Origin of the sequence: Burkholderia sp. PAMC 26561 (genome assembly GCF_001557535.2) — a bacterium.
In the GTDB taxonomy this organism is placed as follows: Bacteria; Pseudomonadota; Gammaproteobacteria; order Burkholderiales; family Burkholderiaceae; genus Caballeronia.
This window is the reverse complement of the sequence record NZ_CP014310.1, coordinates 403562-461232: the sequence shown is the minus strand read 5'-3', so window position 1 is coordinate 461232 and position 57671 is coordinate 403562. Positions and strand designations below refer to the sequence as shown.

49 protein-coding genes and 10 pseudogenes (2 of these 59 running past the window's edge) are annotated in these 57671 nt (G+C 58.4%); 18 read left to right on the top strand and 41 right to left on the bottom strand.

The features are described from left to right. The 5 genes and pseudogenes from AXG89_RS32765 to andR (AXG89_RS32745) form a co-directional block, all read right to left on the bottom strand. Positions 1-120, bottom strand: partial view of a branched-chain amino acid ABC transporter permease gene (locus tag AXG89_RS32765; protein ID WP_062174790.1) — the 5' portion only. 831 nt of this gene lie to the left of the window's left edge; 120 of the gene's 951 nt are visible here — the first part of the coding sequence; its start codon is at positions 118-120; the stop codon falls past the left edge of the window. A gap of 321 nt (positions 121-441) precedes the next feature. After that, positions 442-2094, bottom strand: a complete 1653-nt coding sequence (locus tag AXG89_RS32760; RefSeq protein WP_062174789.1) for an HAL/PAL/TAL family ammonia-lyase — start codon at positions 2092-2094, stop codon at positions 442-444. Positions 2095-2110: 16 nt separating this feature from the next. Beyond that, positions 2111-3255, bottom strand: a pseudogene (locus tag AXG89_RS32755) (branched-chain amino acid ABC transporter substrate-binding protein). Positions 3256-3404: 149 nt separating this feature from the next. After that, the gene (locus tag AXG89_RS32750; protein WP_082771710.1) at positions 3405-4487 is read right to left on the bottom strand and encodes a porin; all 1083 of its coding nucleotides are present in this window, start codon (positions 4485-4487) and stop codon (positions 3405-3407) included. 1414 nt (positions 4488-5901) lie between these two features. Next, a pseudogene (andR, locus tag AXG89_RS32745) lies at positions 5902-6862 on the bottom strand (anthranilate 1,2-dioxygenase regulatory protein AndR); the annotation flags it as partial. 268 nt (positions 6863-7130) lie between these two features. On the opposite strand from andR (AXG89_RS32745), the gene andAc reads away from it, so the two are divergent. Genes andAc through andAa form a run of 4 tightly spaced genes read left to right on the top strand, consistent with a single transcriptional unit; the run spans position 7131 to position 10409 of the window. Further along, on the top strand, positions 7131-8372 hold the full coding sequence (gene andAc, locus AXG89_RS32740; RefSeq protein WP_119024749.1) for an anthranilate 1,2-dioxygenase large subunit AndAc: 1242 nt from the start codon (positions 7131-7133) through the stop codon (positions 8370-8372). A gap of 18 nt (positions 8373-8390) precedes the next feature. Continuing rightward, the gene (andAd, locus tag AXG89_RS32735) at positions 8391-8864 is read left to right on the top strand and encodes an anthranilate 1,2-dioxygenase small subunit AndAd (RefSeq protein WP_086381934.1); all 474 of its coding nucleotides are present in this window, start codon (positions 8391-8393) and stop codon (positions 8862-8864) included. 11 nt (positions 8865-8875) lie between these two features. Further along, complete coding sequence (gene andAb, locus AXG89_RS32730) at positions 8876-9199, top strand: anthranilate 1,2-dioxygenase ferredoxin subunit AndAb (protein WP_062174787.1); 324 nt, start codon at positions 8876-8878, stop codon at positions 9197-9199. Then, complete coding sequence (andAa, locus tag AXG89_RS32725) at positions 9189-10409, top strand: anthranilate 1,2-dioxygenase system ferredoxin--NAD(+) reductase (RefSeq protein ID WP_062174786.1); 1221 nt, start codon at positions 9189-9191, stop codon at positions 10407-10409. The genes andAb and andAa overlap by 11 nt, the downstream gene beginning before the upstream one ends. Positions 10410-10852: 443 nt before the next feature. Here andAa and AXG89_RS32715 read toward each other — a convergent pair. The 12 genes and pseudogenes from AXG89_RS32715 to AXG89_RS43825 form a co-directional block, all read right to left on the bottom strand. Beyond that, positions 10853-11469: pseudogene (locus tag AXG89_RS32715) on the bottom strand (electron transfer flavoprotein subunit alpha/FixB family protein); the annotation flags it as partial. Between the two features lie 19 nt (positions 11470-11488). Continuing rightward, positions 11489-12222, bottom strand: a pseudogene (locus AXG89_RS32710) (electron transfer flavoprotein subunit beta/FixA family protein). Positions 12223-12255: 33 nt separating this feature from the next. Then, positions 12256-12960 carry an ABC transporter ATP-binding protein gene (locus AXG89_RS32705; protein ID WP_442861786.1) on the bottom strand — a complete coding sequence of 235 codons (705 nt, stop codon included), beginning with the start codon at positions 12958-12960 and terminating at the stop codon, positions 12256-12258. Between the two features lie 47 nt (positions 12961-13007). Further along, a complete protein-coding gene (locus tag AXG89_RS32700; RefSeq protein WP_062174784.1) occupies positions 13008-13784 on the bottom strand; it encodes an ABC transporter ATP-binding protein in 777 nt (258 codons plus the stop codon). A gap of 26 nt (positions 13785-13810) precedes the next feature. After that, on the bottom strand, positions 13811-14980 hold the full coding sequence (locus AXG89_RS32695) for an ABC transporter permease subunit (protein WP_062174783.1): 1170 nt from the start codon (positions 14978-14980) through the stop codon (positions 13811-13813). A gap of 15 nt (positions 14981-14995) precedes the next feature. Further along, complete coding sequence (locus tag AXG89_RS32690) at positions 14996-15184, bottom strand: hypothetical protein (RefSeq protein WP_062174782.1); 189 nt, start codon at positions 15182-15184, stop codon at positions 14996-14998. 153 nt (positions 15185-15337) lie between these two features. Then, positions 15338-16207: an alpha/beta hydrolase gene (locus tag AXG89_RS32685; RefSeq protein WP_144022200.1), complete on the bottom strand. Its 870-nt coding sequence runs from the start codon at positions 16205-16207 to the stop codon at positions 15338-15340. A gap of 70 nt (positions 16208-16277) precedes the next feature. Next, on the bottom strand, positions 16278-17183 hold the full coding sequence (locus AXG89_RS32680; RefSeq protein WP_062174908.1) for a SphA family protein: 906 nt from the start codon (positions 17181-17183) through the stop codon (positions 16278-16280). A 116-nt stretch (positions 17184-17299) separates the two neighbouring features. Beyond that, complete coding sequence (locus tag AXG89_RS32675) at positions 17300-18535, bottom strand: MFS transporter (RefSeq protein WP_062174780.1); 1236 nt, start codon at positions 18533-18535, stop codon at positions 17300-17302. Positions 18536-18835: 300 nt separating this feature from the next. Then, entirely contained in the window at positions 18836-19081 is a 246-nt protein-coding gene (locus AXG89_RS45125; RefSeq protein ID WP_082771708.1) for a lipocalin-like domain-containing protein, read from the bottom strand. Continuing rightward, positions 18991-19281 carry a lipocalin-like domain-containing protein gene (locus AXG89_RS45120; protein ID WP_442861785.1) on the bottom strand — a complete coding sequence of 97 codons (291 nt, stop codon included), beginning with the start codon at positions 19279-19281 and terminating at the stop codon, positions 18991-18993. Before AXG89_RS45120 ends, AXG89_RS45125 begins: the two co-directional genes overlap by 91 nt. A gap of 207 nt (positions 19282-19488) precedes the next feature. Next, on the bottom strand, positions 19489-20490 hold the full coding sequence (locus AXG89_RS43825) for an asparaginase domain-containing protein (RefSeq protein WP_218778407.1): 1002 nt from the start codon (positions 20488-20490) through the stop codon (positions 19489-19491). A gap of 1056 nt (positions 20491-21546) precedes the next feature. On the opposite strand from AXG89_RS43825, the gene AXG89_RS32655 reads away from it, so the two are divergent. Beyond that, positions 21547-22530, top strand: coding sequence for an AraC family transcriptional regulator (locus tag AXG89_RS32655; protein WP_062174778.1), 984 nt, complete (start codon positions 21547-21549; stop codon positions 22528-22530). A gap of 106 nt (positions 22531-22636) precedes the next feature. On the opposite strand, the gene AXG89_RS32650 is transcribed toward AXG89_RS32655, so the two are convergent. From AXG89_RS32650 to AXG89_RS32635, 4 genes are all read right to left on the bottom strand, one after another. Next, complete coding sequence (locus tag AXG89_RS32650) at positions 22637-23023, bottom strand: RidA family protein (RefSeq protein ID WP_062174777.1); 387 nt, start codon at positions 23021-23023, stop codon at positions 22637-22639. Positions 23024-23079: 56 nt separating this feature from the next. Then, complete coding sequence (locus AXG89_RS32645) at positions 23080-23547, bottom strand: carboxymuconolactone decarboxylase family protein (RefSeq protein WP_119024735.1); 468 nt, start codon at positions 23545-23547, stop codon at positions 23080-23082. Positions 23548-24407: 860 nt separating this feature from the next. Further along, on the bottom strand, positions 24408-24671 hold the full coding sequence (locus AXG89_RS32640) for a tyrosine-type recombinase/integrase (protein ID WP_062174776.1): 264 nt from the start codon (positions 24669-24671) through the stop codon (positions 24408-24410). Positions 24672-24744: 73 nt separating this feature from the next. Beyond that, positions 24745-25668: an SDR family NAD(P)-dependent oxidoreductase gene (locus AXG89_RS32635; RefSeq protein ID WP_062174775.1), complete on the bottom strand. Its 924-nt coding sequence runs from the start codon at positions 25666-25668 to the stop codon at positions 24745-24747. 110 nt (positions 25669-25778) lie between these two features. Here AXG89_RS32635 and AXG89_RS43820 point away from each other — a divergent pair. Next, positions 25779-25880, top strand: a pseudogene (locus tag AXG89_RS43820) (IS110 family transposase); the annotation flags it as partial. A 134-nt stretch (positions 25881-26014) separates the two neighbouring features. Here the strand turns inward: AXG89_RS43820 and AXG89_RS32625 are convergent. From AXG89_RS32625 to AXG89_RS32615, 3 genes and pseudogenes are all read right to left on the bottom strand, one after another. Then, positions 26015-26437 (bottom strand): annotated as a pseudogene (locus tag AXG89_RS32625) (transposase); the annotation flags it as partial. Positions 26438-26548: 111 nt separating this feature from the next. Further along, entirely contained in the window at positions 26549-28021 is a 1473-nt protein-coding gene (ltrA, locus tag AXG89_RS32620; RefSeq protein ID WP_062174774.1) for a group II intron reverse transcriptase/maturase, read from the bottom strand. 606 nt (positions 28022-28627) lie between these two features. Next, positions 28628-29161 (bottom strand): annotated as a pseudogene (locus tag AXG89_RS32615) (IS5 family transposase); the annotation flags it as partial. Between the two features lie 68 nt (positions 29162-29229). On the opposite strand from AXG89_RS32615, the pseudogene AXG89_RS32610 reads away from it, so the two are divergent. Further along, positions 29230-30192, top strand: a pseudogene (locus AXG89_RS32610) (IS110 family transposase); the annotation flags it as partial. 335 nt (positions 30193-30527) lie between these two features. Here the strand turns inward: AXG89_RS32610 and AXG89_RS32605 are convergent. Both AXG89_RS32605 and AXG89_RS32600 read right to left on the bottom strand, forming a co-directional pair. Next, positions 30528-30710 (bottom strand): annotated as a pseudogene (locus AXG89_RS32605) (IS5/IS1182 family transposase); the annotation flags it as partial. Between the two features lie 24 nt (positions 30711-30734). Continuing rightward, positions 30735-31283: pseudogene (locus tag AXG89_RS32600) on the bottom strand (Rieske 2Fe-2S domain-containing protein); the annotation flags it as partial. A gap of 220 nt (positions 31284-31503) precedes the next feature. On the opposite strand from AXG89_RS32600, the gene andR (AXG89_RS32595) reads away from it, so the two are divergent. Then, positions 31504-32469, top strand: a complete 966-nt coding sequence (gene andR / locus AXG89_RS32595; protein WP_062174771.1) for an anthranilate 1,2-dioxygenase regulatory protein AndR — start codon at positions 31504-31506, stop codon at positions 32467-32469. A 34-nt stretch (positions 32470-32503) separates the two neighbouring features. Here the strand turns inward: andR (AXG89_RS32595) and catC are convergent, their stop codons facing one another. The 3 genes from catC to AXG89_RS32580 form a co-directional block, all read right to left on the bottom strand. Further along, the gene (catC, locus tag AXG89_RS32590) at positions 32504-32794 is read right to left on the bottom strand and encodes a muconolactone Delta-isomerase (protein ID WP_062174907.1); all 291 of its coding nucleotides are present in this window, start codon (positions 32792-32794) and stop codon (positions 32504-32506) included. Positions 32795-32882: 88 nt separating this feature from the next. Then, on the bottom strand, positions 32883-33791 hold the full coding sequence (gene catA, locus AXG89_RS32585) for a catechol 1,2-dioxygenase (RefSeq protein ID WP_062174769.1): 909 nt from the start codon (positions 33789-33791) through the stop codon (positions 32883-32885). Between the two features lie 45 nt (positions 33792-33836). After that, positions 33837-34994, bottom strand: a complete 1158-nt coding sequence (locus tag AXG89_RS32580) for a muconate/chloromuconate family cycloisomerase (protein ID WP_062174767.1) — start codon at positions 34992-34994, stop codon at positions 33837-33839. An 89-nt stretch (positions 34995-35083) separates the two neighbouring features. On the opposite strand from AXG89_RS32580, the gene AXG89_RS32575 reads away from it, so the two are divergent. Continuing rightward, positions 35084-35968 carry a LysR family transcriptional regulator gene (locus AXG89_RS32575; RefSeq protein WP_062174765.1) on the top strand — a complete coding sequence of 295 codons (885 nt, stop codon included), beginning with the start codon at positions 35084-35086 and terminating at the stop codon, positions 35966-35968. 185 nt (positions 35969-36153) lie between these two features. Then, complete coding sequence (locus AXG89_RS32570) at positions 36154-37119, top strand: PDR/VanB family oxidoreductase (RefSeq protein ID WP_062174763.1); 966 nt, start codon at positions 36154-36156, stop codon at positions 37117-37119. A 15-nt stretch (positions 37120-37134) separates the two neighbouring features. Here AXG89_RS32570 and AXG89_RS32565 read toward each other — a convergent pair whose 3' ends face one another. Beyond that, positions 37135-38070, bottom strand: a complete 936-nt coding sequence (locus AXG89_RS32565) for a LysR family transcriptional regulator (protein WP_062174761.1) — start codon at positions 38068-38070, stop codon at positions 37135-37137. A 113-nt stretch (positions 38071-38183) separates the two neighbouring features. Between AXG89_RS32565 and AXG89_RS32560 the strand changes: the two genes are divergently transcribed. Genes AXG89_RS32560 through AXG89_RS32535 form a run of 6 tightly spaced genes read left to right on the top strand, consistent with a single transcriptional unit; the run spans position 38184 to position 42790 of the window. Further along, on the top strand, positions 38184-39476 hold the full coding sequence (locus AXG89_RS32560) for an aromatic ring-hydroxylating dioxygenase subunit alpha (protein WP_062174759.1): 1293 nt from the start codon (positions 38184-38186) through the stop codon (positions 39474-39476). 1 nt (position 39477) lies between these two features. Beyond that, on the top strand, positions 39478-39975 hold the full coding sequence (locus AXG89_RS32555; RefSeq protein ID WP_062174757.1) for an aromatic-ring-hydroxylating dioxygenase subunit beta: 498 nt from the start codon (positions 39478-39480) through the stop codon (positions 39973-39975). A 54-nt stretch (positions 39976-40029) separates the two neighbouring features. Next, positions 40030-40395: a hypothetical protein gene (locus AXG89_RS32550; protein WP_062174755.1), complete on the top strand. Its 366-nt coding sequence runs from the start codon at positions 40030-40032 to the stop codon at positions 40393-40395. Then, on the top strand, positions 40392-40916 hold the full coding sequence (locus AXG89_RS32545) for a nuclear transport factor 2 family protein (RefSeq protein WP_062174753.1): 525 nt from the start codon (positions 40392-40394) through the stop codon (positions 40914-40916). Before AXG89_RS32550 ends, AXG89_RS32545 begins: the two co-directional genes overlap by 4 nt. Positions 40917-40919: 3 nt before the next feature. Continuing rightward, positions 40920-42047 carry an amidase gene (locus AXG89_RS32540; protein ID WP_062174750.1) on the top strand — a complete coding sequence of 376 codons (1128 nt, stop codon included), beginning with the start codon at positions 40920-40922 and terminating at the stop codon, positions 42045-42047. Then, a complete protein-coding gene (locus AXG89_RS32535; RefSeq protein WP_062174906.1) occupies positions 42047-42790 on the top strand; it encodes an SDR family NAD(P)-dependent oxidoreductase in 744 nt (247 codons plus the stop codon). The genes AXG89_RS32540 and AXG89_RS32535 overlap by 1 nt, the downstream gene beginning before the upstream one ends. Positions 42791-42841: 51 nt before the next feature. On the opposite strand, the gene AXG89_RS32530 is transcribed toward AXG89_RS32535, so the two are convergent. From AXG89_RS32530 to AXG89_RS32515, 4 genes are all read right to left on the bottom strand, one after another. After that, a complete protein-coding gene (locus tag AXG89_RS32530) occupies positions 42842-44080 on the bottom strand; it encodes a dienelactone hydrolase family protein (RefSeq protein WP_062174905.1) in 1239 nt (412 codons plus the stop codon). 29 nt (positions 44081-44109) lie between these two features. Beyond that, positions 44110-44826, bottom strand: a complete 717-nt coding sequence (locus tag AXG89_RS32525; RefSeq protein WP_062174748.1) for an SDR family oxidoreductase — start codon at positions 44824-44826, stop codon at positions 44110-44112. Positions 44827-44855: 29 nt separating this feature from the next. Then, on the bottom strand, positions 44856-46409 hold the full coding sequence (locus AXG89_RS32520; RefSeq protein ID WP_062174746.1) for an ABC transporter substrate-binding protein: 1554 nt from the start codon (positions 46407-46409) through the stop codon (positions 44856-44858). 151 nt (positions 46410-46560) lie between these two features. Beyond that, a complete protein-coding gene (locus AXG89_RS32515) occupies positions 46561-47682 on the bottom strand; it encodes a porin (protein ID WP_069638484.1) in 1122 nt (373 codons plus the stop codon). 607 nt (positions 47683-48289) lie between these two features. On the opposite strand from AXG89_RS32515, the gene AXG89_RS32510 reads away from it, so the two are divergent. Beyond that, positions 48290-49372 carry an LLM class flavin-dependent oxidoreductase gene (locus AXG89_RS32510; protein WP_062174903.1) on the top strand — a complete coding sequence of 361 codons (1083 nt, stop codon included), beginning with the start codon at positions 48290-48292 and terminating at the stop codon, positions 49370-49372. Between the two features lie 76 nt (positions 49373-49448). Further along, positions 49449-51053 carry an AMP-binding protein gene (locus AXG89_RS32505; protein WP_062174744.1) on the top strand — a complete coding sequence of 535 codons (1605 nt, stop codon included), beginning with the start codon at positions 49449-49451 and terminating at the stop codon, positions 51051-51053. On the opposite strand, the gene AXG89_RS32500 is transcribed toward AXG89_RS32505, so the two are convergent. From AXG89_RS32500 to AXG89_RS32470, 7 genes are all read right to left on the bottom strand, one after another. Then, a complete protein-coding gene (locus AXG89_RS32500; RefSeq protein ID WP_062174738.1) occupies positions 51054-51350 on the bottom strand; it encodes a hypothetical protein in 297 nt (98 codons plus the stop codon). Further along, positions 51347-52513 carry a thiolase family protein gene (locus tag AXG89_RS32495; RefSeq protein ID WP_062174736.1) on the bottom strand — a complete coding sequence of 389 codons (1167 nt, stop codon included), beginning with the start codon at positions 52511-52513 and terminating at the stop codon, positions 51347-51349. Before AXG89_RS32495 ends, AXG89_RS32500 begins: the two co-directional genes overlap by 4 nt. A gap of 12 nt (positions 52514-52525) precedes the next feature. Then, entirely contained in the window at positions 52526-53218 is a 693-nt protein-coding gene (locus AXG89_RS32490) for a GntR family transcriptional regulator (protein ID WP_062174735.1), read from the bottom strand. A 120-nt stretch (positions 53219-53338) separates the two neighbouring features. Beyond that, positions 53339-55213 carry a dipeptide ABC transporter ATP-binding protein gene (locus tag AXG89_RS32485; protein ID WP_062174733.1) on the bottom strand — a complete coding sequence of 625 codons (1875 nt, stop codon included), beginning with the start codon at positions 55211-55213 and terminating at the stop codon, positions 53339-53341. A gap of 2 nt (positions 55214-55215) precedes the next feature. Further along, positions 55216-56184 (bottom strand): ABC transporter permease, encoded by a 969-nt coding sequence (locus AXG89_RS32480; protein WP_236873572.1) that lies wholly within the window; start codon positions 56182-56184, stop codon positions 55216-55218. A gap of 33 nt (positions 56185-56217) precedes the next feature. Further along, the gene (locus AXG89_RS32475; RefSeq protein WP_062174731.1) at positions 56218-57237 is read right to left on the bottom strand and encodes an ABC transporter permease; all 1020 of its coding nucleotides are present in this window, start codon (positions 57235-57237) and stop codon (positions 56218-56220) included. Continuing rightward, positions 57237-57671, bottom strand: the 3' portion of a protein-coding gene (locus tag AXG89_RS32470) for an FAD-binding oxidoreductase (protein ID WP_062174729.1). Its footprint extends 1008 nt past the window's final position; the window shows 435 of its 1443 coding nt (coding positions 1009-1443); its start codon lies beyond the right edge, outside the window; the stop codon is at positions 57237-57239. The genes AXG89_RS32475 and AXG89_RS32470 overlap by 1 nt, the downstream gene beginning before the upstream one ends.

Below are 57671 nucleotides of genomic sequence, written 5' to 3'. Positions count from 1 at the left end.
CCCGTGAACGAAATTGATGATTCCGAGAATGCCATAGACCATCGTGTAGCCCAAAGCGATGATCGCGTATACGCTACCTAGCACCAAGCCGTTTAATATCTGCTGAATAAATATGTCCATGTGTACCTCTTAAGGGAAGCTCTAACCATCGCTGCGGGAATGAAACGGCAGATGAAGCAATCATGTCTATTCATAATCTCGATAAAATATGTTGTTGTTGACATGAAATTCGCTTTACCTCATTTTGAGGACATCTAGTAGTTGAAACGTCATCGTTATCGAAGCCAAACTAATCGTTAGGATAACCAATTACCTGCTATAACAACTGAAATTTCAGACGCAAGTACTATGACCGGTTCAGACAATGTATAACACTCTGAAGATGCCTAGGCGCAGCCGATATGAGACGGTTCGTCCTCGAACAGGCCGACCGGCCGCTAGTTAAAAGTCTTTAATCCAATTCGAAACCGAAGCAGCAATTGCTTCGGTCGAAATGGCGAGTCTAAGCGCCTCAATGTCACCGAATACCCATCGGTCATCTTTCAAAGTGGGCGGTGCGAATCGCCTCACTTCCTGCCACGCGTGGAACGTCCCTTCTCCAATTGGAAATTCTAAAAATTCGGGGGCGACAAGATCCAAAGCTTGAGATGCAAGAAGCAGCTCAACCGCAACGATGGCTTGAGTATTTTCAACTATGGTTCGAACACGGCGCGCTGAATAACACGAGTTACTAATATGATCTTCAGAATTCGCCTTTGCTGGCAAACTGAGCGTGCTTGCCGGCGCGCACAGTCCCATGTTTTCAAGCGTTAGCCCGGTTCCCATGCTTTGAGCCCCGCCAAATCCGTTGTTGATGCCTGGTTCGATGGCTATCAATCCCGCTGGCAATCCAAAGCTGCAAGCCGGGTCGACGAGCCGCGCAGCTCTACGATCACAGATTGCTCCCAGGTCCGTAACAGCGATAGCGAGAAGGTCCATGGCTTGGGCAACATATTGTCCATGAAAGTGCCCACCAGAGATCGCACAATAGGAGTTATCATCCGTTTTTATGAAAAGCGGATTATCTGTTGAACTATTAATCTCCACGCCCAAGATACCATCAACATAATTCAACGCCTCAAGGACCGGTCCGTAAACCTGAGGCGCACACCTGAGTGAATAAGCATCGTTTATTCTTGGACCCAGCGGCGGTGCATGTCTTTCACTGGTCCCTTGTCCGATCGGTTTCGGCCCTGAAGAAATCCTTACTTCCCTCGCAGCATCGGTGCATCGCTCACTTTTCAAAACCATTTCGCGGATTGCGGTTGCAACGGCCCTCTGGCCTTTGTGAGGGCGCGCGGACATCATCGTATCGTCGAAGCATGACACTTCGCATCTCAACGCTTCAAGTGACAAACACAGTGAAGCGACTGCACTCCTGAGTAGCACCCTCGCATCGTATGCCGCGACGACCGCATACGCGAGCGAAGCCGTCGATCCATTGAGTAGAGCGCTTGCGTCTTTTGCTTGAACGTCGATCGTCGGCGGAAGTCCCGCTTCGGCGAATGCCTTGTCCGCCGGGAGGATGCGGGGTCCGAAGTAAACCAAAGAATCCGAATGACCCATCAAAGCAGCGCCTAAGAAAGCTAAAGGCGCGAGGTCTCCACTCGCACCTACACTGCCTTTTGCCGGGATAATTGGAATGATACCGTGGTTCAGCATTTGGAGGAGTCGCTCAACAACCTCAACGCGGATGCCGGAGTAATTAGTTGCAAAGACATTAGCCCTCAGTACCATCATGGCTCTTACAACTTCCAAGGGCATTGGCTCGCCAGTGCCTGCGGAAGTAGCCATGATCAAGTTCTTCTGGAATCGCGGAATTGCGCTCGGCGAAAGCTTAATATTCTTCCGCGACCCGACACCGGTGTTTAACGCATAGACGGGTGGGGCGTCTTCGGCGAGCCAGTTACTCTCAACAAAATCTCGCGTCGATTGGAGAGCAGCCCTTGCCGCGGGACATAAGCTAACATGGGCATCGCGCCTCGAAATTGCAATTACATCGCTGGCGTTCAAGGACTTCCCGTCAATCACGATATTTTTTTGCGATGCGTCCATTGGGGAATCCTAATAGTCAGTTTTTTACTTTTTCCAAGAATAGCTTTTTCCCATTCTTATAACTGTACAGTGATACCACGCTATTCTGTATGTCACCGTTCGGCTTGAACTTAATGGGGCCAATTACTCCCTCATATGCAGTCGACGGCAGCTCAGCCAGAAGCTTCGCTCGCTCGACCGACTTCGCTCGCTTCATTGCGTCGACGATTATGTGAACCGCGTCATACGACTGCGCAGCGTAGAGCTGGATGGGCTCATCGAATCGCTTTTGGAAATTCGCGAGAAACGCGCTACCACCGGGCAGCTTCTCAACGGGCATGGCAGCTTCCGAGCAGGTCACATTGTCTACGGCAGGCCCAGCCAACTCGGGGAGTTTCTCAGAACATATGCCATCCCCACCGATAATTTTGGACCTGATAGCTAGTTGCGCTGCCTGCTTGGCAAACGCCCCCCCGGTAGCATCGGCGCCAGCGTACATGATCACGTCCGCTCTTTCACCCTTGATCGTTGTAAGTATCGCTCGGAAGTCAGTCGTGTGCTCGTTCACGGCGTCGTGGGAGATCACCGTTAAGCCCGTGGCCTTTGCGCTCTTTTCGAACTGGTCCGCTAGTCCTTTTCCATACGCAGTAGAGTCGTCAACTATAGCGACCGTTTTCGCGTGCAGACTTTGATAAGCGAATTCCGCTAGCGCGGGACCCTGTTGCAGATCGGTCGCCACAAGCCTGAACGTAGTTTTTAGCCCCTGAGTTGTGAATGCAGGGTTGGTTGCCGAGGGGAGATTTCCGCCACACTAGCCTCGCTGTAGATCTTTGATGCGGCTATTGACGTGCCGGATAACATGTGGCCCACCACCGCGACGACATCGTCATCAACGAGCCTTTGCGCAACCTGGGTTGCGGTGCGCGGATCGGCCGCGTCGTCTTGCGCATCAAGCTCCAACACAACGCGCTTTCCGTCGACCATTAGACCACTTTTATTAATATCTTCGACTGCCAAGAGCGCCCCGTTCTGCTGCCCTTTCCCGAAATTGGCAAGCGCCCCCGTCAACGGCGCCGCAAAGCCGATTTTAATCGTTTCTGCGGAGAACGAATTGATTGGGCGCAGAGCCGCGAATATCGTCAGCGCCGCAACGGTAGTGGCGCCGCGAGAAATAAATGACATCTTGAGTTTCCCTATCATAGAAGCTGTAGCGTTGAGAAAAGCAGAGGGGCGTGACAATTGCGTATCTGCTTCGCAGATGCGATAATCCCAGCACTAAAATTGAGCGAAAATCACAAAACGTTTTGCAACGTTACATGCTCGCCGACCAATCAAAACGAATGCCGCAATCCTACTGCTAGGCCGGTCGAGTTTGATTTACCAGGCAATTCAGTATAGGCCCCACCCTTAACTTCGTTGTAATCGGCCGTCGCATAAACTTGTGTAGCCTTTGACAACGAGTATTCCGCCACGACGACCCCGGTATAGCGCTTTCCAGAGTTTCGGGATAGACCGTCTACATTTCTTATGCTGTCGTAATAAAAGGCGCTTCTGATTTCGACGGTTGGAGTGACCTGATAATCGACACCGGTATAGACGATCAGATCCTTCCGCGGGTTCGTAACGTATGAGCCGTATATAACTGTTCGACTGGGATCGTTCAAGAGTTCTTTGTCAAGGACCCCAGTTGCGTCGCTACCACCGAGGTATCCGAGATACAACTCCGCAAGACCCAGCGTGTATCGGGCCGACGCTCCCCACATCTCTTGAGTGTGACTTTGCATGTCACGAAATTGCTGATAAACAGTACCGATCGCGAACTGTGCCTGCGTATACGACGCGTGTGCTCCCCAATACGAGTTCGCACTAAGACTACCAGCTTGTTGACCAAATCCATAGCTGGCCCCAATATCTAAGCCCGAAAATTTTCCATCGTAGTTCACCGTGTTATTTACCCGGCCTTCGCTTAAAAAAAACGGCCATTCTGTCGCAACATAATTAGCGACGGTTAAGGGATCAAACTTACTACCATAAAACGTGAACGCCTCACTATCCTGGCGACCCAATTTGACCGATCCAATTTCATTAGACAGACCAACATAAGCTTTGCGACCGAACAAAGCCCCATCAACTTGACCGCTTTGGGGCTCAAAACCATCTTCAAGTGCGAAGAAAGCTTTTAGGTTGCCTCCGAGGTCTTCCGATCCTTTCAACCCCCACCGGCTGTTCGTGATTGCTCCGTTCGTCAACTGTACGCTTGACTTATTTTCTGCATCCGCACTAGTCGTATAGCGAATGCTTTGATCAACCACCCCGTAAAGTGTGACCGAGCTTTGACTATAGGCTTCAACAGATGCGAAAAAACCGGCGAACGCAGCCACGGTGAACTTTATTTTATAGGAGCGGTTTGTCATCAGATTGCTCGCCTAAAAGTTTAGGAAATTATTTTGAGTCCGTTGAAACTGGTAACGGAAAATCGAGGCCCTAAAATAAATAGCGATGCGTGGTATCGGGCTGCTAAAATTTCTTTAACTGATGCTGATTCTGAAAACTCACAGCCGTGATATTGGCTCCTCTTTCAGCGCAGCACCGCTAGCCACACCTTCTTAGGACAAAATTTGCTAATCTATCCATAAACCGCAGGACGATCTCTCAAAGCGCAAGAAAGCACGAGACCACCTTAAGTGAGCGGCATGCTTCTGATTAATCAGGAAACCTGCATACTAAGCAAAGACGATGTCGCGACTTCTGGGAGGCCCGCTGGCCGCTTCCTTATCGATCGCGAGCAGAGACCGCTTAACTAGGCAGCGGTTGCGCCGATCGACGAGGCACCGCCTCTTAGACCCACACGCACCGCTTCGCTAGCAGGACATTGGCGGCCTTCGGTATCTAATGGAATGACTCCCTCTAATACCGTATTTACGCCTACTGGATAGGCGGTCAAGCCATCCTCCGTTGCCTCGCTTTCTATCGAAAGAATCAGCCCACTTACGGCCATCATTGGAATAAAAATCTTCCTCAACAACACACTGCCTCGAAAAAGATACGAGTCCCAAATCCTAAGAGAGCGCAAAGTTGCTGCCGGTTACGATCAAGTTGGCCTGCATGCTTGCACGAAGCGTATGAACTCAAAATTGCTGGCGATAGCCGCTTCTGAACGGGCACTAGCCATAACTCGCAGATTTGTGGGCAGCAGTCCAAAAACCTTAGAAACACAAGATATACAGTTTTACGGGTAACACATCGACTTAGTGTAGCAGCGCCTTCTGGAGTTGCCGCCTCCAAGCATTCGTGCACTTGTCCCTATCAATCGCGCCAAAGTGCCAGCAACGCAAGGGGGCATACGACTTCCAGATTAGTGTTGCGAAGTAATCTATTTGACCAAGCCACTAACTCTTGAGGATGCCCGAAGCGCGTCAAGCTGCCCAGCTCTGATAGCAGCCCGGCCGCGGGAGTATACAGGATGCTGATGCCGCGCGTGGCCTGCAAGGCGAGTTTGCCGGATATAACCCGCAGTTCTGAAACACCCCGCGCAGAGTCATTTTAAGACGATTGCACAGGGCGAGATGGTCTTCGATGGTTCGCCGATATTCGCTAAATGCGGGGTCTTGCCAAGCGCTACCGACGGAGAAGCCGGTAAGCCAGCGCAGACGCGCGGACCCCCAACTGACGGTGCGTGCTTAGCGCACGCCTCGCCGGAGCAGGAATGCCATGAGTCGCTGGGGTGCCATGTTGTATCGCGAATTGCATCGTTAATTTGGTGGCAATCATGCGAAAACGCGCTGGCTCGGCGAGGCCGCGTTCGTCAATGTCATTATCAAAACTAGCGTCCCGCAGTGTTTCCGATGGGGACTCGCCGAACATCGCTTTATAGACGATCGAGAAACGCCCAAGATGCGCGAAGCCGCAATCAAGGGCAATCTCGGCGACCCTCACGACCAAAGGCGCCGTGCGCAACGCGTCGCGTGCGCGTTCCAGCCGCAATTGCCGCACATGCTGCATGGGGCTCACGCCGCGAAAATGCTGAAAGCCGTCGCGCAACGTGCGAGCCGAAACGCCGACGGCGTTGGCAATATCGAGTAACTCCAGCGGTTCCCTGTAATTTGCTTCGATAAACGCCTCGGCGCGCTTCACAAAGCCGGGCGACACGAGCGACCGATGAAGCGAAGCCCGTGTTTATTTCATTGCCCACGTGACCCGCAGCGAACAGATCGATCAGCAAACTTTCCAGGTGCGTCGCCACTCGCGAATCACTGCGCGCACTCGCGAGCAATTCGGGCGAACTCGCGGCCAGTTGCAATTGCTGCATCCAGCAGCGTAAATGCGAGCTACCCACCGGCACCAGCGACGCAAAGTCCTGCGCGGCCAACCCCGCCTGCGCTTTTAACGCCATTGGATCGATACGCAGCACGAACTGCTCGCATCTCGGCGAGAGCAGTGCATCGAAAGCCTGCCCGGGCGCACATAAAACGCCCTGGTTACGGTTCACCTGCATGGAACGTCCCATCGTGCGGACTTCCGCGTTGCCGGTCACGCAAAACATCAGAAGGTAGTAACCGTCCACCGACTGGACACTCACGCGCATGGCACCGCCGAAAGCGATCGTGCCGAGGCCTAGCCTCCCGAGCTTGACGAAATCCATGTGCGAGCGGCCGCGGCCCGTGCCCGAGGGCACGAGCGCGTGCGGTTGCATCACGCGCGAGCTCAGTTCGCGGGTTTCATCGAGGTCAGTCGATTCGAATAATCGATAGCCCCGCAACGCGTCAGCACGAAAGGCGGCTTGGGACATGGACGGTTCCGGTCGGTGAAAACAGTCACAACGAATGGTAAGTCACTTCGCCGTTCTGCCCGGGGCCGCACCCCCTTCGATCAGCGAAAACGTGCCGGAAGTGGATAGCGAAGCCTGCGCGCAGCCGTTATCGGATAGACCCGCTATTTTGGCGCTCCAAAAATCGCAGCATACCAATCCCCCACGAAAAGGAGAAATCGCCGTGGAAACGAATGCGATGAACGCCCTGGACGCACCGGACGAAAGGGCCGAATTCCCCCTTCGCCCGATGAACCCGCTCGACTCCGATGCAGTCACTTTTCCCCATGACGACGGCTCGCGCGTGCCCTACAAGGTCTTTAGCTCGCAGGCGGTGTACGAGCGCGAGCAGGAGCGGATCTATCGCGGACCGACCTGGAATTTCCTGGCGCTGGAAGCCGAGATCCCGAGTCCGGGCGACTTCAAAAGTACCTTCGTTGGCGACACGCCCGTGGTCGTCACGCGCAACGATGATGGCTCGCTGGCGGCGTGGGTGAACCGCTGCGCGCATCGCGGCGCATCCGTGTGCAGGAAATCGCGTGGTAACGCGAGCTCACACACGTGCGTGTACCACCAGTGGAGTTTCGACAAGAGTGGCAACTTGTTGGGGGTGCCGTTCCGGCGCGGCCAGAAAGGCATGACCGGCATGCCCGCCGATTTCGATCCGAAGAATCACAGCTTGAGAAAGCTTCGGGTGGAGAGCTATCGCGGCCTGGTGTTCGCGACTTTCAGCGAAACGGTGGGTCCTTTGCCTGAGTATCTTGGGGCGCAAATGCGGCCCTGGATCGATCGGATCTTTCATAAGCCAATTGAATATCTTGGCTGCACGCGGCAGTTTTCAAAGTCGAACTGGAAGCTATATTTCGAGAACGTGAAGGACCCGTATCACGCGAGCATGCTGCATCTGTTCCATACGACGTTCAACATTTTCCGCGTCGGCATGAAGGCGCGCTCCATACCCGATACAACCCACGGACTGCACAGCATCATCACGGTGACGAAGACCGGCGAAGACACGTCGGCTGCGTACAAGCAGCAACACATTCGCTCCTTCGACGAAGGCTTCGCGCTTGAAGACGATTCCATCCTCGGCCTGATTTCCGAATACGAAGAAGACACGACCAATCATATCCAGCCGATCTTCCCGCAACTCGTGATCCAGCAGATTCACAACACGCTGGTCGCACGGCAGTTGCTGCCTAAAGGGCCCAATAGCTTCGAGCTGATTTTTCACTTCTTCGGTTATACCGACGACACGCCGGAGATGCGCAAGCTGCGCATCAAGCAGTCCAACCTCGTGGGACCTGCCGGCTATATCTCGATGGAAGACACGGAAGCCACCGAACTGGTCCAGCGCGGCACGATCCGCGATGCCGGCGCGACGTCTGTGATCGAAATGTCACGCGGGAACCCGGACCAGCAGGACACGGTCATCACCGAAAGCCTGATCCGCAAGTTCTGGGTCGGCTACCAGAAGCTGATGGGTTATTGAACTTCGAGAAAAGAGATCATGGAAGCAATGAAGCTGTGGTTCGAACTGCACATGTTGCAGGACCAGTACATCAACAACCTCGACAACGACCGTCTCGAAGCGTGGCCGACGCTGTTCACCGAAGACTGTCTCTACGAGATCATACCGAAGGAAAACGCCGACATGGGTCTCCCAATTGGCATCATCTATTGCAACAACCAGAAGATGCTGCGCGACCGCGTGGTGTCGCTGCGCAATGCCAATATCTTCGAGGAACACAGCTACCGGCACATGACTTCCGGGCTCTGCGTGATGGCGGAGAAGGACGGCGTGATCGAGACGGAAAGCAATTACGTCGTGATCCAGACGCGCTCGAATGGTGAATCGAATGTGTATCAGGCGGGCAAGTACTACGACCAGGTGGTGCGTACCGACGCAGGTTTGCGTTACCAGTCAAAGCGAGTGATTTACGACACCTCGCGTGTGCAGACCCTGCTCGCCACACCGATCTGAAGGAGGAAAGAATGAAACAGTTGGCTCAAGCCTGGTTTCCCGTTGGCGCACTAGATGACTTCGAGGAAGGTGAACCGGTCGCGGTTCTCGCGGGTGAGAAACCTATCGCGGTTTTTCGTCTAGGCGAAGAAATTTTCGCGCTGCACGATCTTTGTACACATGGTCACGCGCGCCTCTCGGAGGGTTTCGTCGAGAACGGTTGTGTCGAATGTCCCCTGCATCAAGGACTCGTCGATATTCGCACTGGTGCGCCGCAGTGCGCGCCTATTGTGGAAGCGGTTCGCACGTATCCGGTTCGCATCAACGAGGGCAGCGTCGAGATCCATGTCCAATGATGCGTATGTGATTGTCGGCGCGGGGCATGCTGCGCGACGTGCTGCCGAGACGCTTCGGTTAAAGGCGCCGGAGTGCCGCATTCTGATGATCGGCGAGGAAGCGGAACTGCCCTACGATCGGCCGGCGCTATCGAAGGATGCGTTGCTTGGGATCGAGGGCGAGCAACGCGCTTTTATGCACAATGCTGACTGGTATGGGCAGCAGCGTATCGAGATGCGGTTGGGCATACGGGTGGCCGCGATCGATCGTGAGCAGCGGTGCGTGTACCTCGGCGATGGCAAGCGCGTCGGCTATCAGCGTTTGCTGATTGCGACCGGATCACGCGTGCGGCGTTTTAGCGGACCGGTCGATGAGGGCGTGAAGCTGCACTACGTTCGTACCGTCGCCGATGCGCGCGCGTTGCGCGAAGCGCTCATACCGGGAGCTCGGGTGACCGTGTTGGGAGGTGGTTTTATCGGGCTCGAGGTAGCGGCGTCGGCGGTATCGCGTGGTTGCGCGGTGACGGTGATCGAGCCCGCAAACCGCTTGTTGCACCGTTCAATGCCTGCTGATCTCGGCGCGTTCATGCTCGGATTGCATCGGCGGCATGGCGTGGATATGCAGATCAATACCACGCCGATTGCCATCGAAAAGACGCCCTCGGGCGCGGTGGTTAAAACCGATTGCGGCGATGTTCCTGCGGACGTAGTGGTGATCGGCATAGGCGTCGTGCCTAACGTGGATCTGGCGGCATCGGCGGGATTGCTGGTCGATAACGGCATTGTGGTGGATCAACACTGCCGTACCGCCGACCCGCTTATCTTCGCAGCGGGAGAAGTGACGAGTCACTTCAACGCACTGCTGGGAAGGCATTTGCGCGTGGAGTCGTGGCAAGTGGCGGAGAACCAGCCTGCCGTGGCAGCCGCGAACATGCTTGGCGGCGAGGAACATTACGCCGAAATGCCGTGGCTTTGGTCTGATCAATATGACTGCAATTTGCAGACACTCGGCATCTTTGCGGCGCATCAATCGGTCATTAAGCGAGGTGACCCGGAGGGCGATGTGTTCTGCATGCTTGCGCTTGGGAAAGACGACAGACTCGAGGCCGTGATGACGGTGAATTGCGGTTGGGAAGTGGCGGTGTGCCGCCGGTTGATGGCTGGAGGGAAGGCGCTTGACCGCGCCCGTCTCGCTGATCCGGGTACACCGCTCAAAGCCCTGCTGAAGTAGCGGCCTTTCCTCGAACGGGTCCGTGTGGACCGCTGCCGAAACCGGGGTTGCGCGAGATCTTCCCCTACATTTGTCAGCTTTCCATGTGGTCGTCTTTTGAAAGCACGGCCGGCTGAAAGAATGACGGAGGTCGTCCTGAAGTCCACCAAACACGGCTCTGTCGGGGATTATAGTGGTGGCAGGCCGATGGTCACATCGGAAGGATCTATCGCGACTCAGCGCACAAGTTTTGTAAAGAGCAGTCCTCGAGCGAAAAGTCATTCATGGCGACGGCACGACCACTGCCGCGAGAAGGACGGCGACACCCTGGGGTACACAGGACACAAGCACCTCAAGGGCGACAAAGTGGTCGCCATTTTCGATCATCGCTGCATCATGATCGCGTCATTCGTTCCCGCCCCGGGTTAACCGCAACGAATCGCCGCTGCTGCGTGGCGCGATAACCCCGCCTCGGTTGCCGCAAGGGACTCACCCAGCGCAGTACCGAATTGTCCTCCAGCGGCTTACGCTCTTTCGAGTAGCTCTCGCCTTTACCCAAACACCGTCCGCCCAACACGATGATCTTCGCCGACGTCGGTTCCGGCCGATCCGGCTTCATCAACTCGCGGCTCATCAACTTGGAGATGCCCGTGTCGGCCAAGGCTTCGATCTTTTCCGCCAGCGCACTGCCGCCTTCTGCCGCCACCCAATCGAAACCCGTTGTGCGAACGCTGATGATCTTGATCGCGTCGCCCGATTAAACAGTGGCGATTGCGTTGCCTGCTTATTTTGGGCACCCGAGCGTATCAGGCGAATCTACTGCCGTAATGTCGCCGATCTGCGCCACATCCAAATGAGCCGCAATGCGCGGGGCGATGTTCTTACCGTGCGGAGTCGCGGGAGCGAGAATATGCGAATAGTTCTTCGCGATCTGGACCACCGTTCGATCGATATCCTCTGCCAGGCCATCGGCGAGTTGCGGTGCCTCGGCAAGCAATACCTTCGCTACGCCGTATTCTTCCAGCACGTGGACGTCGCCCCTTTTGAGCGATGCGTTGTCCTGATCTCCAATTACAAGAATGGTTAGTTTGGAAAGTTCCTCACGGAACCTTGGCTTCGGTCTTCAACTTTGCGACCAGAGCGTTCAGGCGCGGCGTAACGTCGACACCCAGGCCTGCGGGTTTCAGCGTCTCGATCGGCTTCTTCTTGGCCTTCATGATGTTGGGCAGCGTCACGTAACGAGGCTCTTTCAGGCGCAAGTCCGTCGTGATCACTGCCGGCAACGTCAGGGAAAGGGTTTCCGAACCACCATCGACTTCACGCGACACGGTGGCTTTGCCATCAGCCAAAACGACTTTCGCGGCAAACGCGGCTAGCGGTAAACCGGCCAATAGAGCGAGCAAATAGCCCGTCTGATTCGAGTCATCATCAATGACTTGCTTGCTCTAAAATGATCAGTTGCGGTTGCTCGTTATCGACAAGCGCTTTCAATATCTTCGCAACCGCCGACGGTCGCAATTCTCAGTCGACTCGACCAGGATCGCGCGATTAGCACCGATCGCCAACGCGGTCGCAGCATCTACTGACATTGCGTCACGCCGCACGACACGGCGATCACTTCGGTCGCCACGCCCACTTCACACAGGCGCACGGCTTCTTACACGGCGATTTCATCGAACGGATTCGTCGACATCTTCACGTTCGCCTTGTCCACTGCGCTGCCGTCGGGCTTGGCCCCTACTCTCACGTTGTAGTCGACCACGCGTTTGACTGGCAGCACTACTTGGTGCTTTTCGCTTGATGTTCCCGCAACGTCGAAAGCCGGTCGCTGCAGGGCACCCGATGTGTTTTTAAATTTTTCGAAGACTTACTCTCCGAGATATGCCGCCCTTACCTTCGGATCGTCGAGCATGGTCTTCGCATCACCGAACATCGTGACCAGACCCGAATCCATCACGTACCCGCGATTCGCCGCCTGCAACGCCAGCCGCGCATTCTGCTCAACCAACAGAACCGTCAGCCCTTCGCCCGAAATCTCACGCACCACTTCGAAGATCTTCTCGACCATGATCGGCGAAAGACCCATCGACGGTTCGTCGAGCAAGAGCAACTTCGGACGCGACAACAACGCCCGCGCCATCGCCAGCATCTGCTGCTCGCCGCCCGACAACGTGCCCGCATATTGCGCCGCACGTTCCTTCAGGCGCGGGAAGAAACCGAACCTGCGATCAGTGTCCTTCTGAATCTCGTCACTGTCGTTGCGCAAGTACGCGCCCATCTGCATGTTTTCCAGAATCGACATGCGCGCAAAGATGCCGCGGCCTTCCGGCACCATCGCGAGACCGCGCTTGAGCAACTCATGCGAGGGCACGCCCTTGATGGACTTGCCCATGTATTCAATGTCGCCCGCCGAATACGGCTTCAGACCCGTGATGGCTTTCATCGTGGTCGTCTTGCCCGCGCCGTTCGCGCCGATCAGCGTCACAAGTTCGCCCTGCCCGACTTCCAGATCCACGCCCTTCACCGCGTGGATGCCGCCGTAGCTCACCTGCAGGCCCTTGATCTTGAGCATCGCCGTGCCGGCGGCCATTCCGTTATTCATACCGTTCGTCGTCGCCATCAGTGAACCCCTGCCCCGAGATAAGCCTCGATCACCTTCGGGTCCTTCTGCACGTCCTGCGGCAGACCCTCGGAGATCACCTTGCCGTAATCGAGCACCGTCATCCGGTTGCACAATCCCATCACCAGTTTCACATCGTGTTCGATCAGCAAGATCGTACGGCCGTCGCTGCGGATCTTGTCGAGCAAGCGCGTGAGTTCGACTTTCTCCGTGGCGTTCATGCCGGCCGCAGGTTCATCGAGTGCGAGAAGCTTCGGATCGGTCGCCAGGGCGCGTGCGATTTCCAGACGCCGCTGGTGACCGTACGACAAGTTGCGCGACGTGTAGTCCGCGTATTGCAAGACGCCCACGTACTCCAGCAGTTCCAGTGCGCGTTCCTTGATTTCCTTCTCTTCGCGACGCTCCGAAGGCGTCTGCAACACCGCGCCGATCAAGCCGTGCTTCGTGCGGACATGCCGCCCGACCATCACGTTCTCAAGCGCGGTCATGCCGCCGAACAAACGGATGTTCTGGAACGTGCGCGCAATGCCGGCCTTCGCCACCTGATGCACGGCGGTCGGGGTATAAGGCGTGCCGTCGAGCACGAACGAACCCGAATCCGGCGTGTACAAGCCCGTGATCACGTTGAAGAACGTCGTCTTGCCGGCGCCGTTCGGGCCGATCAAACCGTAGATCTGGCCTTCCCTGATTTCGAGGCCGACTTCGGACAGCGCCTGCAGGCCGCCGAAGCGTTTGTTCACGCCCTTGACCGACAGTCGAATGGGTTTATCGCTCATTGTGTTTTCTCCGCTCTCTTGTGGCGTCAGGCGCGGACCGGCTTCTTGCCGGCGCGCTTTGCGATCTTCGCGATCTTGTCTTCGTGTTTCGGCGACGGCCACAGGCCTTCCGAGCGATACAGCATGATCAGCACCATCGCGAGGCCGTACAGCAGCTGGCGGATGACTTCGGTATCGACGATCTGATGACCGAAGATGGCGTTCTGCAGCGGACCCATGGTCGAGCGCAGGAATTCCGGGAACACGGCGAGCAGCACCGCGCCCAGGATCACGCCCGGAATGTGGCCCATGCCGCCGAGCACCACGCAGGCGAGCACCACGATCGATTCCCAGAAGGTGAACGATTCCGGCGATACAAATCCCTGGAACGTGCCGAACATCGCGCCCGACAAACCGCCGAACGACGCACCCATCGCAAACGCCAGCAGCTTCACGTTACGCGTGTTGATGCCCATTGCTTTTGCGGCGATTTCGTCCTCGCGGATCGCGGCCCATGCACGGCCGATCCGCGAGTGCTGCAAGCGCACGCACACGAAGATCACGAAGAGCGAACACAGCACGAACAGGTAGTAGTAGTTGTAGACGGAGGGGAAGTTGAACCCGAACAACGAATGCGTCTTCGACAAATCAAACCCGAACAACGACACCGGATCGACGCCCGTGATCCCCTTCGGCCCGTTCGTGATGTTGACCGGACGATCCAGGTTGTTCATGAAGATCCGGACGATTTCCCCGAAGCCCAGGGTCACGATGGCGAGATAATCGCCGCGCAGACGAAGCGTAGGCGCACCCAGCAGCACGCCGAACGTGGCGGCCAGCGCCATCGCGCAGGGAACGATGACCCAGATCGGCGCGTGCAGGCCGCCGGGGAACAGGTGCGCGATCCACTCGAACTGCGAGGTCAGTTGCGGCGACGAAAGCAACGCAGCCACATAAGCGCCCACGGCGTAGAACGCGATGTAGCCCAGGTCCAGCAGCCCGGCGAAACCCACCACCACGTTCAGGCCCAGCGCGAGCATGACGTACAGCATCGCGAAGTCGAGCACGCGGACCCAGTAGTTGCCGCCGGCCGCGCCGATCAGCATGGGCGCGAGGATCACGAGCGCGGTGACCAGCACCGTGACGGCGTGATTCTTCGCGGTCTTTCTTTCGGGGATGAGCGTGGTCGACGGCTCGATCGGTTGAATTGAAGTCATTATTGTCCCTCCCATTTAAGCGCGATCTGCGACAGGTTCGCCGAGCAGCCCGGGCGGACGGAACATCAGCACGAAGAACGCAAACACGTCCTGGTAGTTTTCAATTGCCAGGAGCGATGATCCGTCCACCGGCACCAGTAATAGCCGACGAGTCGTCGGCGTCAACGTATTGATGCGCTGAACAAGCATCCGCATTGATTTCATCCGGAGCACTCCTAGTATTTTGGAATTCGATTTATCCTACTGACTTCAGGCTAGCCGAAGGCGTCGACATCTCCACTTTTCGCACGCACTATCCAAAATGCGTGGATAAAAATGGGCGACCTAAATTCAGTTTTTACGACGGCAAATGTCTGGCTAAGGTCTCGGGTCAGACATCCATTCAATGAGCACGCGATTGTGCAAATTCTCGGGGCGAACCTGATCCAGGTGTATATGGAAATGATCGAATGCCGGAAAGACGTGGCATTTCACATGGCTGCCGCTCGCCTCAACCGCGCTAACAAATGGCGCGCCTTGCTGCCGCATGAGGGGAGCATCGTTCTCGGCCCATGAGACAAAGAATGGGACCCGGTTTCCCGCAACATGACAGATCGGCGATGCTTCAACGGCGTCATCTATAGAGCTGAGAAACTCCTCTATGACCGCTATTGATGGCGTAATTCCGTACTTATCGTCGCGACGCAGATCATAGATGCCACTAAACGGAAAACATCCCTTGATGACATTGGCGCCTAACGAATGGTTTTTATGCAAGTCAGTCCGAAGCGTAGCCAACGCGGCGAGATGCGCTCCGGCTGAGTGCCCTCCCACGAATATCCGGTCCGGGCTTCCTCCATAACGCGAGATATTTCGATGCACCCAGGATAGGGCGTCCAGACAGTCCTCCAATTGCGACGGAAAGCGGCTAACCGTGCTTAGCCGATAGTCGATCGCCACGAAAATCACCCCGGCGGCTACCAGCGGGATCGCTCCGAAGCCCATCCACTCCTTGTATCCGTGAGACCAGTTTCCACCGTGTATTGCAATAAACACAGGACAATCGCTCGAGGGCTTCGGAGGGTAAAATATATCCAGTCGATTCTCTTTGAGCGAGCCATACCGAACATCCAGTTCGCAATCGAGATCCGATACGGCGAGCGTCGATAAACCAAGCGCGGTGGCGGCGTAGGTCATGGAAACTGGAGAAAGCGGCGTTTGTTCTTCAAGCTTGCGATAAGCAGGCACGAAAACTCCCGAAAAGGGTTAGTTACATAAAATTTTTTTGAGTAAGCGGATCGGAGCCGCCCGCAGTATCTTAAAGCGGACAACTGATCTCAACCCACAACTTTTCGCCTTTCGCGCGGTTGCGTACCGCAAATTCCTGCTGATATTTAAAGACAATCGCGCTTGATTTGGTCAGGTTGACGCGCAACTGCGGCCCAATGGCGATCGCCTGTCCCTTGAAACCATCGGCAACCACCGCGCCGTTCGCGGTGTCATCGGTAAATTGCTTGAGCAAATAGCCTTGAATGCCGATTTGATATTGCGGAGTAACTGAATATCCCGCTAGGTAATCGAATATGGCGACCGACCCGGAATGGTAGTGGGTGGCTTTATCAGGCGAATGAACTTCGAATACGGAAAACGTAGAGATTTCCCACTGTGGATTCGGCAGCCAAGTCGTGCCCAAAGCGGGTTCCCACGCGTAAATATTCAGGCCTGGATTAGCAACCCGGCTGCTTGAGTAGGCGCCTGTAGGCAAACTTACATCGCTCGCGAAGTATGCAAAAAACGTATGCGACGGGTTCGCGTAGCCGAGCTCCACGGGCTGCAGCGTCAAATCCCCCAGCGCCGTCCGTCTGCCAGACGCTCCCGCTGCATCGACCGTAAGGTGCACTACAGTGGCAACAGTGCCGCTGGACAGCGTAAATGGCCCGAGCATTTGGTTCCATGTATGAACGATGCGCGGCGCGTCAACGAAAGCGCTAGTCCGAAATTCAGGGATCGCGATTTTACCGCTTGGGCCCTGGAACGTATTTGCGACGTAATAAGCCGTGTAGTTATAAAAACGGGTATCTCCAGGCACCGGTAAGACGCCGTCGAGCACAGTGTTTACACCGACCGGATAAGCGGTTAAGCCGTTTTCCGTCGCTTCGCTGCTGGTGCAAGTAACAAGGCCGCCAAGGGAGGCCAGAATGATCAATAATCTTTTGAAGTTCACGCTATCTCCAAGCATTTATATAGAACACCTAATCATGAGGTGAATGATCAATCAAAATTTCGAGAATCAATGCCTTATGCGGTCATGCGTGCGAAGCGCGTCCGGTAACCGCACGCTCAACGTGCCGACAACATCAAAAACACAAGAATCAAGGCCTCGACCACAACGAACGGGACAAACGCCGCGGCGAACGATCGTGTTGCGCCCAGAACGACCCCCATCAAGGCTGGCGCGACGAAGGTCGACAAGATGCCGCCCAGTTCGGCGAACCCGATTGCACTGGCGGCAAGGGTTTCGCCGTATTTTTCGCTGACCAGGCTGAAGATGGCACCGCCACTTAGCACTGCGATGCCACTGAACGCCGAAAGTGCGATCAAGCCGACCCAGCTTGTATGAAATATCGTTGTCAACGAGTAGCAGGTAGCGGACACCAACGCGAGCGCAGCACCGATTTTGAGCATTGATGTCTTGGTCATGCGGTCGGACAACCATCCGCCCAGCAAGAGAAACGAAACTTGTGACAACCCCATCGTCGTTCCGATCAATGCCGCCGATGAGATCGGCATTCCCTGGTTTGCGATGAACGACGGCACAGCCCACGTCGCCGTGGCAGCGAGTGCGAAGGTATCGCCAAAGATTGCGATCGCGCCTATGTACACCCACTTTGAACGCAGGATGGTCCAGACTGACGCGGCCTCCCCATGCCTTGCGATGGACGGCTTTGATTCCCATTGAAAATTGGGGTCTCCCATCTCCCGCGGACTACCTTTTATGCTAAGAAAACCAAGGAGTCCGACCACGAAGGTGGCGATACCCAGACCTTCGAAAAAAACTCGCCATCCATGCGATTCGGATACGGGTATTCCGACTGCGAAGTCGAGGGTTATTGCAAAACTAAAGGCAGAAAGCAGGAGGCCCATCACCATTCCGTGTCGGGCGAGCGGAAACCATCCGACGATAAGCTTCATCGTTCCCACCCACACCGCGGCGTCGAAAAATCCGATGAGCAGCCGCAAGACTATCAGCGCCGCGTAAGACTGAACATGAGCTTGCAATAGCATCGCAACACCGCACCCGCACAGTCCGAGTACGAACAGGGTCCGCGCGGATAGATGCCGTCCAAGCGGCGACCACACAAACAAGCCTACCGAATAAGTGATGGCAAATACGCCCTGCACAAAGCCTGATTCGCCCGGACTAAGCGCGAGCGACTTTGAGATAAATGGAATGACTGCTGCGAAACCATACCAATCACCCGCCAGAAATAGCTCGCCCAACATGCTGAGGAAGAGCGCGAAAATCTGGTGATTGCGAAGGCTTCTCGCGGATAGTGAAGCGTGTGTAATATCCATAATGGGATTCACATAAGGGGTCTAGAGGCGTGGCCACGTGTCGAGACTCACATGGACGATTCAACGATGCGACCAGCGAAGGTTTATCGCAACGTGCGATATTGCCGACGACTGGAGGCATTGTTGATGCGCCGAAAATGACCCGCTACCCACAACACGCCGTGCAATCCCTTGATTTGGCCGTTTCTCGCAAACGGTGCGGATCTTTTATTTGTAGTCCGATGCACCGCTTGAGACGTCGGCAGCCACATTCGACTACGACTTCATTGATTCAGCTTTGGCCCGGTATCATCTTCGTTTTCAGCTTGCTTTTCTCCGCCAGACAATCAGTGCCGATCCTCCTCCAGACCCATGGACGTTGCTAAGGCTTAGCCGGTCGCGTGACGACATGGAAATGCCCCTTTCCTGGGTAGTCTCGATCCAGTTCGGCAAGGTAGCGCCGAGAATGTGAAACGTCACGCCTTGCTCTTCCGCGTGGATGGAGAATGTACCGAAGTAAGCAAGACTGCCCTGGACCACCGCTTTGTATTGTTCGGCGGTCCCCACACTGCGATTGCCGGATGCGAAGTGAGGCAAGTCCGATCTGACGACAGCATCGAAAAATTCCCCGCGCGGTCAAAAATCGCCCGGCCAATGGGCGACTCGCCAAAGTCTTGCCGAGACGTACCGTCCTTTGCGTAGCTTGTGTACGACTCGAGATCCCAGGTCCCTATAGCGTCTAGTGACAAATCGGGTGGGCCTGACATTTTATTGGTCATCAGCAACTTCGCGTAAGTGAATAAATCGAGAATGGTCTTAACGTTGCGCGTGGAACGATCGGTAAAGCGAAGAGCCGCCCGTATTGGCGAAAGCCTATACGGTACCTTCCGATAAAGCACCCCAGGAGAAGCGGCTATGCGGTTACAAGAGACCGACGCGCAAAGCGGAAGCGACGGTTCCGCCTCCGTTGATGCTTAGTGTGTGTCGAAGATCGACTGATACGCTGCGACCGCTTTGCGCGTCGCATCTTTTTCGGCGGTGGTCGGGTGAGCCGGGTCTTGCGCAATCGGAAAACTTCCGAACTTCAACAGGCAGGCAAACAAAAGCAAACGTGCCTTCGTACTCGTCAGATTCGAACCGGCAACAAGAAAGTCGTTCAGGTCCGTAAACGCTTGTGAGCCGCCGCGTCCAGTGCGGACAACCGGCAGGCCGCTGAACGTCGCACAAAGCATGAGCGCTTGTCGCCCCGGTGAAGGAGAAGTGCCGACTGGAACGACTCCTTCAAGGACAAATCCTGCCAGACGCCCCGCATTGAGCTTCTGATTGATGGACGCGATCAGGTCGTGTTCGAGTTCTGGATCGTCGCCAAACTCAACGCTTGAATAACTACCGTCTTTTACGATAGACACGATCGGCATTGCATCAGCAAGCAGCGCGCCGTTGGCGTCTTTTACAGGCACATCGACGTACTCAAGCTTGCCGCTCGTCTTATGCACTGCGCGAACGGTGCACGGTAACCGTGTCAGATTGACTTCCGAGAGATAGGTATGTCTGTACGCAGGCAGATATGTCAGATTAAAGCGGCCTACGTGGCTGACTTGTCCAAGGATTCCGCCATGTCCACCGGTGGCCAGGAAGCCACCCGGCCGCGCGTCTCCTTTAGCAACTTCACGTGCTGCGAAGATTTGCTGATCCTGTATAACCACGGTGCCGCACCGGTTCTCGCCCTCTTTACCCTCCCAGATGCGGGACGAGATGAACTCGATCGAATCCTTGATGTTCCTAGGGCCGTCGTCACTGATCGATCCGTGACGACGCTGAGCCGCGTTGCCGCACATGGGCAGTCGAGTGTCGATCATGAGGTTTAACCAGTAAGCGGTTTCTTCGATTTGCGGGCTTCCCCAGGTCCAAACGATGCCGTCGTAGAGGCCGCTTGCGGCAATGGCTTGCATATCGTTTACAACTTTCGCCAGCATCGGCCGGGGCGGTTGGGCGGCGAGATGAAATGGGCTGTAGGGGAAAAAATTTCGTCCGCGACGTTCGGGCGCTATGTGGCCTTCGCCCGCGTCCGTTCGCAAATGAGCGGGCCGTCCCTTCGTGTAGCCGGCCGGCGGCGAGCTTCTGTAGAAGTCTACGGTCGCAACCGACGAGATCGCATTGGCAAGTCCGTTTTCGCCGACGGTCAATCTATCGATCTCTTCGAAACTGCGCGATCCATCGGGAAAGAACCCTTGCCTTGCCGCCGTCTCCGGCGCACCGGGATAGGCGCATTCCTGCTCCCACGGGCCGCCATCCGACTGAAATGCCATATAAGGGAGAGGATATAAACCGTCGTCCGGATGCAGTTCGACTTCGTAAACAGGTTTGTCTGAATCTGCCTGACGCGTCGTATTGAACGACCCGTTGGCGCTCAGGTACCCATCCGGCGGCCCGTAAAGTTCCGATGCGTCGGATTCGAGCGGATGAGCAGAAAACTGTTCGATATAAACTTTTACAGGCGCAGCGAGACGTTGCGCGCGTAGCGCATCAAATTTCGGAACGCTGCCGTCGCCGTTAGGCCGCAGCGGCAATCCACGCTTCGCGCGCGCTTTGTTCGAAGTGACCAGCGGGGGTGTGTTTTGTATCGTGGCCCGGGGGCCGGAGACGTGTGCAATTCGAGTTTTGACAGCCATCTTTTTCCTTGATTACAGAGCGGATCGCTAAGCGTCCAACTTTAAACGGGCAAGTTCTTTATCCATGGCCGCATGTCGCAGCTGATGTACGGAACGCGAAAATTCGATTTCAGCAAAGATTTATAAATACGCACCCAAACGCGGGCTAAGGCGATACCAGTGCACAGCCAATCAGTGGCCTGTCCACGGCACGCGAGTCGTCGTCAAAAATATCCACTTTGCGCAACTTATTTGACGGACCCGTATCCAGTTTTTTTGTCGACCCTGACTGAGGCGTAGAGTAGGTTTTTATCTCGGGCACAAAAAACGATCTGGGGCAGCTCGAGCCCCGAACAATCGCTACCGGTCGATGAGAAAAAGATGTTACCCCTTCCCTTACAGATTGAAACCAAAGCGCTCCGAAAATATCGTTACTTTGAATCGAACGATATTGAGGACACGCGCCAGCGCATTGCTACGGTGCTGCAACCTCACCGCTTGATACCCGGCTCAAGCCTTGCAGGTCAAATGGCGTACATGAATCATGTGCGTCTGGACAACGTGTCGTTCGGGTCGCTTGGATACGCTGGCGCCATGGGCGTGGAGGCAGGCGAAATCGAAGACTATTTTCTGGTCATCCTGAGTTTGCGCGGATACGCCGACGTATCGGTAGGCGGTCGACGCGCTATGGTCAGCCAGTCTCAAGGGGTGATCGTGGGCCCGCAGACGAGTTTTGGCGGGACATTCTCAAGCGACTGCGAGCAGTTTTTCGTCCGTATTGAGAAGCAAGCGATCTTCGATCATGCAGGTTACGGCCGACTGCACCTTGAGCCGACGCTGAATCTTTCGCGAACGGAATTAGCGCCCTGGCTAGCGCAAATAAGCATGCTGATAGGGTCACCTGAAACGGTTGCACTCGCGCAACGGGACCGTCGTGTCGCTATTGAGGTCGAACGGCTTTTGGTTACCCTGTTGCTTGCGGGACAGCCGCACCGGAGCCAAGAAAACGTGCGCTCATCCGTGCTGCTTCCGCGCACGGTCCGGCGCGCGGAAAGTTATATAGCGGAGCATGCGACCGAATCATTGAAGCTTTTGGACATAGCGGAAGCGGCAGGCGTGCCGGTTCGCACGTTATTGCATAGCTTCAGGCAATTCCGGGGGGTTAGCCCCATGCATCTGGTGCGTGAAGCGCGAATGGAAACGGCGCGCGAGATGCTGCAAAGCGCGCGCGAGACCGATCGTGTTGCTGATATCGCACTGATTTGTGGGTTCGTTAATTTGGGGCGATTTGCAAGCGTCTATCGCGAAAAATTCGGCGAGTCTCCATCGGAGACGCTGCGCAATGTCCGGCAACGGGGAGCATGACCTTAGCGGCTAGAGGTGATTTTTCAATAACAAGACAGCACAGCCCACTGCAAATGAGGCTAGCGTTCAAACCGGAACGCCCGGTAGCTTGTCACTTTCGACGTCACTATTCGGCCGCCGCTGCAACCGCTTCTACCTCGACCAGCAGTCCCGGCAATGCCAGGCCCGAAACGAACAAGAGTGTTGCGGCATTTTTTATCCCACCGGTGACTTCGCTACGTGCCACGTTAAACGCCGCCCGGTCAGCCCCAGAGACCAGATAGATCGTCGTTTTAACTACATCGGCCCATGTCATAGCCGCTGTCTTCAGAACGGCTTCCAAATTTCCATAGGCCGCGCGTGTTTGAGCCTCTACGCCCTCGGGAACGGTTCCATCTGGAAGCATCCCGATTTGCCCCGCAATATAGAGCGTCCGCATATTGCCCGAAACTTCAATGCCATGGTGGTAAGTCGCGGGCGCGGGGCTACTTTCTGGGTTGCGAATTGTGATCATTAGTGGACCTCTTTTGTCGAAAAATTTAAAGGAGCTAACCGTTTCGATTGACGGAATCAGACAGGGGCATTTTCGATGGAAGGAAAATCCAGCTCCGTTTGCACCGCTTCATTCAACAGGTTAGTAAACATATTTAGCGCTACGTTCGAAATGATCTCGATAATCTGCGCAGTATCATAGCCGGCGCCCCGAACAGCATTCCACGCGCCGTCGTCGAGGTGTCCACGTTTTTCAATAAGTTCGACGACAAAGCGCAGAGCCGCGTCGGCCTTACGATCGCCGGAGGAACCCTTGCGGTTGGCCGCGATCTCGGCATCGTCGAGCTTTGCCAATTTCTTGCCAATAAAAGCGTGAGCGGACAGGCAGTAGTGGCAGCCATTGATGTCGGCCACCGCAATAGCAATCCGCTCGCGCGTAGCGAGGGGCAAGGCTCCTTTGGCAAGTGAGCCAGACAAGCTCAGATAGCCTTCGAGTGCGGCTGGACTATTACTTAGGATCCCGATCATATTTGGAATCTTTCCCATGTGCGCTTGGACTGAATTCAGCAGCGACTGCGAAGCCGGGGGGCCACATGGATGTCAGCGGGAACGGGGATACGGGACATGAGATCTCATCGACGTTGGTTGAAATATAGGCAGCCACGGTCGCCGCTTGCGGAATGGGCTATGAATAGGCTTGCTAATGTGCCGGCTTTTTCAGTTCTGCAAGCCGGGTTGAACGGGCCGGTCATCCATGTTGCCTATCGCACGTTCAATTGCCAACCGTCGCCCGAACGCTATTTGCGAAATATGGATAGACAAGAAACTGAGTGGCGATAAAAGGATATAAAAGACGGTTTTAGCGGCTGCGATGGTCGACCGATAAATCTATATCCACTAATCAGTGCCGCTCCGCGCAGTGGGCATCTGTGGACCGACTTTTTCTAGGAAGCTCTGCAAAACCGCTTCATTTAGCGGAGGCATGCATACCCCAAACGGAGTATGGAAACGGAGTGATGCGATGACACGATCTAATCTTTGACTTGATTGTCGCCGAAGCGCACTCGTTGTTGGTTCACTGAGATGGACCCGGCGCCCTTCAGGGAAGCGCGATACTACTGAGTGTCGTCTTCACCAGACCACATCGGGAGGTTCATCATGGAAATCGAAATCCTCGGTATCGACCTAGTCAAACACGTTTTTTAACTGCACGGCGCGGATCGAAGTGCCACGATACTCGCCAGCCTGCAGGCTCTGGGTGTGGTGCCGTCATTGAGTCGACCGGGCGTGAGCAACGACAACCCGTTATATGTTGCGGCCAAAGATATGTCGCCTAGGGCGCAGAATGCCAGTATCCGAAGGAGATCCTGGCGTGCAGGCGGCACATATTTTTTTGAAGATTTTGGCTATATCCCCCGTAGAAACGTCATCAATGACGGCAAGTTACGTTGTCGCAGGGGTTCCGCCGGTTGCCCGGAAACATCGACGCTTGCTAGCGCTTTTGCCTTCATTTCCAAGTCAACCTCAGCGTAGATATTCGTCGTGTCCAGCGAGACATGCCCCAGCCACGCCCGGATTGTATTGATGTCGACGCCGCTGCCCAGCATATGTACGGCAGTCGTGTGGCGGATGTTGTGCGGGCTGACCCGCTTGGCCTGTATGGATGGCATCTCATCCCTTGCCATCTCGGCGTAGTGGGTGACGAGAGTGGGAGTGAAGTGTATGCGAACGTCGTGTCAGCAGTTAGAAAACTTCGTCGACCATTTCCTCGCTTTTGACCCACAGCGCTTTTGCATGCTCGGGATCGAGAGCGTAGCTCCTTACACCAAAGGCGTCCGCAGGGCGGTTGTTCACGTCAGCGACGTCACAGTCTTCGCAATAGAGGCCGCCGACCTCGTCCGCAGCAGCGACGAAACCCGCCCACACCGATGTCGCCGCACCCTGCTCAACAGTCTTCCATTTGAAGGCAGAAGCGGCGGCCGGCTGCTTTTTGATTATTATGCGGGTGGTCTCGGTCAGCACGGCGCCAGGGTGCACGGCTGTGGCGCGCACCCCTGCGGCCTGGTGACGCCGGTCGAACTCGACCGCGAACAGAATGTTCGCCGTTTTGGATCGGCGATACGCCACCAGCGGAACGTAGGGCGTGTGCTCGAAATTGGGATCGTCGAGATCGACATCGGCGCCGCGATGACCAGCTGAGGCGACCGTGACGAGACGGCCGCCAGGCTTGATGAGGCCTGCAATGCGGTTGACGAAAACGAAGTGCCCGAGGTGATTGGTCCCGAACTGCGTCTCAAATCCGTCAGCGGTCTTCCCTTTCGGGCTTGCCATTACACCGGCGTTGGCAATAATTACGTCGAAACGCTGGCTCGTCTTCACGAGTTCGTCTGCGCTTGCACGGATGCTCGCAAGGGAGGCCAGGTCAATTTCGATAAGGTGGAAGCCTCCGCCCTTTGTTGCATGAGCGTAGACATGCTCGGTCGCCCGCCGAGCCTTGTTCAGGTCTCTGGCAGCGCCGACCACGTACGCCCCGTGAGACGCCAGAACACGAGCCGTCTCTACGCCAACCCCGGAAGATACGCCCGTCACGAGTACGCGTCGGTTGCGTAGGTCGACTCCTTTAATCACCTCGTCGGCCGTACTTGTCGCGCCGAATGATACTGACATCGATTGCTCCTACTCGAATTGGCGTTAATGGGATGGACGCCCCCACCCGAAACGGCATCGATGTGCCAAAGTGGGTGCTCACATCAAGCACTCGAACGGGAGCATCCATCATGACCGTAACGACGATAGGCATCGACTTGGCAAAAAATGTGTTTCAGGTCCACGGGGTTGATGAGCGCGGCATAACGGCTCTCAGGAAACCGCTAAGGAAGCCCTGCATAACGCGTTTGTGGATCTTCAGCTCTGTTAGCTGCAGTCGGCCAGTCGCCATCAGCATCGGCAAACGGAAGATTGGTCGACATATCCGCGACGATTCATGATCTGGGCATTCTTGATGCCGCATCGTTCAAGGGTTTTTCATTGACTTGCGCACCATCCACAGATTACCCAATGCGAACAGTGTTGTGATCTGTGCGGTGTTTTTTGCCAAGCCTCGGTATCGCGTCTTCACGTATCCAAACTGTCGCTTGAGAATCCGAAATGGATGCTCAACCTTCGCGCGGATGCCGGCTTTCAAGCGTTCAATCTGGTCGTAAATTGCATCGAGCGGGTCTTTCAGGTTCAGCTTCCTTCGTTTGCCTGGGCGCATCGCAACGTGCCATCGTACCGCGCGAGTTGACTCACGTTTCTCGATGCCTTGATATCCGGCGTCAGCGTACACATCCGTTTCTTCACCGTGCAACAGCGCCTGTGCCGCGTTGATGTCATGCACGTTTGCGGCAGTGCCGATGACGGTATGAACGAGGCCTGATTCTGCGTCCACGCCGACGTCGGGTAGCAGCAGCGCATTGCTGCGCCACCGCCCCCTAAGAACCGGACGTGCGAGTCACCCCGCATCCGGCTCAAGCCATTCCTCAGCCCCTATAGCAGGACCGAGCAATCAATCATCGATCGCGGCTTCGCGACGAGCAAAGTAAGACGACCACGCAGGATCAAAGGGATTTGCCTGCCCACGTATCTTGACGTGGCGAACAATTGAAATCATCGTGGCTCGGAACAACCGAATTACTCCGCGGTCGTTAGTCCGCGCCGTAAATGCCCAAGTACGATTTCCCTCTACCCGGAAGTATCTGTTCTTCACCCACCCCGTGCCTTTATTGGGATGCCGACGCATGGCCCAGGTCCATAAGAGGCGCCAAATGTGAGCATCTATCGACGTAAAGCAAGACTTGGAAACCACATGGCGGTGGTACATGGCCCAACCTCGAATCACAGGGTTGAGTTGTAAAATAAGATTCGTCTGTGTGGCGCTTCTGTTCTGCTTCACGATTTCCCTGACCTTTTCCAACAGGGCCTTCACGCTCTTGTTGGCCGGTTTGATGAGCAGCTTACCGCCGTACTTACGTACATTCTGCCCAAGGAAATCGAACCCATCGGCGATGTGAGTGACTCTGGTTTTCTCTTCCGAGAGTTCCAGACCCCGAACGATCAGGAATTGCTTGATCGCAGGGAGTACGTTTTGTTCCAGGATCTCTTTCGATACTCCGGTTACGACGAAGTCGTCGGCATACCGATTGACGTTGACTTTGACTTTTCGGCGCGCGCGTGGCGTCGGCCCTACGCTGGCATCTACTGCCGCTTCAAGTCCATCCAACGTCATGTTTGCGATGACGGGCGAGATGATGCCCCCTTGCGGAGTTCCCGCCTCAGTCGCGAACAGGGTGCCTTTGTCGATAAATCCGGCCTTAAGCCATCGCCGCAGGACCACCTTATCCATTGGTATATGTTTGAGGATCCAGTCGTGGCTAAAATTATCGAAACAGCCACGGATGTCGCCCTCTAAAACCCACTCTGGTGACTTACGCTTCGCCAGCGTGGTAAAACAACACTCAATGGCGTCGGCAGTCGAACGTTTGGGCCGAAACCCATACGAGTTTGGATCCGCCAAGCTTTCCGCAATGGGCTCCAACGCGAGCTTCCATAGCGCCTGCATGGCTCTGCATAGCATGCGAGGAATTCCTAACGGACGCTTCTTGCCGTTGCTCTTTGGGATGTAGATACGTCGAAGCGGCAACGCACGATAGCCGTGGTGTTGCATCGCCTCCATCCCTTTCCATTTGGCCGCCGGAGTTGGCCAAATCTTGCCGTCAACGCCCGGCGTTCTCTTGCCGCGATTCTCTGTCACTCGTTTCACGGCTAGCATTTTGCCGCTATGCGAGCGGGTCAGCAGACGCTGCAGGGCACTTACTTTGCCCCATCTGCCTTCCTTGGTTGCCTGAGCGATACGTGCCTGGAGTCGTTTCACCTCGTCCTTGATGCGAGGCCAATCAGCCTGACTCCACATCCTGGTGGGGTGCGAGGGTGCACCAGCCCCGAGCGACGCTGCTTGCGCAGTACCGTCGATAGCCGTCATCTGCTTTCCCTCGTATAACGATTAATCAAGTTCTCTCGCCATGAATGACCACACGGAAGTCTGCCCGCTTTCGCGTCCGGCCATCGTGCAGCCGGTATCCATCCCATTACAGGAGGGCGTTCGCTTTTTCCGCGATCCTTTACCCGCAGCACCAACAGCGTTCCTTGCGGTTCGCCTGCCGTCGCCGGCAGCCCTACGGGCTTATCCTGTTCCGCAAGAATTTCAGAGCGGGGCGGACCCCTCCTATCCGCCGGCGGCGCAATGTCCACGATGGCCCAGCACACAGAGGCCATACCTTGCCGCGTGCCATTTTGGCTCAAGCCTGTCAGCACATTTGGCTTGTCAATGATGACGACGTTTATAGAGGTTCACTTATGTTGGTCGTTACCGCTCGTTCCTAGTCCCTCACCGCCCTTGTGCTGGCAGATTCTGCTTTCCCTCGCGGGTCCGCGTACCGATAATATCGGCGGTTACATTGTCCCCAGAGCTTCACACCGAGCCGTTGCCGGCTCCGCATGTCTGGGTAGGAAACGGCTGATGGAACAGCCGGTTCAATCACAACGGATCACGTTGCGTCGAACAGAAATTCAGGCGACTTGCAGGTCGCACATGCGCTTTCATCCCAAAGTACCAGGTGCGACCTTTTTGCGTCTGATGCATTTCGGGATCGCGCTTACCTGAGCCATTCTTGGTCGAACTTGGCGCGGCGATTAGCGTCGCGTCTACGGCCGAGCCAGCCTTGAGCATCAACCCTTTGTCGATCAGGATCTCATTGACCAGTGTGAGCATCTGGGCGGCGATGCCATGTGTCTCAAGTAGGTGTCGGAAACGAAGGATCGTAGTCTCGTCCGGCAAGCGCGTCATGGCGCCATCAAGACCCGCAAATTCGCGATACAACGGAACGTCGTATAAAGCTTCTTCCATCGCAGGGTCCGACAGACCAAACCATTGCTGCATGAAGTGGATTTGCAACATCGTCGCGACAGGAAATGGCGGTCGCCCAGTCTTACCCTTAGGGTAATGCGGCTCGATCAAGGCAATCAGCTTCGACCACGGCACCACACGCCTCATTTCGTCTAGAAACTCCCTTTTGCGAGTGCGCTTCGTCGACAAATCCAGCCCAAGATGAAGTTGCGTCATCGCGTCACTCCATTTCCATAAACTCCATTTAGGGTAATGCATGCCTTCGCTAAATGCAGCAGTTTTGCAGAGCTTCCCTAAAGCGAGCTCAGGTTGCTGAATTTTTTGCAAATATACCGCCATGCGTTGTCGGGATGGAAGCCTGTGGCAGTGCGCACTACTGGGCGAGAAAACTGCAAGCCTTTGGCCACACGGTCTGTCTGATGGCGCCGCAGTTCGTCAAACCCTATGTCAAGACCAATAAAAATGATGTCGCAGATGCTGAGGCGATTTGCGAGGCCGTCGCACGACCAAACATGAGATTTGTGCCCATCAAAAACGTCGAGCAACAGGCTGTACTGTCGCTGCATCGGGCTCGTCAAGGCTTCGTCAAAGCCCGTACCGCGCAGGCTAACCAGATCCGAGGGTTGCTTGCGGAATTTGGACTGGTTGTTGCTCAAGGTATTACGCACATTGCCAAGCAGGTGCCGGAATTGATCGAAGACGCGACCAATGAACTCCCGAGCACGTTCCGACTGCTCGTGCAGAGACTGATGGAACACCTGAAGGAACTCCACCGCCAGGTCGACGAAATCGGAGCCCAGATCGAAGCGTGGCATCGGAACTGTGAGTTGAGTTGCAAGCTCGCGCAAGTCCCTGGGATCGGTCCGATTACTGCCAGTGCGCTGACCGCAACCATAGGCAATGCGCGGAACTTCTCCAGCGGTCGTCAGTTGGCTGCGTGGCTCGGTCTCGTTCCCCGACAGAATTCGAGCGGTGGAAAGAACGTGTTGCTGGGTATCAGTAAGCGAGGGGACCCTTATCTGCGAACACTGCTTATCCACGGCGCCCGCGCGGTCATCTACAGAGCGAAGCTCAAAGGTGCAACAGGCGGTTGGCTCCAAACGTCGCTTGCGCGACGAAATGTCAATGTGACCGCCGTCGCGCTGGCGAACAAGAATGCGCGCATCATCTGGGCGCTGCTCGCACATAATCGGGATTTCCGTTCTGATTACATGTCTGCTGAGGTGCGACCAGCTACGCAGACCTGAATTCAAGGAGACCAACGCATTCAAAAGTTATTTCCCAGACCAACGATTGCTCAGGCGATCAAACAGTGATGGCAAGACGGTCAGACCGCGGTTAGCAGAAGCCTGATTTGCAACACGAGCGTGAAGCTCGCAGCGTTGATAAGGCGCCGACCAGCGAATTCCATCAGGGACAGCAGGCATGAGCCTGACATGAAGTCCGGATACATGGCTGCAATCTCCACCTTCGAACCATCACGGAATGAATCGTTTGACAAGCCGGGGGCGTCCATACATGTTGCAAAAATAGATCGTGCAGGCGGGCGTTCACCCGCGATCCTAAATTCATGAAATACGCAGGACTGCGGGCGTGCACGCGTGACCATTTGGTTGATGGAGCCAACACGGATGGCGACCTCCGTCGCTTGTGAACCAATGCAGCGCGCCGAAACACATTTCCCCATGAGCATTCTATACCGGTACATCGGATTTTCGATCAGCGACCGTCGGTGATAGCCACTGCGCTTCTTCCATTCGCCTCGATGGCGCCATCCAGCTGCATGGACTGCCCAGATCTTCGGGCAACGGCTCCAGCGTTTCGCTGAAGGTGGCGAATACCAAGCCGCGGTAACTCTCGACGCGCGATTTCCTGAGACTGTGATTCTTCGGATCGAAATTGGCGGGCATGCCTGCCATGCCCTTCTGCCCCGGCGAATTGGAACGCCGAGCAGGTTGCCGCTTTTGTCGAAGCTCCACTGATAGTAGACGCATGTATGCGAGCTCGCGTTGCCGCGCGATTTCCGGCATACCGACGCACCGCGATGTGCACAGCGATTTACCCAGGCTGCCAGCATCCAGTCGTCGCTACGCGTGACCACTACGGGCGTGTCACCCACGAACGTACTCTTGAAGTCACCCGGTTTGAGGCTTTCCGCTTCGAGCGCGACAAAATTCCAAGTCGGCCCGCGATAGATGCGCTCCTGTTCCCGGTTATAAACCGCTTGTGAGCTGAAAACCTTGAAGGGCACCCGTGAGCCGTCATCGTGCGGGAAGGCAACCCCGTCGCCGTCTGCCGAATCCATACGTCGTAAGGGCGTTTCGTGCACTGCGGACATCGCGTACGTTGCACCAAGCACGTCCGTTCGTTTGCATGGCGAATATTCCTTTTAGTGGAAATCTTGTATAAATCGATTTTTGGCGCGCCAAAATAGTTGGTCTATCCAGTAACGGTCGCCTGCATGCCGCGTTCTCCAATTCCGGCAGAAATCTGCCGTGCGTTGCCGGGCGGAGTTGCAGTACCATCGTTGCCATCGCTTTTGCTCAACGGACAAATCCATGTCTCCCGCCGCTTTTCATGCCGACGCATTGCGAAGCTATCGACTGTTCGAATCGACGGATCTCGATGAAACACGCGAGTTGATCTCACGCGTCATGCAGCCGCACGCGCTCGTGCCAGCAGGCTCAGGTAGCGGCCGTTCGTATATGGACTTCGTGAAACTGGGCGGATTGGGCCTCGGAACAATCGGCTTTGGTGATGCGATGCGTGTCGATGTAAAAGCGGTAGACGGCTATTACCTCCTGATGTTCTGTGTCGTGGGCGAGGCCGAAGTGCGTACGATGGGGCGCTCGATGCAGGTGAACCGCAAGCAAGGAGTGCTGTGCGCGCCGGGCCAGGCATTTGATGCGCATCTCTCGCCTGGCTCCGAGCAGTTTGTGCTGCGAATCGATCCAGTCGCGCTCGAACTGCAGACGGGCCTAACAGCAGGGGAGCTTGCATCGGTCGTGCCGGTCGGCGGCGTCCGTTTGCGTGGGTGGATGCAGCAACTCGAGCTCGTTGCAAGCTCGGCGGAACTGCTTGCGTGTGCCCGATCCAACCCCGGCGTCGCCGTGCAACTCGAACGCCTACTGATCGATCTTTTTGCAACTGGGCACGCAGGTCAGACGGCGCAATCGAGCGGTCAGGCCGCAAGGCCCGTATCGCCTGCATTCATAAAGCGCGCAGAGGCCTTCATAAAAGAGCATTGCAGCGAGCCGCTCGAATTGCTCGCGATAGCCAACGCCGCGGGTGTTTCCGTAAGGACACTGCACGACGGATTTCAGCGTTTCAAGGGCGTAAGCCCGATGCAGTTCGTGCGCCAGTTACGCTTGGAACGCGCTCGCGACGCTTTACGCGAAGCACCCGCCAATGTGCGCGTTGCCGAAATCGCGCTCGATTGCGGATTCACGCATCTCGGACGGTTCGCAATGGCATATAAGGCGATTTTTGGCGAGTCGCCGTCGGATACCTTGCGGGTGCGTTAAAGCCGGCGTTGCATGTTGCCTGAGGGCGCGCGGCTTACCGGTCGCCTGCATGTACCGACGAAGGATGCCGGCAAAGCGCCCTCACCTGGACGTTCATATACGGAAAGAGCGGCAATTGGCTGAGTATCTCGTGCAGATGCGTCGGGCTTTCCACTTCGAAGATGCTTACATTCGCATACTGCCCAACGATGCGCCACAAGTGTCGCCACACCCCGGCTTCCTGCAGTTTCTGCGCCATCGCTTTCTCGTCGGCCTTCAATCGTGCTGCGCGTACCGCATCCGTGTCAACTGGAAGGTTGACGGTCATCTCAACGTGAAACAGCATCATGACTCCCCTAGTCCCGCTCGGAAAAAATGAAAACCGTGCGCGCGACTTTGCGAGCACGGTATGAACAGCGCTGTTACTTGACAATCTAGGCTTGTGCACGAGTACGTTCGACTTCCGCTGCTGGGACGGCATCGCGCTCCTTGAACAGCGCGAAATCGAAATCGATCAGCGCAAAACTCCCTTCGATTCCGTAAGGCTTGCCGGCATCGCCTTCAGCTTTTTTCAGCTCGGGCACAAGGCCGTCGCGAGTCGCGAATGCGAAGTCGTCCCACAGATAGGGATCGCCGTCGATATTGACTTGCGTAGTCAGTTTTCTGAAGCCCGGAGCGGAGACGAAAAAATGAATATGGGCCGGACGGTGCCCGTGACGACCCAGTTGATCAAGCAGAAGTTGCGTCTTGCCTTGCGGCGGTACGCTGTAACCTACCGGCACCACGCTGCGAAAGCTGTAGCTGCCGTCGTGGCCAGTCCGGATCGAACGGCGCAGATTGAATGCAGGCTGCGCCTGGTCGAAGTACGAGTAGCTGCCAAGATGATTCGCATGCCACACCTCCACCAGCGCGCCCGCGAGCGGTGCGCCATCCTCGCCTACCACCTTGCCGCGCATGACGAGCGTCTCGCCGGGATCCGTACCATCGTCGAGGCGCGCAAAGGTTTCGGAAACCGGCGCACCGGCGACATAGAGTGGCCCTTCTATTGTGCGTGGGGTCCCGCCTTCGAGGCCTACTTTCGCTTCTGCTTCGTCAAGCCGCAGATCCAGGAAATGCTCGAAGCCGAGTCCTGCCGCAAGGAGGCCCAGTTCCCCGCTTTGGCCGGCTTCGGCAAGATAGTTCACTGCGGTCCAGAACTCGCCCGGCTGCACATCGAGGTCTTCGATTGTATAAAAGAGATCGCGGATGATGCGGTTTACAATGATCTTCGTGCGCGGGTTGCCGGCTTCAGTCGCGCTGTCGTTGAATTGCTGCAGCAGTGCGTCGATTATGTGCTTGTCCACAATTGTCTCCTTATGTTTGGAAATTTGATTTGAAGCAAAAAAATCTCAGCTTTGGAAGACCGTCGCGTTTCTTTTTGAATCGCGTCGCAAACGGCCGATTTTTTCCCAATCGAGCGTCACGCCCAGACCCGGTCCACGCGGTAGGTGCAAAGCGAAATTTTCGTAGCGCAAAGGCTCGGTGAGGATATCTTCGGTGAGTAACAGCGGGCCGAACAGCTCGGTGCCCCAGGCGAGTGAAGGGAATGTGCTAAACAACTGCGCCGACGCAATTGTGCCGACAGCGCCTTCGAGCATCGTGCCGCCATACAGATCGATATGCGCCGCGAGTGCAATCGCAGCAACGCTTGCTGCGCCTGTAAGTCCGCCCGACTGCGCGATCTTCACAGCGAACACATCGGCCGCGCGCATGCTTGCAAGTGCGAAGGCATCGGCGGGGCCATGCAGCGCTTCATCCGCCATGATCGGTACGCGGCCGAGTTTGCTCAAGCGCTTAAGTCCCATGCGGTCGGACGCGTCAACCGGTTGTTCGATCAGCTTGACGCTGGCATCGGCGAGACGGGGCAGCGCCCACATTGCGTCGGCTTCCGACCACGCCTGGTTCACATCGATACGGACTTCGGCGCGCGCACTAAGCGCCTCGCTGATCGCGACCACGTGTGCGACATCGTCGGCTACCGCGCGAGAACCGATCTTCAGCTTGAAAACACGATGCCTGCGGCTTTCCAGCACCCGCTCCGCTTCTTCGATGTCGCGCGCCGTGTCACCGCTTGCGAGCGTCCACGCCACCTCCACGCTGTCGCGCACGCGGCCCCCAAACAGTTCGGAGAGCGGCACGCCGAGGCGTCGCGCCTGGGCATCGAACAATGCGGTTTCTAGCGCACATTTCGCAAACCGGTTGCCTTGGTAGAGCGAGCGCATCTCGGCCATCGCGGCACCCGGCCGGGTTGCGTCCATGCCGATCAGGCGCGGCGCGAAATAAGTATCGATATTGACTTTTATGCTTTCCGGGCTCTCCTCGCCATAAGCAAGTCCTCCGATCGTCGTGCCTTCACCCACACCTTCAATACCGTCGGCGCATTCAACCCGGACGAACACGAGCGTCTGACAATTCATGGTCGCAAGCGAGAGCCGATGCGGACGGATCGTCGGCACGTCCAGCAGAATCGTCTCTACAGCCCTTATTTTTACCGGTGTTGGTATCATGCGGTCCTCCTGAAGGTCTTCATGTTACGAACGAACCTGCATGAAAGTCCAACACCCATACCGACTACTTTCATACTTTAGGGGTATGCATGGAACTTCGCCAGCTTCGTTATTTCGTGGCCGTTGCCGAGGAAATGAACATCACCCGCGCGGCAGATCGCCTGCACATGACACAGCCGCCGCTAAGCCGCCAAATCCAGCAGATTGAGAAAGACATTGGCTTGCCGCTGTTCGCGCGCGGCGCGCGGCCCTTGCGTCTGACCGAGGCTGGTCGAATCTTCTATACGCAAGCAAAGCGTCTCCTGAATGAGGCCGACGAAATCGCGCCGCTCACCCGCCGGCTTGCGCAACTCGCGGAGCGCGTGGTGATCGGCTTCGTGCCATCGACGTTGTATGGTCCGTTGCCCACGGTGATCCGTGCGTTTCGCGAGGCCGCGCCGCAGATGGAGTTGTCGCTGATCGAAATGTTCACCATCGAACAGCTCAGCGCGCTGAAAGGCGGTCGTATCGACATAGGGTTCGGGCGCCTGCGTTTCGACGACGATCAGCTTGCGCGGGAAGTGCTAGTCGAGGAGCGGCTGATCGTAGCATTGCCACAAGATCATCCACTTGCAATGCGCGATGAGCCGCTGACGCTCGCGGCAATCGCTAAGGAAACTTTGATCGTATATCCGAGCACTCCGCGCCCGAGCTATGCAGACCAGCAGTTATCGGCCATGCGCGACCATGCGCTCGAGCCGAAAGCCGTGCACGCAGTGCGCGAATTACAGACCGCGCTGGGACTCGTTGCAGCGAACGTGGGCGTGTGCCTCGTCCCAAAGAGCGTCGATGGTTTGCGCGCACACGGTGTTGCTTATCGGTACGTCGTGGAGCGCCTGAGCTCGCCCATCATCATGAGCCGACGCAATGATGACAAGTCGCAGGCTACAACGCTGCTGTGCAGCCTCGCGCGCGCTTCGTTCCAGACGAGCTGAACTATCCAGCGGCGCCCAACAGCCACTTTGACCAAGCGCCGACACTCCCGTGTTATTTGCCCGGTTTATATGTCAACAGATTTGTTATCGATTGGACGGATTCACCACAGGCCGTTAGTCTCGGGCGCTCGCCGTCGGCAAATACAGCCGGCTTCGACTATCGACTTACACGATCAAAAAAGCTCATGAATTCCATACCTGTCACCGTCCGTGTCGACGCGATCCGCGATGAAGCGCCTGACATTCGTGTTTATGTCATCTCGCGTATTGATGGCGAGCCATTTTCCGCTTACGAGCCCGGGGCGCACATCGACGTCACTAGCCCGTCTGGCGTCATGCGCCAATACTCGTTGTGCGGTGATCCTGATCAGTTGCAGCATTACGAATTCGCCGTAAAGCACGAGACGCGCTCACGCGGCGGCTCGCGCTCTCTTCACAATGATGTGACGCCGGGTACGCAATTGATCACCAGTGCGCCACGCAACCTTTTCAGGCTGGATGACACGGCAACCGGTCATATCCTGATGGCAGCCGGCATTGGCATCACGCCATTGCTCAGCATGGCGTACCGACTGCTGCGCGAGCATCCGCGCTTCACGCTTCACTATTTTGTGCGGGATTTCGCGAGCGCTGCATTCATGACGTTGCTGACCGAGTCCCGTTTCGCGGAACATGTAGTGGTGCACTACGGCGTCGAACCTTCGAAACTCCGTCATGAAGTGATTGTCTGCTTGACGGACGTTCCCCCCGGCACCCACGTCTACACCTGCGGCCCAAGCGGGTTCATGGACTGCGTGGTGCGAACTGGCGAGTCGGTCCTGCCCGCTAGCTCGATTCATCTTGAACGTTTCTTCGCCGAATCCACCGTTGCGCGAGAGGCGGTCGCTTCCTTCGAGGTTGAGATCGCGAGTAACGGGACAAAAGTACGCGTAGAGCCGGACCAGTCGATCGTCGACGCGCTTGCGTCGGCTGGCATCCTTATTGATACGTCGTGTGGAGAAGGCGTTTGCGGCACTTGCATGGTCGATGTGCTTAGTGGTGAGCCCGAGCACCGCGACCACTGCCTAAGCAAAGCGGAGCGTGCTAGCGGCAAAGTCATCTGTTGCTGCGTGTCACGCTCGACATCTCCGTTACTCGTGCTCGATCTCTAGTCGCTCCGCCTCGCGTTACAACCGTGAATATGGAAACCGGTCAAACGTCTTCACGATGCCGGTCATCAGGTCACGCAGCCAGACATTGCCTTCGTCGTTGTGGAAGTTATCGTGCCAGTGCATTGAGACCGTTGCGCCGGGCAGGCGAACTGGCAATTCATAGATTCGGAAACGGTTGTCGCGGTTGAAGATCTGTGCGAGCCGGCGCGGTAGTGTGCCGTAGTAATCTGTCACACCTAGCACGCTCGGCAACGCCACGAAGTGCGGCAGTTCCAGCAGCGTATTACGCCCGATACCATGCGACCGGAACGCATCTTCTAGTGCATGATGACTGTGCTCCACCGATAAAATCTGCACATGGTCCGCGCCCGAAAACGCGGCCAGACCGATCTGCGAGCCCTTCGGCAGACCACGCCGCTTGCGCGTCATGCATACGTAGGTTTCATCGAAGAGCAGTTGGTGGCGCGTTTTCGACGTCAGCTCCGGCAAGTTGCCGATCGCGAAATCCAGCCGGCTCACACGCAGAGCTTCTTCAATCTCCTCCACCGGCGTCGGATCGATGCGCAACTTGATGCGCGGCGCGAGACGATGCAGCGCCTCGCAGATCGGCGGCAAATAAGCCAGCTCCCCCGCATCCGAGAGCGACAGCCTGAAGGTCCGCGTGCTCACCGCCGGGTCGAAGCGCTCGGCATAGCGCAGCGCCTCGCGCACGGTATCGAGCGCACGCCCCACGATCGTCGCCAGTTCCAGGGCAATGGGTGTCGGCTGCATGCCGACACGCGTCCGGATGAACAGCGGGTCGTCGAAAAGCGTGCGCAGGCGTCCCAGCGAGTAACTGATTGCCGGTTGCGACAGCGCGAGGCGCTGCCCTGCCCGCGTGAGGCTGCGCTCTTCGATGATCGCGTTGAAGACGCGTAGCAGATTAAGGTCGACGTGATCGATCGAGGTCATAATATTTGCCGGATTGATGACCAGACCAATTTTAGATGAATTTGACCTATGACATCACCCGGCCCACACTCCGATTCATAACAAGTGTCCGTCCCACTCTACTCAGGTGTTCGATGAGCGAAACCCAATCTGCGGCCTATCAGGCAATCGACGCGAGCGCGCTGTACAAGCGCGCGGAAGTCGATCGCGTCTCGCCCTCGCTGTATTACGATCCGGCAATCTTCGAAGCGGAACTCGAACGCATTTTCTACAAGACCTGGATCTGGGTCGCGCACGAAAGCGAACTGCCGAATCCGGGCGATTTCAGGACGACGACTATCGGCCGCCAACCGGTTATCGTGGTGCGCGACAAGACCGGCGCCATCAACGTGCTGGAGAACCGCTGCCGCCATCGCGGGGCGACCGTATGCGAGCAGCACAAGGGCAATGCGCGCGGCTTTACGTGTCCGTATCACAGCTGGTCCTATGCCCTGGATGGGGCGCTGCGCGCGCTGCCGTACGGCGACGGCTATGAAGGCGTGGTCGATAAAACCGAGCTGCCGCTCAAACGCCTGCGCACCGGCGTGTACCAGGGCCTGATCTTCGCGAGCTTCAACCAGGACATCGAGCCGCTCGACGATTATCTCGGCGGCGCGAAACCGTGGATCGACCTGTTCATGAAGCAGGGCGCGGGTTTTCCGGTCAAGACAAACGGCGAGCACAAGTTCAAGTTCAAGGGCAACTGGAAGATCCAGCTTGAAAACACGACCGATCTCTATCATTTCCCGGTCGTCCACAAGTCGTGGATGAAGACCATCGACGACGAAACCGCGGCGGCCATTACCAGTTTCATGACCAGCGACAAAGCGTTCTGCCGCTCGCTCGGCAATGGCCACAGTCTCGCGGTCCTGGTCCCGGAGATCGTCGACCTCGACGAGGACAACGGCGAGCCGATTCCTGCGCGCTATGAGGCCCTGGCCGCGTCGCTCGCGGCCGACTATCCACCGGATCAGGTGCGGCGCATCGTGCGCTCGTTGATGGGTGTCGGCTTCAATCTGAACCTGTTTCCGAACCTGGCTTTGTCGATGGCATTCTTTCGCGTGCTGCGCCCGATTTCCGCCGAAGAGACCGAGATTCGTCACGTCGCGCTCGGCATGCAGGGCGGACCCGAAGAAGCGAACCGCGCGCGCCTGCGCGTGCATGAACATTTTCAGGGGCCATTCGGATTCGGCAGCCCCGACGACGCCGAAGCATGGGAACGCGTGCAGCGCGGCTCCCATGCGGGACCGGACGTCCCTATCCTCGTCAATCGCGGCCTGAACCGCGAGGTGACCTCGGAAAACGGCGAGAAGACCGCGCACGCCACCGACGAAACCGGCATGCGCGCCGCCTATGCCAAATGGCGCGACATGATGGAGGGCAAATAACATGGACGATACTAACGCCCTGCTCTCGCACGCCTCCTTTGCCAAGGCGGTCCAGTTCATCTGGCGCGAGGCCGAACTGCTCGATAGCAAGAACTATCGTGCGTGGCTGGATCTGTGGTCGCCGTCGGGCTTCTATGTCGTACCCATCGATCCGGACGCAACGGACTTCGCCGCCACGCTGAACTATGCCTACGACGACCAGCACATGCGCGAGTTGCGCGTACAGCGATTGACCTCGGGCTATTCGCCCTCGGTCACCGACGCGGCGCGCACCGTGCGCACGGTATCGCGCTTTACGGTCGCGAGTGAAGAAGCCGACATGATCGACGTCCACTCGGCCCAGGTGATCGTGGCCTACAAGCGCGGCGTGGCGACCTTGTTCGCGGCAGACGTCGAGCATCGGCTTTCGCTGACCAGCGGCGAACCGCGGATCGAACAGAAGGTGGTGCGGCTGATCGATTCCACCGACGCACTCAATGCCATCGGCTTCCTGCTCTGAGTCACGCGCGTCTGCCGATACACTGACGCTTCATCGAACCAACAAGAGATCAGCATGACCGACACCGCTTCACTCCCGCTGCGCGTCCTGTTCTGCTGTGGCGTGACGCAGAATTTCTTCGACCTTCCGCGCGAGAAGATCGGCGCTGTGTGGCAAGCCTATGGCGCCATGCTGAAAGGCGTCGAGAGCATGGAGGGTGTGAAGGTCCTGGGCATCATGGACGACGACAAACTGGTCGTCGGTCAGTCCGGCGGCGCGCCATGGACGTTCTACATCATGGCCGACGTCGGGGACTTCGATACCGCGGCAGCGGTGTGCAATCTCTACAGAACGACGCCGGTCGGCGAATACAACCTGTGGCGTTACGGCAAGATCGAAGCGCGTATTGGCCGCGCACTCAAGGTGCCCGAACCCACATGAGCCCGACCGACGACACCACGGCTTCGCTGCTCATGCGCATCGCGGTGCTCGAAGCCGAGCGCGCGGTGCGCAGGACGCTGACACGCTACATGGCGCTGTGCGACGTGCCGGCGGGCGGTATCGACGGCGCAACGCTGGGCTCGCTCTTCACGGATGACGCAATCTGGCAAGGCATCGGTCCGCTGTACGCAGGCAAGTTCGGCTATCTTCAAGGCCGCGAGGCGATCCTGGCAATGCTCACGCGTTACCTTCCGCCCACGCCCCATTTCGTTGTCAACACGCACTTCCTGACGTCGGAAACCATCGACGTCGATGCGCATGCGAGCGCGGCGAAAGGACGCTGGATCATGTTGCAGGCATCGGGTTACGTCGACGACCATGCGGAACTGATCGCGGCAAGACTGGAAGTCGACTTCGTGCCGTCGCCCGCTGGCGCGGCGTGGCTGATTCGTCGTTTCCGCACGCAACGGCTGTTCGATGCACCCTGGCAAGTCCATCCCTCTCCCACGGACAACCCTTAAGCAATGAACGAATTCATCAGCGAATTTACGCTTGGCGACGCCGACGGCCCGACCATCGCGATCAAGGATTCCATCGACATTGCGGGCCATGCGACGACCGCTGCAAGCCGCGCGCTCGCCGATGCGGAACCGGCCGCGCAGCACGCGGAAGTCGTGCAGCGTCTGATCGATACGGGCTGGCAGATCGTCGGCAAGACCAACATGCACGAACTCGCGTTCGGCATGACCGGCATCAACGACTACACCGGCACGCCGGAAAATCCACAGGACGAAACGCGCATTCCCGGCGGATCGTCGAGCGGATCGGCGGCGGCGGTGGGCTTGTCGTTATCAACGGCGGCGTTGGGCACGGACACTGGTGGCTCGGTGCGAGGTCCCGCTGCCTGTTGCGGCGTAATCGGCATGAAGCCGACCTTCGGCCGCATATCGCGACGCGGCGTTGCGCCCGCGCGCTCGACGCTCGATTGCGTCGGCCCTTTTGCACGCGAGATGCAGACGCTGATCGACGTCATGGCCGCCATCACGCCTGACTTCGATGAAGCCCTCGCCAATTCCAGCGCGGCGAATGTGCGCATTGGCATCGTGCCGGTGGAGGCCGATCGCGCGATCAGCGAGGCGGTTGCCGGCGCGCCAGGGCTGGCCGGGTTTGCATCGCGGAACGTCGACTTGCTCAATCTGCGCGCCGCCTTCGACGCCGGCCTCACCGCGATCAACGCGGAGACCTGGGCCGCGTTCGGGCATCTGATCGAGACCGGCAAGCTTGGTGCGGATCTCGATGCCCGCTTGCGGCATGCATCGACGATGACGAAGGCCGATCTCGCAGTTGCCGAAAGCGTGCGCGCGAGTTTCACTGCCGAGGTGGACAATGCGCTGCAATCCGTCGACGTGCTCGTGCTTCCGACCTTGCCTGCGTTGCCGATCACGCTCGAGGCAGCGCGCAACGGCACGCCGGTCATTGCCATGTCGTCGCTGATCCGCCCATTCAATCTGAGCGGCCATCCCGCGCTCAGCCTGCCTTTGCCGATCGCGGGGTCACCGTTATTTGCGGGATTGCAGATCATCGGCTTCAAGGGTGACGACGAACGCGTCTGCGCGATCGCTGCATGTTTCGAAGCTGCACTGGGACAATGATGAAGACGCGAGTCGTGTTGGTCACGGGTGCGGCGCGTGGCCTCGGCGCGGCCATCGCGCGGCGTTTTCATGACGCGGGATATTGCGTGGCGATCGGCGACATTGCCTTCGATGCCGCACAAGAACTGGCGCGCGACCTGAGTCCCGATGGTGCGTCGGCCATCCCCCTCGCACTCGATGTCACGCAAAAAGCAGACTTCGAATCCGCGCGTGATGCCATGCTGGCGGCATGGCAGCATGTCGATGTATTGATCAACAACACGGGCGCGTCCAAAGTCGTTCCGGTGATGGACATCACCGCCGAACAATTCGATCAGGTGATCCAGGTCAATCTGCGCAGCGTGCTGTTCGGATGCCAGGTATTCGGCCAATATTTCGCCGACGCCGGGATCGGACGAATAGTCAATATTGCTTCGCTGGCGGGTCAGAATGGCGGCTCCGCGACGGGCGCGCACTATGCGGCGTCGAAGGGAGGCGTCATCACGCTGACCAAGGTATTTGCGCGCGATCTGGCGTCACGCGGCGTGACCGTCAACGCTATATCGCCAGGGCCGATGGACTTGCCGATCGTGCACGAGAGCGTGCCGGCGGACAAGTTGAACGCCGTCATCCAGAGCATTCCGGTCGGTCGCCTGGGTTCGGACGATTACATTGCCGACGCGGCAATCATGCTGGCCGCCGAGAATGCCTACTTTGCCAACGGCGCTTGCTGGGACATCAACGGCGGCTTGTTCATGCGATGAAAACTCAGCGATGAAAACTCAGCGACGCCAACTCAATGGCATCGCCTCGCCTTACACCGGTTTTCCTTCACTCGATGCCCAGTTCGGCATCAGCGTGTTGGTCGGCAAGGTTTCATCAACCATCTTCTTCGCGGTCTGGATGCCGGCAACCGGCAAGCCCGTCGGATCGAGCACGCCGATCTGCACCAGCACCGACGCCTGATCCCAATAGATATGCTCGTTGTACAGCTTGTCGCCGCGAAAGCAGATGACCGCGAGCATCGGCACTTCGAAATATTTTCCCGTGGGCTTGAGTCCCGGCAACAACCAGTCGATCTCGCGATCATGTGTTGCACAGAACACGAATTCATCGACGACCCGGTCCGCGCCTATCGTTCGCGAGACGGGGATCAGGCGGGTGTCGGCGGGATTCGAATCGACAAAATGGTACTTGTAGAAGCGCTTCAATTGATCGTGCCCGACGCCGCCGGTCATGGTCGGCACGTGGTTGACGTAGGGCTGCGCAACCATGGTCGGCATCACGGCATTCACGTCGCGCGTGCCGAACTCGTAGTAGCAGTGCATCTCCCATAACTGGTTCAGGTCGTACACGGGGCCGAGCGCCTTGCGCAGCATGGCCATGGTCCGCGAATACGCCATCATGGCTGCGGGTTTGTCGAAGTTCTCGCGCTCGGGCGTGGCGAATGCGTGATCGCAGCCGGGATACACATAGGTTTCGATCGACGCTTTTTCCTTGAGCGCCGCGATGATTTTTTCGCGCGTCTCCGGCGGCGTCAGCGCGTCGTTCTCGGCGAAATGGAAGATCATTGGACAGTGAATCGATGCACTCTCGCTCGTGTAGGCGTCGAGTCCCACGCCGTAATAGCTCACGGCGCAATCGACGTCGGTACGCGCGGCGGCGAGCATGGCGAGGCGGCCGCCGAGGCAATAGCCGATCGTGCCGACCTTGCCCGCGTGGTCGGGCAAGGTGCGCAACGCAGCAATGGTCGCGGCGATGTCGTCGACCGCTTTCCCTTCGTCGAGCTTCTCGTTGTAGCCGAGTGCTTCGGCGAAATCCACTTCGTCATAGCCGAGGTCGACGCCGGGCTTCATGCGCCAGAACAGATCGGGCACGAGCACCACGTAGCCTTCCTCGGCGTAGCGGTCGGCCATCGCCAACATGTAGCCGTTGATGCCGAAAATCTCCTGCAGCAACACAAGACCGGGACCCGATCCTTGTGCCGGCTTTGCCAGATACGCGGCGAACGTGCCGCCGTCCTGCGCTGTCACCTGTATGGTTTGACCGCTCATCATCTCTCTCCTTGCCAATCCCTGGACATTCAAAGATAACCCGCAAACTGATTCTGTACCGCCTCGCGATCCGCTGCCAAACCCGCGCCCACGCCCTGCGCCATCGCACCGACGTAGACCTCGTCGGGGCCGACTCCGAGCGCGGCGAACACGGCATCGACGACTTCCGTGACAGCCAGCTTCGGCGGTGGAAAATCGCGGCTCATGTCGGTATCGATCGCACCGGGCAGCACGGCGAGCACGCGCACATCATGCGCCGCAAGTTCTGCGCGCAGGCATTCGGTCATGCGCAACGCGGCCGCTTTCGATGCACACAGCGAACCCATCATCGGTAACGCGACACGCGCAAGGACCGACAGCATGTTGACAACGGCGCCGTGATTGGCGATCAGCGCGGGCGTGAACGCGCGGCACATGGCGAGCGTACCGAAGTAATTCACTTCCATCTCGGCCCGCGCCGCGTCCCCGTCGCGGGGAACGATCGCGCGTTCAAGCCGGTTGATGCCCGCGTTGTTGACCAGCAGCGTGACGTCGCCGGCAAGCGACGCCGCGTGCGCCACCTGCCGTGGGTCGGTCACGTCGAGCGTCACGGGGACCACGCGCGGATCGTTCACGCTCAGTGCGTTCACGTCGCGCGCCGCGGCATAGACGCGCCGCGCCCCGCCCGCAAGCAAACTCGTCACGAACTGCGCGCCCACGCCACGATTGGCGCCGGACACGAAGGCGACGGAATCTTGAATCTGCATCGCAAGCTCCTGGTTGTTGCCGGATCAGCTCATTTGCGCTTGTATTCGACCGGCAGGATATAGCCGCTGTTGAAGGTTTTCACATCGATATTCGAACGGTACGCAATCGTCGTCACTGCCTGCAGCAGCGGCACGACCCATGACTTTTCCGACGCTTCCTGCCCCAGCGCCCGATATCCGGCCATGCGCTTTTGTTCATCGACTTCGGTCATCAGCGCTTCGACGCGCGGTGCGAGCGCATCGTCTTTCCACGCCGAGAAACGCAGCCGCGGATCAAGAATGCGGCCGGTGTAGTTCTCCGGATCGCCAGTCGCATTGGCCCAGCTATACAGCAGCACGCCGCTCATCTTCGTCGCCTGGATCTCGCCGATGACTTTCGCCATCGTGGTCTGCGTGAGATCCGCCTGGATGCCAACCTTCTGCCACATCCCCGCGATGGCGCGTGCCATGTCGTAATCGCTCGGGAAGGTGCCGTTGGTCGTTAGGAACGGAATTTTCACCGGCTTGTTCGGGCCATAGCCGGACTTCGCCAGCGCGGCAATCGCCTTTTGCGGATCGAAGCCGATCTTGAAACCGGGCACGTCGGCGGGAGAACCGGGCGTCGCCGTCACCGACAAGGGCACGGCTTCGCCGCCGTAGAACGCTTTGGAAAGCGCGGCGGTATCGATGGCGTAGTGCATCGCCGCCCGCACGTTTTCGTCGTCGAAAGGCTTGACGTAGTTCGGCATCCGAAGCATGTAGATTTCGCTGTACGGATAGATCTTCGTCGTAATACCCGGAGTCTTCGCAAGACGCTGCGCCTCGCGCAACGGAATCTGCACGGCGATACTGGCCCGCCCCGATTCGACCGCCGCCACGCGGGCCGACGGCTCCGTGGTGATCTGGAACGTGACGTTCCTGATGCTGGGGACGCCGCCCCAGTATTTGTCGAAGGCTTCGAGCACGATGCGCGAACCACGCTGGTAATCGACCAGTTTGTACGGCCCCGCGCCCACGGGTTTCGTCTGGAAGCCGTCACTGCCGACCTTCTCCATATACGCCTTCGGCAAGATGTACCCCGCGAGAAACGCGAGATAGATCGGCGCGGCCGGTGTCGGCTTTGCATACACGAGCACGGCGCGCGTAGGAGAAATGATCTCGACGTCCGTCAGCGTCTGGAACATGCCGCCGACCGCGAGCTTCTTGTCGGCCGCCGGGCGATCGTGCAGGCTGTACTTCAGGTCGACGGTCGTCAGCTTCGAGCCATCGTGGAAAAATATGTCGTCGCGCAACGTGATTTCGAGTCGTTGCGCCGTCTTGTCCTGCCACTTCCAAGCCGTGATCTGGCGCGCCTCGAGTGCGAGCTTGGCCGAGTAGCGCAACGGCGAATCGAAGACGGTTTCATAAATCGACTGCGCCTGCGGCACGGTGATCGCCGTCGGGTCCCACGTCGGCACGTCGGAGATATAGGCGATGTTCAATACCTCATCGCTCGCCTGACCTTGCGCCCGCGCGATGTCCCACGGCAGGATCAGCCCTGCGCCTGCCGCCAGTGAACCCAGCAGCAGTTGCCTGCGCTTCGCGTCGATCTCGAAACTGTCCATCGATACTCCTGTGTCCCGGCAATACGCCGGATGTAGAAGGGATAGCGCGCGCAGCGTTTGGATGTGGAGCGTTACGCGACCTGCAAGCCTTGATTATTGACGGCCAATAACAGAAGCAAAAGTGGGGGTGACCTGAGTGCGCCCGCCGGCTTTAGAACCGGTGCCGCAACCCCAGTCGCACTTCCACCTGATTCGGCGTACTCGAACGCTGCAGCACCGGCCCAAGGTCCGCGTACTGAGCGTCGCCGGCCGCATGCATGTAGGTTGCCTGCAAGTAGGTATCGGTGCGCTTTGAGAGGTAATAATCGACGATGGCGTCGACATTATGATATTTCGGTTTAGCCGACGTCACCGAAACGTCCCCTTGCGTATAGCTGTAACCCGTACCAAGTTGCAGCGATGGCGTCACGAAATAGCTGGCCACCACTTCATACACGCTAAAGCTTGCGTGGCCGCCGATCTTCGCGCCGAGCGTCGGGTCGAGTCCGAGAAATTTCGTGTTCGTGTAGTCGGCGCTGATCTTCGCCTTCCCGAACGAGTACTGCCCACTCACGCCGAACGACTGATAGCGCGTTGCTGCAATGCCGTAGTTTCCATCGACCACATTGGTCGGTGTCCACACGCCTTCGGACACCGCTTCCGCAGGATGATCGATCGACGTGAATGCCGCAGCCAGCGCGATTGGGCCGCCCGCATATTTGACGCCAACGGATTTCACCGCGTCGCGATTGACGGCGCCTGAAACGTTGCCAAATCCATACAGTGCCGAAGCCTGGATGCCCGCGATGATCGGCGAGGTATAGCGCACCGCGTTATTGATACGGAAGTCGATACCCGTGTTGTCGAGATCGCCCGGGTGCGGGAACAGGATGCCCCAGTTGCCGTTTGCCGTGTACAGGCCGACGTAGTCGCCCATCAGTTCGTTCTGCCGCCCGAGCGTCACGGTGCCGAGCGTCTTGCTTGCGAGCCCGACGTAAGCGGCGCGCCCGAACATGCGGCTTTGCTGCAGCAACTTGCCCGAGTTGATATCGAAGCCATTCTCCAAACGGAACACCGCGGACAGCCCGCCACCCAGATCTTCCGTGCCCTGCAAGCCCCAGCGGCTACCCTGCGAAATACCGCTTTGCATCTGGTACGACTTGTTGCCCAACTGATTGTTCGAAAACGTCAGGCCTTCATCGATGATGCCGTACAGCGTCACGCTGCTCTGCGCGCAGACTGATCCGCTCGCGCACAACGCAGCAAGCGATGCAGCAATAAGAGGAGTTTTCACTTGGGTTCCGTTAAAAGATCGAAGGGTGTATGACGTCGTTGCTTGACTCAATGACTTCAATTGAAATTGGTGCGTCGCGTAAGTCATCGAGCGACGGCCTTCGGAATGCGGAATGTTGGCGGTCTATCAACATTCTGAATTCAGATTATTTCAGTAAAAATCGGACGTCAAGAACTTGCCAAAATTGTTTTTTGGCAAAGCCATCTAATGACGGTGCCAACCCGGGTGAGACATGCGAATAGGAAGCGGCTCGTCGCCGTCTTGGTCGGCTGGTGAATGCATGCGAAGTACAGGGTTTCGTAGGGAAAGGATTTTTCAATACCCTATATAAATGAGCGTTTTTTTCGTCTGATATACGCCGCGCCCGGGCCTCAGGCGCCGGTCCCCGGACCCGCCACGTGCTGCCCGTCATAGCGGAACGGGCTTGTGCACGGCGTGCATCGCAGTACGCTTTATTTGCGCGCGCCATACCCCGAAACGATCGTTGTTCGTACAGACGCAACGCATTGCACGCAGTCCTTGACATGTGATTTTTCTGAATTCAGTATTCTTCAATACCAATTTTGCTCGCAAGGAGCCTGTCTTGACCGAACTGATCGCGAATCCCATGCGACACGCTCACCCGTTCAAGCTCGGCGTCTTCGCAGCCAACGCGGATCGCGGCCTTTCATTCACGACCGTGCCCGAGCAATGGCGCGCCACCTGGGACGACGTGCAGCGCGCGGCGATTGCAGCAGATGAAGGCGGCATGGATTTCTTCCTCCCGATCGCTCGCTGGCGCGGCTTCGGTGGTACGACGCACGTGCGGGAGTGGTCGTTCGAGACCTTTACGTTCGCCGCCGCACTGGCAGCGGTCACGCGGCGTATTGCGTTGTTTTCGACCGTGCACGTGCCGCTCGTGCATCCGATCTACGCGGCGAAAGCACTGGCGACCATCGATCACATCAGTCATGGTCGCGTTGGCCTGAACATTGTGTGCGGGTGGAATCCCGACGAATTCGACATGTTCGGCGTGAAGCTTAATCCGGAGGCCTACAAACAGGCGGCGGAATGGTCCGACGTACTGATGGAGCTCTATACGTCGGCCGAACCCTTCGACTTCAATGGCGCGTTCTATCAGTTGAAAGGCGCTATCTCTCGACCGGTGCCATTGCAGGCGCCGCGTCCGGTCACGATGAACGCCGCGTTCGGCGCGCCGGGCCGCGACTTCGCCGCGCAGTACTGCGACTACCTGTTCACCACCTTCTCCGAACTGGACGCCGGGCGCGAACACGTCAGGGACATTCGCGCGCGTGCACAGGCAGCGGGGCGTGATATTGGCGTGTACACGGTGGCGCATGTCGTGTGTCGCGAGACGGCTCAGGAAGCGCAGGATTATTACCATCGATACTCGGTGGAGCAGACCGACGAAGCGGCGCTCGACTATCACATGAAGCAGAAGAAGGGCTTCAGCAACAGCCATGACTACCGCGCTTTTACCGAGTACCGCCAGCGTTTTGCGGCGGGCACCGGTAGCTTTCCGCTGGTCGGGACGCCCGTGCATATAGTCGATGAACTCATCAAGATCCACGCAAGCGGTTTCGCCGGTGCAGCACTGACATTCGTCAACTATGCCGATGAACTGCCTTTCTTCTGCGAACGGATCCTGCCGCTGATGCGCGAAGCGGGCTTGCGCCACGATCACGACTGAACTTTAACTGGAGCGTTTTTGGACCGTGCAATACGTACCGGTCAGGGAAAGCGCTCGTCCGGACACTTCATACGTAATGACACCGACTTCGCCTTATCTGGCATTCAAACACACCGCACGGCAATTCCCGGACAACGATTTCCTGCATATCCCCGCCTCCGCGCGCAAGCATTACGCAAGCGCCGAAGCACTGACCGTGCGCTATGGAGAGATGCTTGCGTGGATCGACGAGCAGGTTGCGCTATATCGCGATGCGGGCTATGGCAAAGGCATGCGCGTCGCCCTGTTGATGGAGAATCGTCCCGAATTCTTCGTTCATTTCTTCGCGCTCAACGCGCTCGGTGTGAGCGTCGTGCCACTGAATGCCGACGCCCGGGCACACGACATTGCGTACGTGGCGGAACACAGCGAAATCGTTCTGGCGGTCGGGATCGAATCCACGCTGGACCTGCTCCGTGCCGCGCTCGATGGCAAGCTGCCTCTCGCCGATGCCAACTCGCCAACGCTGCCTGTCATTCAACCCACCGCTGCGTCCGGGTCGCCGCCTTCCATCGACGATGAATGCGCGCTGCTCTACACCTCCGGCACCACGGGCAAGCCCAAGGGATGCCTTCTCGACAACCGCTATTTCCTCTCCATTGGCGAGTCGTACATCACGGAAGGTGGACTGTGCGAGGTCCGTGCCGGCGTCGAACGGCTGATCACGCCGCTGCCGCTGTTCCACATGAATGCCCTCGCCTGTTCCACCATGGCCATGGTGTTGTCGGCGGGATGCGTGATCCAGCTCGACCGCTTTCATCCGCGCAACTGGTGGACGGACGTGGTGCAAAGCGGCGCGACGATCGTGCATTATCTCGGCGTCATGCCCGCGATTCTGCTGGCGCTGACGGACGACGTGCCGGTAAATTACGCGGTGCGATTCGGCTATGGCGCGAATGTCGATCCGAAGCATCAACAGGTCTTCGAACAGCGCTTCGGTTTCCCGCTGATCGAAGGCTGGGCAATGACCGAGACGGGCGGCGGTGCCGTGATTGCATCGAGTCACGAACCGCGTCATGCAGGCTCGCGATGCTTTGGCCGGCCGCGTGCGGGTATCGAAGTGAAGCTGGTCGACGCGGACGGACACGCGGTCGAACCAGGCGTGCCGGGCCACATGCTGGTGCGTCGGGCAGGGCCGGAGCCGCGTCGCGGATTTTTTCGTGGTTATCTGAAGGACGACGCGGCAACCGAAGCTGCGTGGCAGGACGACTGGTTTCATACCGGCGACATCGTGCGTCGCGGCGACGACGGCAGCCTGCATTTTGTCGACCGGCAGAAGAACATCATTCGCCGGTCGGGCGAAAATATCGCGGCACTGGAAGTGGAAGCGTGTCTGCTCGATCATCCCGATGTACAGCAGACCGCCGTGATCGCCGCGCCGGATGCCCTGCGCGATGAAGAAGTGCTGGCGTGCGTGATCGTCGCCCCGGGAACCGCACGCAACGAAGCGACGGCCCGGGCGTTGCAGGCCTGGTGCCTGGAACGGCTGTCGTATTACAAGGCGCCGGGCTACGTTGCGTTCGTGGACGCGTTGCCGGTGACATCGACGAACAAGGTGCAGAAGACTCAACTGGCGGCGTTTGGCTCGGACCCGTTGAACGCACCGGACTGCTTCGACGTGAGGGCGTGGAAGAAACGCTGATTACAGGGCGAAGGCGACCAGCGCGCCGTCGCTTTCGCACTGAATGCCGACGACGGTCCCGGGCGCGAGCGGGCGGTCGAGTCGCGCAATCACACGCGGGCCGGCATCCGTCAACAGGGTCGCCAGACAAGTCATCTCACTACCCGGTTTTCCGGCACGATGATGCAGGACCGTGACCTCTTCTACACGGCCTGTGGCAGCATCGACTTCATTGAATAGATCATTTCCGCAGTGCGCGCACAGCAGGCGGCGTGGGAAATCGCACTGACCGCATAGCGTGCAAGCGAAGACGTTCATGGCGTGACACCGCTTTCGAGCACGACGGCGTTTGCACACATGCCGTATCGATACTGCACCATGCCATAGCCGCTCACCGCAGCGAAACGCGCTCGCGCGACCTGACGCGCGCCCGCTTCATGGCGCAACTGGGTGATCGCCTCGACGAGTCCATGCATGCCTGCCGCAGCGCCCGCTTGTCCCGCCGATAACTGCCCGCCTGATGTATTCACGGGCAAATCGCGCGATGCGATGCGCTCACGAATGAAGGTGCCGGCATCCGGTTGATCGCCCGCGAAACCCAGGTCGATCAACTGAGCGACGATCATCGACGGATAGTCGTCGTAGACCGACACCAGATGCATATCGGCGGGAAGAAGATCGGCGTCGCGCCACAGGGCTTCGCGAAGCGTGGCGAGTCCGGTCACGAGACCATCGCCGTGTTGATGATCGACGTTGTACGCGGCCCGCAGCGCACGGATGCGAACCGGCACACGCGCCGCACAAGGATGGGTCGACGACGTCAGCACGATGGCGTTCGCCCCGGACACCACCGGCACGCAATCGAAGCGGCAGAGCGGCTCCGCAACGAGCGGCGCGGCCAGGTACGCCTCCAGGGTCAAGGGCGCGCGATACACGGCGGCCGGATTCATCGACGCCCATTCACGCTGCGCAACGCATAGCGCGGCATAGTCCTCGCGCGTCAATTGCAGGGCGCGCATTTGCCGTTGGGTGAGCATGGCGAACAACGGATTAGGGCCGCCCGTATCCAGTGGCCGGAGATGCGTGCGCGTTGTCACGTTGTAGTTCTCGACCAGCGTCGTGAAATCCGCTGCCTCGAAATGATCGCCACTGACCAGCACGATGGCGCGGGCGTCGCCTGCCTGAATCGCTCGCGCGGCGTGCTGCAACAGATTGATGCCGCTCGCGCCGCCATGGCAGTCGTCCATGCACCAGCGCACGGTGAAGCCCGCGCGCCACGCAAAATCGATCGCATGATCGGGCGGCAACGTGAACGACGCCACGCCGAGCCCATCGACTTCTTTTGCCGACAGACCCGCCTGCGCCAGCGCCGCCGTCACCGCCTGGGCAAGCAGTCCCGCCGTGCTGGTGCCGGCCTCCGCATGCCGCCTGTATGGCACTTCGACCGCTGCCACGATCGACACACCGGTGAAGTCGTTCATGGAGCCGAGGCTTCAGGTGGCATCGCCGGTATCGAGAAAATACTGCTGCTCGGCGTCGTCGATAAAAGCCTGCGTCGCGGAGCGCACCGTCACGGCGTCACGGTTCACGAAACCCTTCAGCAGGACCTGCATGCCATCGACGATCAGCTTCATGGTGCCGGGCTTCGTCATGGTGCCGTGGCGGACCTGCCGCGTGTGATCGGCGAAACGCAGGATCGTGCCCTTGAGCCGCGAATTCAGCACGCCTTCGAGCCAGATCGCGCGAAACTCGACATTGGCCTCGGTCATCAGCGCAATGTCCTTGCGCTCGAATGCGCGACGGCATTTCCGATACGCCGCGCCCATGCCGGCGAGTTGCTCGTCGGTCAGCACGGCGGCAGCCGCCGCACCCGCGCCGGGTTCGAGCATGCGCCGCACCTCGAAAATCTCGCGCACGTCTTCGCCGGTCAGCACCGGCGTCACGAAACCGCGCGTGGTGCCGACCAGATAGCCCTCGTTCACGAGGCGCAGCAACGCCTGGCGGACCGGCATGCGCGTGCACTCGAATTCCTCGGCGATCTCGTAGTCGAGCACACGGTCGTCGGGACCAATCTGGCCGCGCTGCAGGCGGCTCAGGACTTCCTGATACACTGACTCCATCAACGTGGCCGGGCGCAGCGCGGTACGCCGCGGCTGCTTGATAACCGTCGGGTCGGCGGTTGCCATGGTGTTCTCCATTGTCTGATCTGACGGTTGCACGCCGCCTGGGCGCTCATGACAGATACCTGATTATTGTATTGGCTGGCTTTCGGCCAGCCGCTCGAGCCGTCCGCGCATGCGGCCCCCTCAGGCGGCCTCCTCGAGTGCGACGGGCGGCCACGGCGTGCCGGCATGATCGCTCGGCACCGCGTCAATCAGCGCGCGCGTGTACGGATGGCGCGGCGCGGCAAAGACCTCTTCGGTCAAGCCCTGCTCCACCACTTCGCCGCGCCGCATCACGAGCACGCGGCTGCACAAGTATCGGACCACCGATAAATCGTGCGAGATCAGCAATAGCGCGACCTGCCGTTCGCGCCGCAATTCGAGTAGCAGGTTCAGGATCTGCGCCTGCACCGAGACATCGAGTCCGGACACGATTTCATCGGCGACAATCAATTGCGGCGACGCACACAACGCGCGCCCGATGTTCACGCGCTGTTTCTGGCCGCCCGACAACTGCGTGGGAAAACGCGTGAGGGTATCGGCGGGAAGGCCGACATCGCGTTGCACCGATTGTGCCCGTGCCAACCGTTCCTTTGCATCGAGCGACGCAACGCCGGCCGCTTCGAGCGCCTGCGTCAACAACCGTTCCACCGTACGGCGCGGATTCAGCGCCGATTGCGGGTCCTGAAAAATGATCTGCACCTGTTCACGCGCGCGCCGCACGCGCTCGGCGCTGCCGTGCGTGAGATCCTCGCCGCCGATCATCACGCGGCCATCGGTCGGCTGTTCAATACCCATCAGCAACCGCGCCACCGAGGTCTTGCCGCTGCCGCTCTCCCCCACGATACCCACGAACTCGCCAGGAAAGATTTGCAGCGACAGCGGTTTCACGGCGTCGAACGAGGTCTTGCGCTGGCCGAACACGCCGCTGCGGCTCGTGTACGTCAGCGACGCCTCACGCAATTCCGCGACCGGTTGCGCGCCCGACACCGGCGTGGGTGGCAACAGCGGCGCGACCTGCTCGTTGCCGAGTGGCGCGTGTTCGCAGGCTTCGCTGCACGCCACGCGATGCCCGTTCGGCGCCACGCGATTTTGCAGCGCGGCCGCGCACGCGGAGCCCGCGCTCGGGCAACGCGGCGCAAATCGGCAACCGGCCATGCCCGCCAACGCGGACAACCCCGGCATCTGCTGGGCCAGAACAGGCAGGCGACGGCGCGGCCCGGTCAGATCGGGCGTCGCATATTTCAGCGCACGCGTGTACGGGTGACGCGGGTCATCGAGGACATCGCGGGCCGGACCGTACTCGACCAGATCGCCCGCGTACATGACGGCGACGTCGTCGCACACGTGCGCGGCGAGTCGCAGATCGTGCGTGATGAGCAGCACGGCGGTCGCATGCACGCGTTGTTGTTCGGCGAGCATGCGCATGACGCGGGTCTGCGTGACGACATCGAGCGCGGTGGTGGGTTCATCGGCAATGAGCAGCGCCGGGTTGCTCGCAAACGCCATGGCGATCAGCACCCGCTGGCACTGGCCGCCGGACAACTGATGCGGATAGCGTCCGAGCATCTGCGCGGGCACCGGAAGTTGCACCGACTCCAGCGCCCGGCGCGCGGTGTCGCGGCGCTGGTTCGACGGCACTCCGATACGGGCGAGATGTTCATCGAAGGTATCCCCAATGGTCCAGAGCGGGTTCAACGCCGTCAGCGGTTCCTGCGGAATGAACGCGATCTCGCGACCGAGCAGCGCGCGGCGTTCGCGGGCCGGCATGGCAAGCATGTCTTCGCCCGCGAACCGCATGGCGCCGCTCGTGACCGTGAAACCGCCGGGCAGCAGCCCCGAGATCAGCCGCGCCAGCATGCTCTTGCCCGCGCCCGATTCGCCAACGACGCCCAGCACGCGCCCTTTCCCTATTGATAACGTCAGATCGCGCAGCGCCGCGACCGGTGCACCGCCGAGTTGCGCGGTGAGCGTGACGCCGTCGAGTTGCAGCACGGTATCCGTCTGGGTGCTCGCCATCGTCATTCTCCTTTGCCGCGCATGCGCGGATCGAGCGCGACCCGCAGGCCGTCGCCCAGCAGATTGCAACCGAGCACCGTGATCACGATTGCCAGCACCGGAAATAATAGTCCGGATAACGAATCATGCATGGACACACGCGCGTCCGCGATCATTACCCCCCACGCCGTCACGTTCGCCGGCACGCTCAGGCCGATGAAACTCAGCAGCGCCTCCACGGTAATCGCCACGCCCATCTCGAGTGAGAAGAGCGTGATCATCAGCGGCAGGGCGGCCGGCAGGATCTCGCGCACCATGATGCGCAGGTGCGTGAAGTTGAGCAGTTGTGCCGCGAGCACATAGTCGCGCTGACGAACGACCATGACCTCGGAGCGCACGACGCGGCAAAAGCGCGTCCAGTCCACCAGCACGATCGACAGGATCACGTTCTCTATCCCCACGCCGAGACTCACCATCAGCACCAGCGACAGCACGACGGGCGGAAACGACATCCACAGATCGACGAGATAACTGATGCTGCGGTCGACCCAGCCGCCGAAATAACCCGCGAGAATCGCCAGCACGCTACCCACGATGCCCGCGCCGAAGGCGGCGATCACGGCAACGGTCAATGCAATCCGGCTGCCATAGAGCAGACGCGACAACACATCGCGCCCGAGGCTGTCGGTGCCGAGTGGAAACGCGCTGTCGCCGCCGTCCATCCACGCAGGCGGCGACAGCATGTGCAGCAAGTCCTGGTCGAGCGGATTGTGGGGCGCGAGCCACGGCGCGAACACGGCGCAGACGAGCACGCCCAGCACGATCGCACCGCCGAGCCACAGGTTGACGGACGGCTTGCGGCGCGCACGTCTCGTCGCGGAAACGGCGCCGGCGATCGGCGCGGCGGCTTCCGGCGCGGGATCGACGGAAGGGGTTTCGTGCAGCATGTCAGCCTTCATATCGTGCTTCGAACTCAATGGGGTCGTGGACATAGCAAATGCATGGAAGGAGCGATGAGCGGACGGTCACGCCGACTTGCGCAGACGCGGATTCATGATGACGTAGAGCGTATCGACAATCGCGTTGATCACCAGCATCAGCGCGCAGAACACGATCGCAATACCCTGGATCAGCACGAGGTCGTTGTTGCGCACGGCCTGCACCATCAGGTTGCCGACACCCGGAAACGAGAAGATCATTTCGACGAGCAGCGCACCGCCGAATAGGAAGCCGAACTGCACGCCGATCATGGTCAGCGCGGGCAGCGCCGCATTCTTCAACATGTGACGCCACAGGATCCGGCTCTCGGATACTCCCCGCAACCGCGCGACACCGACATACGATTCGTTGCGCTGATCGAGCAGGCTCGAACGCAGAACGCGGATCACGAGTGGCGCGAAACCAAACGCGAGCGCCAGCGAAGGCAGGACGAGGTGGCTCACCGCGCTCACCCAGTCGCCGAATTCGCCCTTCAGCAGGAAGTCGATCAGCAGGAAACCGGTGACATGCGGCATCGGGATGCCGTCGCCGACCCGGCCGGAAAACGGCAGCACCGGCAAGTACACGCCGAGCAGCGCGATCAGCAGCAATGCCCACAAGAACGACGGCACCGACTGCATCAGCACGACCGCGAAGCCGACCGGCAACTCTCCGCGACGATCGGTGACCGCGTAGGCGAACACGCCGCCGGGCACGCTGATGATCAGCGAGATCACGAGCGCGCTTACACAGAGTTCGAGCGTGGCCGGCAGGGTCGAACCAATCAGCGTGGCGACCGGTTGCTGGAATGAGATCGATGCCCCCAGGTTGCCGTGCAGCGCATTCATCAGCCAGATCAGGAACTGGGCGGGAATCGGTTTATCGAGCCCGAGTTGATGACGCAACGCGGCGGCGTCGGCGGGCGTGGCGTTCGGGGGCAGCATCATCGCGAGGGGATCGGCGGGAATGAGCCGCAACACGACGAATACGATCAGCGAGAGCATCAGCAGCGTGGGAATCGCCGCGGTGAGCCGGCGCGACAGCACGGTAGAGATCAGCCGCAGCATCACAGCGCTCCAGTGAGGCTCGACATCCCCGGCGCGGCTTCGGTGAGCACCTTGCCGGGATTGAGCAGGTTGAGGGGATCGAGCGCGCGCTTGATCGCGTGCATCGCGGCGATTGCACCGGCGTCGCGAGTGTGGCCCAGATACGCGCGCTTCTTCGCGCCAATGCCATGTTCCGCCGATACCGCGCCATGCCACTCGCGCGTCAGTGCGTAGACGGCGGCATCGACATGCTCTTCCAGATCGGGCGGTGCGTCTTTCAGATGCGCGATGACGTGCAGGTTGCCGTCGCCGAGATGGCCGTAGACCAGCGTGCGAATGCCGGGCCAGCGCGCGTGCAGCATGGCTTCGCACTGCTGCGCCACCGCGCCGATATCCGCAATCGAGAAGCTGATGTCGAAACCGATCAGTCCGGGCAGCAAAAGGGGAAATTCGGC

Bases quoted from the DNA above. Each gene is read 5' to 3' on its own strand.
- AXG89_RS32760 (WP_062174789.1), bottom strand. From the start codon at position 2,094: ATGGACGCATCGCAAAAAAATATCGTGATTGACGGGAAGTCCTTGAAC.
- AXG89_RS32750 (WP_082771710.1), bottom strand. From the start codon at position 4,487: ATGACAAACCGCTCCTATAAAATAAAGTTCACCGTGGCTGCGTTCGCC.
- andAc (WP_119024749.1), top strand. From the start codon at position 7,131: ATGAACCCGCTCGACTCCGATGCAGTCACTTTTCCCCATGACGACGGC.
- andAd (WP_086381934.1), top strand. From the start codon at position 8,391: ATGGAAGCAATGAAGCTGTGGTTCGAACTGCACATGTTGCAGGACCAG.
- andAb (WP_062174787.1), top strand. From the start codon at position 8,876: ATGAAACAGTTGGCTCAAGCCTGGTTTCCCGTTGGCGCACTAGATGAC.
- andAa (WP_062174786.1), top strand. From the start codon at position 9,189: ATGTCCAATGATGCGTATGTGATTGTCGGCGCGGGGCATGCTGCGCGA.
- AXG89_RS32705 (WP_442861786.1), bottom strand. From the start codon at position 12,960: ATGCTCAAGATCAAGGGCCTGCAGGTGAGCTACGGCGGCATCCACGCG.
- AXG89_RS32700 (WP_062174784.1), bottom strand. From the start codon at position 13,784: ATGAGCGATAAACCCATTCGACTGTCGGTCAAGGGCGTGAACAAACGC.
- AXG89_RS32695 (WP_062174783.1), bottom strand. From the start codon at position 14,980: ATGACTTCAATTCAACCGATCGAGCCGTCGACCACGCTCATCCCCGAA.
- AXG89_RS32690 (WP_062174782.1), bottom strand. From the start codon at position 15,184: ATGAAATCAATGCGGATGCTTGTTCAGCGCATCAATACGTTGACGCCG.
- AXG89_RS32675 (WP_062174780.1), bottom strand. From the start codon at position 18,535: ATGGATATTACACACGCTTCACTATCCGCGAGAAGCCTTCGCAATCAC.
- AXG89_RS45120 (WP_442861785.1), bottom strand. From the start codon at position 19,281: ATGTCAGGCCCACCCGATTTGTCACTAGACGCTATAGGGACCTGGGAT.
- AXG89_RS43825 (WP_218778407.1), bottom strand. From the start codon at position 20,490: ATGCTGGCGAAAGTTGTAAACGATATGCAAGCCATTGCCGCAAGCGGC.
- AXG89_RS32655 (WP_062174778.1), top strand. From the start codon at position 21,547: ATGTTACCCCTTCCCTTACAGATTGAAACCAAAGCGCTCCGAAAATAT.
- AXG89_RS32650 (WP_062174777.1), bottom strand. From the start codon at position 23,023: ATGATCACAATTCGCAACCCAGAAAGTAGCCCCGCGCCCGCGACTTAC.
- AXG89_RS32645 (WP_119024735.1), bottom strand. From the start codon at position 23,547: ATGGGAAAGATTCCAAATATGATCGGGATCCTAAGTAATAGTCCAGCC.
- AXG89_RS32640 (WP_062174776.1), bottom strand. From the start codon at position 24,671: ATGCCATCCATACAGGCCAAGCGGGTCAGCCCGCACAACATCCGCCAC.
- AXG89_RS32635 (WP_062174775.1), bottom strand. From the start codon at position 25,668: ATGTCAGTATCATTCGGCGCGACAAGTACGGCCGACGAGGTGATTAAA.
- ltrA (WP_062174774.1), bottom strand. From the start codon at position 28,021: ATGACGGCTATCGACGGTACTGCGCAAGCAGCGTCGCTCGGGGCTGGT.
- andR (WP_062174771.1), top strand. From the start codon at position 31,504: ATGTCTCCCGCCGCTTTTCATGCCGACGCATTGCGAAGCTATCGACTG.
- catC (WP_062174907.1), bottom strand. From the start codon at position 32,794: ATGCTGTTTCACGTTGAGATGACCGTCAACCTTCCAGTTGACACGGAT.
- AXG89_RS32580 (WP_062174767.1), bottom strand. From the start codon at position 34,994: ATGATACCAACACCGGTAAAAATAAGGGCTGTAGAGACGATTCTGCTG.
- AXG89_RS32575 (WP_062174765.1), top strand. From the start codon at position 35,084: ATGGAACTTCGCCAGCTTCGTTATTTCGTGGCCGTTGCCGAGGAAATG.
- AXG89_RS32570 (WP_062174763.1), top strand. From the start codon at position 36,154: ATGAATTCCATACCTGTCACCGTCCGTGTCGACGCGATCCGCGATGAA.
- AXG89_RS32565 (WP_062174761.1), bottom strand. From the start codon at position 38,070: ATGACCTCGATCGATCACGTCGACCTTAATCTGCTACGCGTCTTCAAC.
- AXG89_RS32560 (WP_062174759.1), top strand. From the start codon at position 38,184: ATGAGCGAAACCCAATCTGCGGCCTATCAGGCAATCGACGCGAGCGCG.
- AXG89_RS32555 (WP_062174757.1), top strand. From the start codon at position 39,478: ATGGACGATACTAACGCCCTGCTCTCGCACGCCTCCTTTGCCAAGGCG.
- AXG89_RS32550 (WP_062174755.1), top strand. From the start codon at position 40,030: ATGACCGACACCGCTTCACTCCCGCTGCGCGTCCTGTTCTGCTGTGGC.
- AXG89_RS32545 (WP_062174753.1), top strand. From the start codon at position 40,392: ATGAGCCCGACCGACGACACCACGGCTTCGCTGCTCATGCGCATCGCG.
- AXG89_RS32540 (WP_062174750.1), top strand. From the start codon at position 40,920: ATGAACGAATTCATCAGCGAATTTACGCTTGGCGACGCCGACGGCCCG.
- AXG89_RS32535 (WP_062174906.1), top strand. From the start codon at position 42,047: ATGAAGACGCGAGTCGTGTTGGTCACGGGTGCGGCGCGTGGCCTCGGC.
- AXG89_RS32530 (WP_062174905.1), bottom strand. From the start codon at position 44,080: ATGAGCGGTCAAACCATACAGGTGACAGCGCAGGACGGCGGCACGTTC.
- AXG89_RS32525 (WP_062174748.1), bottom strand. From the start codon at position 44,826: ATGCAGATTCAAGATTCCGTCGCCTTCGTGTCCGGCGCCAATCGTGGC.
- AXG89_RS32520 (WP_062174746.1), bottom strand. From the start codon at position 46,409: ATGGACAGTTTCGAGATCGACGCGAAGCGCAGGCAACTGCTGCTGGGT.
- AXG89_RS32510 (WP_062174903.1), top strand. From the start codon at position 48,290: ATGCGACACGCTCACCCGTTCAAGCTCGGCGTCTTCGCAGCCAACGCG.
- AXG89_RS32505 (WP_062174744.1), top strand. From the start codon at position 49,449: ATGACACCGACTTCGCCTTATCTGGCATTCAAACACACCGCACGGCAA.
- AXG89_RS32500 (WP_062174738.1), bottom strand. From the start codon at position 51,350: ATGAACGTCTTCGCTTGCACGCTATGCGGTCAGTGCGATTTCCCACGC.
- AXG89_RS32495 (WP_062174736.1), bottom strand. From the start codon at position 52,513: ATGAACGACTTCACCGGTGTGTCGATCGTGGCAGCGGTCGAAGTGCCA.
- AXG89_RS32490 (WP_062174735.1), bottom strand. From the start codon at position 53,218: ATGGCAACCGCCGACCCGACGGTTATCAAGCAGCCGCGGCGTACCGCG.
- AXG89_RS32485 (WP_062174733.1), bottom strand. From the start codon at position 55,213: ATGGCGAGCACCCAGACGGATACCGTGCTGCAACTCGACGGCGTCACG.
- AXG89_RS32480 (WP_236873572.1), bottom strand. From the start codon at position 56,184: ATGTCCACGACCCCATTGAGTTCGAAGCACGATATGAAGGCTGACATG.
- AXG89_RS32475 (WP_062174731.1), bottom strand. From the start codon at position 57,237: ATGCTGCGGCTGATCTCTACCGTGCTGTCGCGCCGGCTCACCGCGGCG.